Here is a 57,671-nt window from a genome sequence, read left to right on the forward strand (position 1 = left end):
TAGAGCACATCACTTTTAATGATGGGGTCCTGGGTTCGAGCCCCAGTCGGGTCACTAAAAAGTCGAGCGTTATGCTTGGCTTTTTTTTATTTAAGGCCACGTGGAGAAACGGTAGACTCGCCAGCTTGAGGGGCTGGTGCTCGTTAGAGCGTGTGGGTTCAAATCCCACCGTGGTCACAAAAAGCAAGTTATAAAAACTTGCTTTTTTTATTTTATCGAATTTTAACAATTTTGTTTATTTTTTTAATACTTTTGTTTAACAAAAAATTCAAAATAATGAACAGTGTTAAAAATACTTTCAGCATAAAAGATTTAGAAAATTTATCTGGAATCAAAGCGCATACGATCCGAATTTGGGAAAAACGATACAATGTTTTAGAACCAATGCGTACCGATACAAATATCCGATTCTATGATTTAACTGCATTACAAAAGTTATTGAACATAACATTGTTGCACGATTATGGTTACAAAATTTCGAAAATTTCGAAAATGCCAGAAGAAAAAATTCCTGAGTTAGTTCGGGAAATCGTTTCTGCTAAAAGTGCAAAAAGTCATGCCATAAGTTCTTTTAAATTGGCTATGATGAATTTTGATCAAAACTTATTCTTAACAACTTACAATACACTCTTAGCCGAGAAATCGTTTAGAGAAGTGTTCTACGACGTATTCATTCCGTTAATGGAAGAAATAGGTTTCCTTTGGCAAGCAGAAACAATTACTCCTGCTCATGAACACTTTATTAGTTATTTGATTAAATTAAAATTATTAGTCAATACTGAGACGATTCAAAACCAACAGCCTAGAAAACACGACAGATTATTCGTACTTTACTTACCGCTTAACGAAATTCATGAATTGGGATTAATGTACTTAAATTATGAAATCATTCTTAATGGTTATAAGACAATTTATCTGGGTGAAAGTGTGCCTTTAGACAGTTTAAAAGATTTAAAAAAATACTTCGATAACATAACTTATGTTTGCTACATGACCGTTGAGCCCGATAGATCTGAAATAAATAATTATATAAAAGAAATAAAAGAAACTATTTTAGACGAAACATCTGAATTGTGGCTAATGGGAAGAATGACCGAATATGTTGACCAAAAAAACTTAAACAATAGACTGAAGTTGTTCAATTCAATAAATCAATTAGTTGAAAGCTTATAAATTTTTCTTAAAAGTTTTTTATTGTTTAACTTTTAATTACTTTTGTTAAACAATATGAAAAAAGACATTAAAATAATAGGTTCGGGATTTTCATCACTAGCGGCAGCATGTTACCTTGCGCAACAAGGAAACAAGGTGAGTATCTATGAAAAAAATTCTACAATAGGCGGAAGAGCTCGACAACTAAAAAAAGAAGGTTTTACCTTTGATATTGGTCCAACTTGGTATTGGATGCCCGATGTATTTGAGAGATTTTTTGCTGATTTTGGTAAAAAACCCTCTGATTATTATGAATTGATCAAACTCGCTCCAGCCTATCAAGTTTATTTTGGAGTGAATGATTTTGTCACCATAGCAGATAATTTACCCCAAATAATCCAAACTTTTGAATCTATTGAAACTGGTAGTGGTGAAAAATTGGCTTCATTCATGAAAGAAGCACAGAGCAATTACAACATCGCTATCAAAGATTTAGTTTACCGACCTGGAGTTTCGCCATTAGAATTAATAACTGTAGAAACGGCTTTGAAAGTCAATCAGTTTTTTGGCAACATTTCTAAAGACATTCGTAGACGATTTAAAAATAAAAAATTAGTTCAAATCCTTGAATTTCCGGTATTATTTCTTGGGGCAAAACCTTCTGACACACCATCCTTTTATAGTTTTATGAATTTTGCTGATTTTGGTTTAGGAACTTGGCATCCCAAAAACGGAATGTATTCTGTCATCCTAGCTATAGAAAAATTAGCTAAAGAACTAGGAGTTACCATTTATACCAATGCAACTATTGATAAAATCGAAATTGAAAATGGCAAAGCATCAGCACTTATTGTAAATGGAGAAAAGCTAACTGCAGATATTATCTTATCTGGAGCTGATTACCATCATACGGAAACTCTATTGGATCAAAAATATCGTGCTTATTCTGAGAAATATTGGGAAAGTAGGATTTTTGCTCCTTCTTCACTCCTATTTTATGTTGGTTTTGATAAAAAAATAGAACATGTCGAACACCATTCCCTATTTTTTGATGTAGATTTTGATGTTCATGCACAAGACATTTACGACAACCCAAAATGGCCTAAAAATCCTTTATTTTATGCTAGCTTTCCATCAAAAACCGATTCAAATGCAGCACCCGAAGGAAAAGAAGCTGCCATATTTCTAATTCCGTTGGCGCCAGGACTGAATGACACCAATGAGTTAAGAGAAATCTATTTTGATAAAATTTTGACTCGTTTAGAAAAATTAACACAACAAGAATTAAAAAATAATGTTATCTTTAAGGAATCCTTTTGTGTGAATGATTTCGTAAATGAGTATAACTCCTACAAAGGGAATGCGTATGGAATGGCTAATACCCTATTGCAAACCGCGTTTTTAAGACCTAAATTAAAAAGTAAAAAAGTAAAAAGTTTATATTTTACTGGGCAATTAACCGTTCCTGGACCTGGAGTACCACCAGCATTAATTTCAGGAAAACTGGTTGCCGATTTAATAAAAAATCATCGCTAATTTTAAAAGAATTTAAACTAATGAAATCACTTTTTGACACCGTTTCTTTTGAATGCAGCAAAAACGTAACTAGGTCGTACAGTACTTCGTTCTCCTCTGCTGTAAAAATGCTTGCACCAAGTATTCGGCAAGATATCTATAATATCTACGGTTTTGTGCGCTTTGCTGATGAAATTGTAGATTCTTTTCATGACTACAAGAAAGAAGATTTATTTGATTCATTCGAAAAAGATTTGGAAGCTGCATTGCAAAACAAAATCAGTTTGAACCCGATATTAAATTCATTTCAGCATACCGTTCATAAATATAAAATCCCTAATTCATTGATTGCTGCTTTTATGAAAAGTATGAAAATGGATTTGGTAAAAACAAACTATGCTACTTTTGCAGAATATAACGAGTATATCTATGGGTCTGCAGATGTTGTTGGGTTAATGTGCTTAAAGGTATTTGTAAATGGCAATGACACAAAATACGAAGAGCTTCAACATTCGGCCATGCGATTGGGTTCTGCGTTTCAAAAGGTAAATTTCCTTAGAGATTTGAAAGCCGATTTTGAAGATTTAAGCCGAACTTATTTCCCAAATACCGATCTAACACAGTTGGATGAAGCCTCAAAAAACGAAATTATTAAAGAAATTGAAGCCGATTTTGAAGCTGGTTATCAAGGGATTATTGAATTACCATTGGAAGCCAAATTTGGGGTTTATACGGCCTATATTTACTACAAGAAATTACTTTCAAAATTAAAGAAAACACCTTCAACCGAAATTAAGAATACGCGAATAAGGGTTCCTGATTATCAGAAATACGGACTTTTTGCCAAATGTTATTTCTCTTATAAATTAAATATTATTTAAATTATGTGGTTACATATAGTAGTTTTCTTTCTTACTTTTTGTTTAATGGAATTTATGGCTTGGTTTACCCATAAGTATGTGATGCACGGTTTTTTATGGTCACTTCATGCCGATCATCATAAAAAAGATCATGATTCATGGTTTGAACGCAATGATGCTTTTTTTATTTTCTATGCTGTAGTGAGTATTGGGTGTTTTTTACTTTGGCAAAAAGGCATTCTTGAAATAGGAATTTCAATTGGATTGGGAATATTTGCCTATGGATTGTCTTATTTTTTAGTGCACGACATCTTTATTCACCAACGGTTTAAGTTGTTTAGAAATGCTAATAATGTATATGCAAAAGGCGTTAGAAGAGCACACAAAATGCATCACAAACACATTGGTAAAGAAGATGGAGAATGTTTCGGAATGCTGTTTGTTCCTTTTAAATATTTCAAAAAATAAAAAAATCCGTTCAAATTAATGAACGGATTTTTTGTTTTACAACTAACCTCAATATTATAATTATAAAATAACTATTTCATTATTGCTTTCAACGGTTCTAACTGCTTCATATCGATATTGGAGCTTTTCAATACCGAAAGCATGGTCATAGCGTCAGCTGGATTCATATCTTTTCCCATAATGCGAACCACAGCAAATCCGTTATCGCTTTTACAACCATAAATTATAAACTCGTCAATACGATCTTCTTCACCAATAAAACTGATTGAAGCTCCATTTTTGCCAGAACCAATTTTCATTAATTGCTGATAATTTAATGTATCTTTCAAAATTTCATTGACTTTTTTTCGCTCTATATCGAATTCACCTTTGTGTTTAGGATCTAATTTGTAAGCTAAAATATTCATCTTGTTAAAAGAGGACAATACTTTAGTTTGTTCTGCCGTTAACTTGGCTTTATTGACATTCAAAATATTGGATGAAATGTCAACCACCATAAAACCTGGTTTTTCTTGATGGTCTACAAAATATTTCTGTAAACTTGGCTTCGAGTTACAACTAAACAACAGTAAACTCAAAGCAATCGCTAAAAATGCAACAACTCTCATATTACTTTTTTCCTGCTTTTTTCAACACATCGCCACCAGGCAATTTCATTTTGTCGGTCAATGATGATAATTCGTCCAGTTCAAATGTTCCTGTTAACGACATCAACACACTTTCTTCTTTTCCTGAACCTTCAATAAACATTAAAAGTTCTTTCACTTGTGAGTCGGTTGCCCCTGTTTTTACATAAATTTTTACGTTTTTACCTTTTTCAGTAATGCGCATAAGTTCTTCCAATCCAGCCGATCTCACGTATTTATCAGCTACAGATTTCATATCGTCACTTTTCTTATCATTAGCAGTAACGAATACTTTAAGGTTTTCTAACTTCTTAATCAAATTAATGTACTGTTGGGTTTCTTTGTCTTTTGCCTCAACTTTACTCAACATTTGAAACATTTTTTTGTTTACAATAACGGTAGTGATATCGTCTTGATTGTCAAATTTATCAAAGACTGATTGGGCAAAAATGGTATTAGATACTAATACTAAAGCGATAATTAAAATTACTTTTCTCATGATTTCTATTCGTTTTTTGATGATTATTTTTTAAAAATTTTGTTTTTTGTATTTTCATACTCGTTTAGATAGCCAACACTTTCTATACCGGTGTTTAAATGTTCTGAAACCAAGGCCAGTGCTTTTTGCGTTTGCTCCAAAGCCAATTCTGGATTGTCTTCGGGTGTGCAAGCTACAAATTGTTCTGATTTATGAGATTCAAAATACATAAACGTTCCCACGCCAAGCATTACAACAACCGAAGCAGCGATAGATAACCACATTACGATAGCTCGCTTTTGATCTCGAGACTTTGTGAGTAATGGAATCTCTTGCGTAAACTGTTGTTCTTTTGCTTGAGAGAAATAACCAAAAATGGGTTGGTATTGTTTCAAATGCTGCGCAACATCTGACGAAGAAAAATAAACTTTCAATTCATTTTCTTCAGCAATACTCGTTTCTCCTTCAAAGTATTTGTCTATTAATTTTTCTATATTATCCAATGCCATAATTATGTGTTTTGGTCATTATTTCTCTTATTGTTTTTCTAGCTCTTGAAAGGGCAACGCGAACTGCCGTTTCATTCATCTCTAACATTTTGGCGATTTCTTCAAATTCGTATTGCTCAATGTCACGCATTTGAACAATCAATCTTTGCTGCTCGGGCAAATCGTTAATTATTTTTTCTACCCAACTCAAACTGTCTTCATCTTCCAACTTTTGTTGCAAACTCGCCTGATGATCCGTGTAATTGTTATGAACAATGGTCATGTTGCTGGCGCGTTTCGACTTTAACTGATCCAAACAATAATTTTTGGTCATGGTCATCGCCATAGCTTCAACGCTTTTCAATTCATGCAACGTTTCGTTTTTAGTCCACAATTTCACCAGAACTTCTTGCGTAGCATCTTCTGCTTCTTCGGTGCTCACAAGGAGTCGTTTGGCCAATCTAAAGAGCTTGTCTTTAAATGGTGAAACTATCTTTATGAACTCGATTTGTTGCATGTACTGGTTGGTTATATAGTGAAGACGAAACACAATTTATTTTGTTACAAGTTACTTCATTTTTTTTGAAAAATAAAAAAAACGCCTTCAAAGGAAATCCTCTGAAAGCGCCAAAAATTAAAACAATAAAATTTTTTATAACAAAATAGTCAACCCTACTTTAAAGTTTCGTCCTCTTGTGGAATAGCCAATATTTTCAACAAAATCTTCATTAAAAATATTAGTAACGGTTCCAAAAACTGACATTCTATTTTTTACTAATTCATATTTTACTAAGGCATTTAGCAATTGATAAGAACCTAATTTTGTAGCGACAACTGCATAGGTGTTTCCATCAAAAAAGGCATCTTGTCGAGCGTCAACATATTGATAATTGGTATTGAAAAACAATCTTTTGGTTGCCGAAAAATCAATAGAACCATTTACTTTATGCTTCGGAATTAATCGATTTAAAGCTTCATCTACTTGAGTAAACGTATAATTTGCATTTAGATTTACTTTACTAGTTACGGCATAATTAAATCCGGTTTCTACACCTTTGGCTCTGTGTAATCCTTCAACATTAGCATAATGATAGGTCGTATCAAAACCAATAGAATTGTTTTGTTCACGGTAAAATCCAACTGCATTAAAAGTCAATTTTTTATTCAACAATGCAACTTCAAATCCTGATTCGATAGTCGTATTTTTTTCGGGTGTTAACGTTGCTGTACCATATTCAGAATACAATTGGTACAAACTTGGGGTTACAAAAGCAGTGCTCAACGATGAAAGTAATTTTACTGGAATTTCTGTACCAAAATTGAACGACGGATTCACATTATACACCAATTGATTTCCGTATTGGCTGTGCACATTCAATCGAGCTCCAGCATTGATATTTAACCCAAAATTAGAAGAATAAACTCCTGTAAAATAAGGATCTATCATATTAAACTTAGTCGATTCTTTGGCAATTGTACTGTAAGTCGTTTCGCTACTCATATCATGAAATTGATAATTAGCACCTGTTACCAAATAAAAAGACGAACTAAATTTGTACTTATTAAAAGCGTCAATATTTATACTTCTCGCTTCGTACTTTGAATAATCAATCCCAGGAGTATACGGATTGTATTCTTGATACTTGCGTTGTATTTTATTAAAACTAGAATTCAAACGAAATTCACCTTTGTTGTAGGTGTATTTAGGTGAAAACCCTAAACGAAATTGTTCGGTTTTCGATTGGTTCAAATTGGTATCACTGAAACCGGTGTTATCAAAAGGAAAATCATAATCATTGTTTACTTTGTCATAATTTCCAAAGAAATCTAAAGCTAACTTTTGAGAAGCTTTAAATCCGACTTTCGTCATATAATTGATTCTAGAAAATCGGTCTTTATCATAGTTAGCATCAGCTGTTGGTTCGGCTATCTGCGACATTCCTTTGGTTTCTGTACTGTTCAATGACGCTAGATAATTTACTTTTCTAACCGTTCCATTTACTGAAAATCCTTGATTAAAATCTTGTCCGTTATATTTATGATTGGTCGCTGTATTATTGGAACCAATGTTCATGTAAATATTAGATTGAATTGCTTTCTTACTCGATTTTTTCAATGTAATATTAATCACAGCGGTAGCAGCACCCGAACCGTAAAGCGTACTAGCAGCACCTTTCATAATTTCGATGCTTTCTACTTGATCGACAGGAAGCAAACGCAAATCATATTCAAAGCTAATTCCAGAGGCATCGGTAACCGGATTTCCGTCGATTAAAATTAAAACTTGTTGGTTTTTTCCGCCTCGAATGTAGTAGCCAAGGTTTTTTCCATTGGCCGATTGGTTGCCGTTAATCTCTACTCCAGCCACTGAACTTAAAATAGTTGCCAACGATTGTCCTGATTTTTTTTGTAATTCGGCTGCCGAAATTTTGGTGATTACTTTTCCTGATTTTTCTTTGCTTTGTGCAAATTTGGTGTCAGAAATCACCACTTCTTGCAATTGATTCACTTTGGTTGAATCTTGTTCTTGGGCATAGCCACAAGTTGTTACCAATGCCATAAATGCACTGAAACGAATGAAATTTTTGTTCATTTTTTAGTTACTACTAAATTTAATAATGTTGGGAGAAAAGCATAGCATTACCCATACCCAAACCTTTTGTCCCGAAAGTTTGATACTCAACGTAAATGGCAGGTCTCCTGGCTTGCGTCTTGTTGTTGGTCTTCCCATTCGCCATGGCGAAAAGTGACATTGTAGATAACAACAAGCTTTGTAGCATACAGTTGCGGGTACAGCTTAGGATTTTAACCTAATTCCCTTTTAATGTTCCTTCGAAAAAATCAAAGTCACAACCGAAATACGGTTGCAAATGTAATCGAATAAATTCTTTATAAAAGTAATTATTGAAAAAAATAATTACGTCTCTTTTCAAAATTCTACCAAAAACCCATTTTAACTTTTAGTATGCTCAATTCTCAACAATTGTATTACATTTGCAAATCAATACAATCAATAATGAGATAGGTTACTATCTTAGTGTGGAACCAAGTTAGAATCTTGGACTGTCGTGCAACTGTGTTTTCCAGATTATTTCAGGAATGAGTCAGATACATACTATTGATTTTGTTACAGCATCACGAGAAGTGCTCTAACTAGATAATTCCTTTTTTTAATTGGAACGTTCTATTTATTCACTTTTAGCAACTTTAAAATGAATAAATATGGTACCACAATATGAAAAAGCTTTTGTTGCCTACTACAACAAACTAAAATTAGTGTATACTCCGCTCATTTCATGGGATTTCTTTAGTAATCAAAATCAAGAAATCAATTGTTACAATGCTATTCAGAAAAACTGGAAATCCAAAGAAAATTTTCAGAAGAAAGTTTACCAACAAAAACGTGAAATTATTATTACCAATATCCATCAAGAAATAGTGTTTGCTACACAAGGAATTCATACAATGAATGGCTATCGAGCAGATGAAATTATTGGAAAATCGCCTAAAATGTTTCAAGGTCAACTTACATCTAAGACAGTAACTTCCAAAATAAAAGAAGCAATTCAAAATCAACTTCCGTTTAAAGAAATCATTATCAACTATAAAAAAGACGGAACGACCTATCTATGCGAAATAGAAGCATTTCCAAAATTTAACAGCAAAGGCGAATTGGTTAATTATATTGCTTTTGAAAGAATCGCATCTTAATTAACTATAAAATAGTATTTAAAAAAATCCAATGACACGAATTACTCCATACATAACATTCTTTCTGATACTTTTTACTTTTGTAAACTGCAAGAAACCGTCAGTTCCTAATCCAGTAAAAGTTCCTAAAAACGAAGTAAAATATGCTAAAGGATTTTCCATCATCCATTACGACGGATTTTCAATTGTAAACGTTACCAATCCTTGGCCCAATGCTAACAAATCATATACTTACATTCTAAAAGAAAAAAACGGAATTGTACCTGACAACTTGAAGCAATTTACGACTATAAATGTTCCCATAAAGACTATTGTAGTAACTTCTACCACACACATTCCATCATTAGAAATGCTTGGTGTTGAAAAATCCTTGGTTGGTTTTCCAAAATTGGATTACATTTCTTCTGAAAAAGTACGCGCTTTGATTGACGCCAAAAAAGTTAAAGAATTGGGTTCCAATCATTCTTTAAATACCGAAGTGTTAATCGATTTACAACCCAATGTGATTATTGGATATGGTTTAGACAACAGCAATCCTACGCTGGATAATTTAGAAAAAAATGGTTTAAAAGTGCTTTTAAATGGCGATTGGAACGAACAAACTCCATTAGGAAAAGCCGAGTGGATTAAGTTTTTTGGAGCATTATACGGAAAACAAGAACTGGCCAATACCCTATTTTCTAAAATTGAAAAAGACTATTTAAACACTTTAGAAATTGCTAAAAAAGCCACCTCAAACCCAACTATATTAGCCGGCGACATGTTTGAAGACAAATGGTATTTACCACAAGGAACGAGTTGGGGTTGCCAATTACTAAAAGAAGCCAAAGGCAACTATTTATGGTCTGAAACCAGCGGAACAGGAAGTCTTGCTCTTTCGTTTGAAACGGTTTTAGAAAAAGCGAAAGAGGCCGATTTATGGATTACTTCTGGACAATTTTCGAGTTTGAAAGAAATGACTGATGCCAATCCGCATTATGCACAATTCAAAGCATTTCAGCATAAAAATGTATATTCGTTTAGCGGTAAAAAAGGAAAAACAGGTGGTGTTTTATATTATGAATTGGCGCCAAACCGACCTGATCTTGTATTGAAAGATATTGTGAAAATTTTGCATCCCGAATTGCTTGCAGGATACAAACCGTTCTTTTTTGAAAAATTAAAATAATTTGAAAACTAACCATCGAAATACGATCCTTTTTTTAATATTGTCATTAACATTGGTAGTGACATTGGTATTGAATATTAGTTTAGGGCAAGTGTCTGTTCCTTTTAAAGAAGTAGTCAAAAGCTTGTTGGGTTCCCATGCTAGTAAAGACACTTGGGAATACATCATTACCAACTTTCGATTGCCCAAAGCAATAACCTCGATTTTAGTTGGAGTTGGATTGTCTACTTCTGGTTTATTAATGCAAACCTTGTTCAGAAATCCGTTAGCCGGACCTTATGTATTGGGATTGAGTTCGGGTTCGAGTTTAGGAGTCGCTTTCGTGATTTTGGGTGCAGGTGTATTGCCAATCGCTTTATCTGATTTTTTAGTATCGTCATACGGAATCATTTTAGCTTCTTGTTTGGGTAGTTTTGGAGTACTGATGCTGGTGTTATTGATTTCAAAATTCCTTCGCGACACCATGACCATTTTAATTGCAGGATTGATGTTTAGCAGTTTTGCAGGTGCTATCGTTTCGGTATTTACCTATTTCAGTTCGGCGGAAAAGCTACAAAAATTCACTTTTTGGAGTATGGGAAGTATCGGAAACCTTTCTTGGCCAAACATTATTATTTTAACTGTAGCCGTTGGTATTGGATTGCTTTTGAGTTTATTTTCTATAAAATCGTTAGACGCCTTACTATTGGGAGAAAATTATGCCAAAAGTTTAGGATTAAATCTCAAAAAATCACGCCGATTAATCATCTTTGCCACGAGTATTTTGGCTGGCAGCATCACCGCTTTTGCAGGTCCAATTGCCTTTATCGGATTGGCTGTTCCACATTTATCGAAATTAGTATTTCAAACCAGTAATCATAGGATTTTATTTGGGAGCACACTAATCATTGGGGCTATTATTATGTTACTGTGTGATACATTTTCACAGATGCCGGGTTGCAATTTTACCTTGCCCATCAACGCCATTACTTCTATTGTGGGTGCACCAGTAGTGATTTGGTTGTTGGTTAGAAAAAATCGATTGGTTTAAGATTTTATAAAAAATGAGTGTACATAAAAACATATTAACCACTACAAATCTTTCGATAGGATACCAATCTAAATCGTTAGAGAATGCCATTGCTTCTAACCTCAACTTAAACCTACAAGAAGCAACATTAATTGCTTTGATAGGCGAAAATGGTATTGGAAAATCAACGCTTTTAAGAACATTATCTGGGCTACAAAAGCCTTTATCTGGTTCTGTTTCTCTAAATAACAAGGATTTGAAAGATTACAATCAAGTGGATTTGGCTCAGAATTTAAGTTTGGTACTCACTGAAAAATTACCACCCAGCAACTTAACTGTTTTCGAACTAATTGCCCTAGGAAGACAACCTTACACCAATTGGATAGGGACATTAACCGATGACGATGTAGCAAAAGTGATGGAAGCAATTGCGCTGACTCAAATCGAACATTTATCAGATAAAAAATATTATGAAATTAGTGATGGTCAATTTCAAAATGTATTGGTAGCAAGGGCTTTAGCACAAGATACACCTTTGATTATTTTGGACGAACCATCAACGCATTTAGACTTATTTCATAAAGTTTCGTTATTCAAATTATTGAAAAAATTAGCTACTGAAGCGAATAAATGCATCTTATTTTCTACACACGATATTGATTTAGCCATTCAATTATCAGACGAAATGATAGTAATGACAGAAAATAACGTTGTGCAAGACGAACCTTGTAATTTGATTAAAAAAGGTATTTTCAACACGCTATTTAAAGATGAAAACATCACTTTTGATAGTGAAAAAGGACGTTTTATTATTAGGTAATTACTTCAAATTAATCTGTCTTTTTGCTTCTCCAACCACAAAAGCAACCGAATTGGCTATATTAAAACTTCGAATCAATTTCGACATCGGAATCGTTAAATGATTGTCAAATAACGACAAAACTTCTTGAGATAAACCTACACTTTCCTTACCAAAGACTAACCAATCTTCGTCTTGAAACTCGGCTTCGTAAATCGATTTTGAAGCATGCGAACTCATTAAAAAAACTCTCGATGTATCTTTAATTTGAGCCATCCATTCGGCTACATTTTGGTATTCGGTAACATCCAAATGCACCCAATAATCCAAACCCGAACGTTTCAAATTAGCATCATTTATCACAAACCCAAACGGATGAATTAAGTGCAATCGACTTTCCGTTCCAACACTTAAACGACCAATATTACCCGTATTATTTGGGATTTCAGGTTCTACTAAAACTATGTTTAACATTACTTATTGATTTTTAACATTGATATTGTCATTGATTTTTGAAAAATCACCAACCTCCATCACTTCTCCTGCTTTTAAATCGTTCAAAAGAATATTCCCAACTCGAACTCGAACCAATCGCAAGGTAGGAAAACCCACAGCAGAAGTCATTTTTCGAACTTGACGAAACTTCCCTTCATTGATGGTGATGGACAACCACGAAGTTGGTCCGTGTCGTTCATCGCGAATTTTCTTGGCACGTTCCGGAAAACTCGGAACTTCATTTAGAATGTGTGCTTGACACTTTTTAGTTAAGTATTTTTTACCATTAAATCCAATTAAGACACCCTTTTTCAATTGCTCGATAGCTTCTTCGGTAATCAATCCGTCGACTTGTACGTAATATTCTTTTTCCACTTTTTTACTACGAACTATTTCGCTCATCATACCGTCGGTAGTGAGCAAAAGTAAACCTTCCGAATCTTCATCTAACCTGCCAATGGCCATGGTATTGTCTGGGAAATCATACAACTCTCCGAGTAATTTTTTTGGACGTTTGAGTTCGTATATAAACTGTGATAAATAGCCGTAAGGTTTGTAAATTATATAGTGGTGGTGATGGGTCATGAATAGTATTTGAACAAAAATAAAAAAAGACCACCAAAATGGCAGTCTTTATTACATTAATTTCAAAATATTAATTTCTACCTTGAATATAATCTGTTAGGTCATCAACATTTGAACTGAAAGAAAAAATTCCATTCAATTTAAAATAGTTTTTAGGCTCTGTACAATAATCGTAAGCAAATTTTGCAAAATCAAGCTTCGATTCTTCAAAACCAAAAGTATTCGCTATTTGCATGATTTGGTCTACGGATAAACAATTTGCTGAAGCAATCTGTTTCGCAATTTTGAGTTTAGTTTCATCAAACCCTTGATCACTCACCGTCTTCAAGGCACTTGAAAAATCTCTTGCTGCCATAGGATATTTTCCATTGCATCCTCTAACAACCTCATTTTGATAGCCATTACCTTGGTTAATTGTACTGCTGTGCGTTGTTGTGGTTGTTTGAGTTACAACACCTCCACCCATAGTATCGTTTATGGAAACTCCCATATTGATTCCACCAACATTAACTCCTACATTAACACCTTGCCCAGATGAAGTAGTGGTTGTGGTAGTTTGAGTAACATTGCCTGAAGATTGCTGTACCACAACCTCTCTCGGCGCACCATAATGCATCACATAAACATTGGATGGAGCTACGTAGCCTTGACGAACAGGAATGGCAGAAAAATAATTTAATTTCATTTTTCCTTTATTGTTTTTATCTCGTTTGATTTTGTAAGTAACATCTGAAAAAACGCCATCAACATCTGTAATCATTAGGCTATTTTTTGAAATTTCCATCAATGATTTGTCTTCAAAAAGAATTTTAACGTTGTAATACGGTTGGTTTAAATCCTCAACTCTTAAATTGGTTTGTGGAATATCATTTTGAGATTCTCCGTTTAAAATTAAGTAGAATTTATCTCCATCTTCTGAAAAAATAGTGAGATGACCTACCGGACTAACTTGAGCAAAAAATGATGCTGAGAACAATAAAAAAGCAAAAAAAGTAATTTTGTTTATCATATTTTTTAAGTTTTAGATTGGTAAAAATAATAAAATGTTTCAATTTTTTAACTTTTCAAAAATAATGCCACCTTTTTTTAATGAATTTTATCATAAAGTAAGTATATTTAAACTCTAATTTTTTATCCAAAATGAACCCATCAGTATATATCATCCTAGCCTTTCTAATTGCTTTAGCCATCGGTGTATTTCTTGGCAAACAATTATTTTCAGCCAATTCTAAATCGGAAAAAGCAACCTTAGAAGAAAAATCCAACGGCTTACTATCGCAAATCAATCAATTGAAAGAGCAGTTTCAAAACGAACGCAATCAATTTGAAAAACAAGTTGCTGCCTTAAATATAGAAAAAGAAGCTATACGTGCTGAGAAAGAATCGCTGGCCATTCAATTGTCTAAAAAAGAAACTGATTTTGAAAACCTTTGGGAACGCAATAAAGAACAAAAGCAAGAAGTAGAACAATTGCAAGAGAAATTTACCAAAGAATTTGAGAATTTGGCCAACAAAATATTGGAAGAAAAAACGACCAAATTCACGGAACAAAACAAAGAAAATCTAAAAAATATTCTCTCTCCACTACAAGATAAAATTCAGCTTTTTGAAAAGAAAGTCGAAGATACTCACAAAGAAAGCATCGATTACCATGCTGCTTTACGTCAACAAATATTGGGCTTGCGCGAAATGAATGAGCAGATGAGTAAAGAAACCATCAATTTGACTAAAGCTTTAAAAGGCGATAGCAAAATGCAGGGAAATTGGGGTGAATTAGTATTGGAACGCGTTTTGGAAAAATCGGGGTTGGAAAAAGATCGCGAATATTTTGTACAACAAAGTTTTGTGACCGAAGAAGGCAATCGCGTGTTTCCCGATGTAATCATTAATTTGCCTGACGGAAAGAAAATGATAGTCGATTCAAAAGTGACTTTAACCGCATACGAACGTTACATCAATGAGGAAAACGAGGATTTAAAAGCGCAACATTTGAAAGAACACGTCATTTCCATCAACCGTCATGTAGAACAATTGGGTAATAAAAATTACCACGATTTGTATCAAATGGAAAGCCCCGATTTTGTTTTGTTGTTCATTCCAATCGAATCGGCATTTGCTTTAGCATTAAATGAAGACACGAATTTATACAACAAAGCCTTTGAAAAAAATATTGTGATTGTCACGCCTTCTACTCTTTTAGCAACCTTGCGCACCATTGACAGCATGTGGACGAATCAAAAGCAACAAGAAAATGCCTTAGAAATTGCGCGTCAAGCTGGAGCATTGTATGATAAATTTGAAGGCTTTGTTTCTGATTTAGTGAAAATTGGCAAGAAAATGGACGAAGCCAAAGTAGAATATCAAGGCGCCATGAACAAATTAGTTGACGGTAAAGGAAACCTAATTACGAGTGTAGAAAAATTGAAAAAAATGGGTGCCAAAGCCAAAAAATCATTACCCGAAAACATTATCATAAGAGCTGAGAAAGATGAGTAATTTCAAAACTGTAAAATCGTCAAGAGTCAATATTTCACAATTAATGTTGCCTTCGCATACTAATTTTAGTGGCAAAATTCACGGCGGCTATTTGTTGTCATTACTGGATCAAATTGCCTTTGCAAGTGCTTCTAAATATTCAGGCAATTACTGTGTTACTGCTTCGGTAGATACGGTAAACTTTCTGGCTCCAATTGACGTTGGCGAATTGGTCACGTTGAAAGCCAGTGTGAATTATGTAGGAAAAAGTTCGATGATTGTGGGCATTCGTGTGGAAGCTGAAAACATTCAAACGGGTAAAGTTAAGCATTGTAATTCTTCTTATTTTACGATGGTTGCTAAAGATGGAAATGGAAATAACACTCAAGTTCCAGGATTGATTCTTTCAAATTATGAAGAAGTAAGACGTTTTTATAATTGTTTGAAACAAATTGAACATAAAAAAGACCAAAATCATCATGAGGAAGTATTTGATTACAAATCAAAGGAAGCCTTAGAAAAACTAAAAAACTTCAATGTGAAACTAGAGTCATTTTAGTAACTTAATTGAGAAATATTATTTTTTATCCACAATTTAATAAGTTAATTTAATAAATATTAGGAAGTTGTGTTTTTTTTCCTATTTTTGATTTTGAACAAATCAAACACATGAAAAAATATTACGCAGTCGCCTTTCTCTTAATTTCACTTACTACTCTTATTATTTCTTGTTCTAAATCAGACGACGAAGAATACATAGCAGTTTCACCTGTTTCTGTAAATTTAGCTAACGTTCCTTATGCTAAATTATCCGACTATCATTTTTTTGAAGGAGATATAAAAAATCAAAATCCATCTTTAAATGTCATCCCATATCAACCGGCAAGTTCTTTGTTTACAGATTACGCATTAAAGAAAAGATTTCTATGGATGCCATCTGGTAGTCAAGCAACTTACAATGCAGATAACAAAATATTTAATTTTCCTGTAGGAACAGTATTAATTAAAACGTTTTATTACAATACCATTCAACCCAATAATACTACCAAAATCATCGAAACTCGATTGATGATATTAAAATCAGACGGATGGAAATTTTATGAATATTTATGGAATGACGATCAAACTGACGCCTTACTTTTTAGCGGAACAGATTTTCAAAACGGCAGTTCTGTCAATTTTACTTTCAAAAAACCGAATGATGAAATTGTCAACATTGACTATGTAATTCCTTCAGAATCTGAATGCTATGCTTGTCACAAAATAAATGAAATAAGAACACCTATAGGCCTAAAACCACAAAATTTAAATTGGGATTATCCCTATGCACAAGGTACTAAAAATCAATTGTTGAAACTTAAAGAACAAGGATATTTAGAAAGTTTCCCATCCAATATTGTATCTACAATTGATTATCACGACACTTCAAAACCTTTAGAATTGAGAGTAAGATCTTACTTAGATGCGAATTGTTCTCATTGTCATCAAGACTTGGGAAGATGTGATTATAGAGCATTGCGATTGGGATTTGGCTCAACCACAAACCCTACTTTAATGGGAGTATGTGTCACTGCAGATGAACCTATTAGTCAAACATTACAAAAAATAATAAGTTCAGGAAATTCTAACAAATCCGTAATGGTATATCGATTGAGTACAAATGATGAAAGTCAAAGAATGCCCTTACTAGGAAGAACAATTGTTCACGATGAAGGCGTATCGCTTATCGAACAATGGATTAATTCTTTAAATCAACCATGCAATTAAAAAACTAACTAAAACAAACTATAACCAATGAAAAAAAAATTACTCTTATTAATTCTACTACTAAGTTTTGTAGAGTCTCATGCTCAAGGAACTTGTGATACCGCTTTAACAGTAGCAATAGGATCAATTACTACAGCTCCAGCTTTCACAAACGAAACAGGAACTCCACCTGCTTTGCTTTGTGGTCTATCCAGTCCTTCTGGTACTAAAGGTAAATGGTACAAATTTACCGCTACAGATAACAACACAATTATAGTATCTACAGCTTTAAGTCAAAACAATAATTCCGACACTCGAGTATTTGTATATTCTGGTACTTGTGCAAGTTTGCAATGTATAGCTTCCAATGATGATTACAATGGTAACTTGACGTCGCAAGTATCATTTGCGGTAACAACAGGAACTGTATATTACATAGCGTTCGACAACAGATATAGTCAAAATGGTTTTGATTTTTCAATAACTATTGCTCCACCTCCATTACCAAGCAGATTATCTTTTACAACTCAAAGTACTTCTGTGCCTTCCAATGGGTATTACAACTGTGTGGTTGATATGAATGGTGATTATAAAGACGATATCGTTACCGCATTAACAACTACACAATTAGCTATTTCTTACCAACAAAATGGTGGTGGTTTTAGTACTACTACATACACTGTACCAAGTACTACAGTTTTGCCAACATGGAGCATTGCTGCCGGTGATTACGACAACAATGGTTACAACGACTTACTTTATGGTTCTGGTAGTGGTGTTTGTTTTTTAAAGGCAAATGCTACTGGAACAGGATATACAGTTGACAGAAAACCTCAGTCTTTTTTGACGCAACGAACTAATTTTGTTGATATAAATAATGACGGTAAACTAGACGGATTTGCTTGTGACGATAATGCACCGAACAGGTATTATCTTAATGATGGTACCAATATGAATCATAATCAAGGAGGAATTGGCGATTTTGCAACTGGTGGAAATTATGCTACCAATTGGTTTGATTATGATAATGACGGTGATATTGATGTTTACATTGCAAAATGTGGTCAAGGAGGATCTGGAGTTGGCGGAAATATTGATCAATTATATCAAAATAATGGCATTGGAACTTATACCAATGTTGCTGCTGCAGCCAATATGGCAAACCCTGAACAAACTTGGTCGGGTGCTGTAGGAGATTTTAACAACGATGGATGGATGGATGTAATTGTTGGAGTAAACTCTACCTCAAACGGTTCTACAAATGTAAAAAGAAACAATGGTGATGGTACCTTTACTAGTGTAACAACTGGCTCTGGCTATGACACCAACTCAGACGTAGGTAGAGAATATGTAGCTCAAGATTTCGACAATGATGGTTTTCTAGACGTTTTAGGCTCTGGTAGCAACATCATGTTTGGGGACGGGAACTTTCATTTTACTCCAAACAGCAACACTTACCCAATATCTTTGTACGACAGACCATTGGGAGATCTAAATGATGATGGTTTTATTGATATTCAAAACGGTAGTACTGTTTTATATAACAACGGGAATACAAATCATTGGATAAAAATAAATCTTCATGGAATCCAAAGTAATAGAAATGGCATTGGTGCTAGAATAGAATTATTTGGAGCTTGGGGAAAACAAATAAGAGATGTACAAAGTGGAACTGGATTTAGAAATATGAGTACCATTACGGCGCATTTTGGAATTGGTGCAGAAACATTAATCACAAAAGTTGTCATCAAATGGCCATCTGGAATTGTAGACATTATCGACAATCCTAACTCAAATCAATCATTGCTAGTCATTGAAGGTTCTACTCTAGCTGAAAACAGTTTTAACAATGGAGTATTTAGTTTGTACCCAATTCCAGCTAAAAATGTTCTAAACATAAACACTAAGGAAAATGTTACTATGAAATTAGCTCAAATATATGATTTGAATGGAAAACTAATTTCAGAAACTAATTTATTAAGTCCAACAATAAACACAGAAGCACTAAGTAAAGGAACTTACATTCTAATGTTAAGAGATGCTAACGACAAAGATTACTCACAAAAATTCATTAAAGACTAAGTTTTATTATATAAAATTCTAAATTTCATAAACTTCTGTTATATGTTAAAATATAGCAGAAGTTTTTTCTTTTTTTAGTATATTTCCAAAAATTATTATAAATGAATTTAGCTTCAAAACTTTCATTAGTATTATTGTTTTCTTCAACGATATCAATAGCTCAGAAAAATATTGATCCAACTCCTGAAGATGTCGCTTTAGCAAAAAAAATCAGAGAAACTCATGATAAAGATGATGTAGCCATTATTGAAAGTAACGAAAATGTAACTTTTGATTTGAATAAAAACGAATCTAAAGTCACTGTTAGTCACGCTGTCAATGAAAAACTGATGAATATCAACCATCGTGCTTACATCCAAAAATATGAATTCTATGATAGCGAATCTAGTATAGAAACATTCAATTTGAAATATCGAAACGATAAAAGCACTAGCTTTTTAGTGGCTGATGAATTTTATAAAGACAAAGACTTATTTTACAATGATGCACGAGTTAAGCATGTTACTGCCGATTTTCCAGTTCAAGGATACACCTACAATTATGAATTGAAAAAGAAATACGACGATGTAAAATATTTTACCTCACTTTACTTCAACGATGAATATCCTGTTCTCAAAAAACAAATTGTAGTAACGGTTCCAGAATGGTTGAATATTGAATTGAAGGAATTCAATTTTGAAAATGCAAAAGTGACCAAAACAATAACAAAAGACGCCAAAAACAATAGTATCTACACCTATACACTAAATGATGTTCCAGCTATTTATAAAGAAGAAGACGCACCTGGTAAAAGCTACATTTATCCGCACATTCTTTTAATTGCAAAATCCTATAACGTTAAAGGTAAAGAAACAACCCTTTTTAACTCCACTGCCGACTTGTACAAATGGTATAAATCGTTGGTAGATTTAATGAAAGACGATACATCGGTTATGAAAAGTAAGGTGACCGAACTTACAGCAAATGCTAAAACCGACGAAGAAAAAATAAAAAACATCTATTATTGGGTTCAAGATAACATCCGATACATCGCCTTTGAAGATGGCATCGCCGGATTTAAACCCGATGAATCCAATCATGTTTTTGAGAACCGTTATGGCGATTGTAAAGGAATGGCAAACCTTATCAAACAAATGCTAAAATTAGCTGGATTTGATGCTCGATTGACTTGGATCGGAACCAAACATATTGCTTATGATTACAAAACACCTTCTTTAGCGGTTGACAATCACATGATTTGTACTTTGTTTTTGAAAGGGAAAAAATATTTCTTAGACGGAACCGAAAAATACAACTCTTTAGGCGACTATGCCGAACGTATTCAGAACAAAGAAGTGATGATTGAAGACGGCGATAAATTCATTATTGACAAGATTCCGATGGGAACAAGTGATGCCAATAAAGAAACCTTCAAAGCTACTCTTTCAATTGAAAATGAAAAACTAAAAGGCACTTGCTCTAAAAGTTATTTAGGCGAAAGTCGATCGCAATTTTTATACATCTACAACAGTTTTAAAAGTGATAAAAAAGAAGAAACCTTAGACAATTATCTTTCCAAAAGTGATAAAAATACACACGTAAGCAGCATTAAAACATCCGATTTAAAAAATCGAGATGCCAAACTTACCATTGATTATGCCGTTGAAGTAGAAAATAAAGTTTCGAGTTTTGACAATGAAATGTATGTCGATTTAGAATATATGAATGAATTGAAAAACTTTGAACTTAAAGACCGAAAAACAGATTACCAATTTGACTACAAAAAAAACTACGAATCGGTGGTTACCTTAGCAATTCCAACCGGCTATAAAGTGACCAAACTTCCAACCGATTTACTAGTTAAAGAAGCCAACTACGACATTGCCATTACTTTCCAAAAAAACGACAAAGAAATCATTTACAAAAAATCATTTGTATTTAAAAATGGAGAAATAAAAGCTTCCGAAATCAACAAATGGAATACGTTCAACAAAAATTTAATTGCCAATTACAATCAACAAATCACACTCTCAAAACAATAAAACCATGCTTAAAAAAATAACGTTTTTCTTATTTGCTGTACTAAGTTATACTTCATTTGCTCAAGACAAAGCAGAAATAAAAGAATTTTTCTGGGGTAAAAATGATCAATTTAAAAAGGCTACTGCAGTACCTGATAAATGGAAAAACGAATCGGCTGTTATCATTACTAAATTTGAATATTATGATTATCACAAATTTGGCGCTAGTGTAACCTATACTTCGGGTATCCGAAAAAGAATCAAACTGCAAGATCAAGCGGCTGTAACCGAATTTTCTGAATTTTCATTTAAAGATAAATTTTACTCCAACAAAGGCATGTTTACTTTAAGAAAAGGAACCAATACTATCGGAATCAAAATTGTAAAACCCGATGGTAAAGAAATTGAGATTGACGTTGAAAAAAATGCCAAAGAAGTCGATAAAGAAAAGAAAATTGCTATCTCTAATTTAGAAGTTGGTGATATTATTGACTATTATTACTATAGTGTGGAGCCTTTTAAATCGGTACTTGAGTATGGTTTTGACCCTGAAGAATCACCACTTGGAGATGTGTATCCTACTATGGATATGAAATTGACTTTCAATACCGAAAACGACTTTTTTGTGAATTTTAACACCTATAACGGCGCGCCCGAATTAAAAGAAATTCCGACAGGTAGTAGTGGTCAAAGAAAATACGAATTGGCTGCAAAAGACATTGAAAAAAACGAATTTCCACGTTGGTTTTATCCTTTAGTAGAGTTGCCTTGTTATAAATTTCAGGTGTTTTTTGCACGTTCAGGGAAATTTGAACAAAGAGCCGATGCCTTTTTATCGGATAAAGAAAAAGTGATTAAAAAAACCGTTTCCAAAGAAGATATCTTTAATTATTATGATGAAAAATTTAGAGCGGATGGAGATTTATCTGAAATAAACGATTTCCTAAAAGGGAAAAACTTTTCTAGTGATGAAGAAAAAGTAAGAGAAGTATATTACTTTGCTCGACATGCCTTTTTTACCAAATATATGGAGGCTTTTATAGCCAATCAAGCGAATATTTTCTACCCTTTTGAATTGTACAAAAACCCTGTGTTTTTTCAAACAGAAGAATCGTTCATTCGTTATTTTATGTATTTCTTGAAGAAAAATGAAATAGGATACGATATCATTGTAGCAACACCGCGATTTAACGGCCCTATTGACGATTTATTGATTCAGAAAAACGTAAGCGTATTGCTTAGAGTAAATACCAAAACACCAATGTTTATGGAGTATTTCTCGCCTTTTTCAAGTGCAGATCAATTCAACTACAATCTTGAAAACACACAAGCATTTGCCTTGCAAGTTTCTAAAGGTAAAAAAATTGTCGATGCCGATAAAGTAACGTTACCTTCAAGTACGTATCAAGATAATGTGTCCAAAATTATTTCAAACGTTACTATCAATGACGATTTTACAGGTTTAAATGTGAAAAAAGCTTCGTCGTATTTTGGTCATTTAAAAGAAAGTGAGCAATCGGACAAATTATATTTCTTTGATTATGTGTATGAAGATTATGCCAAATACGGCACCACAAAATTGATGGACTTGGTAAGAAATCGAAAAAAGCAAGAGCAATATCAGAAAGAATTTGACGCTTTAATCAATAAATTGAAAGACCAACAAAAAGAGGCGTTTAAAAAATCGACTGCCGATGAATATGATTTTGCTATTGACGATCACAAATTGACGATTAAAAGTTCGGGACGATTTGGGAAAAAATCGCCTTTGGTTTACGAAGAAGATTTTGCTATTAAAAACAATCTTATAAAAAAAGCAGGTGACAATTATCTCATTGAAATTGGTAAATTAATTACGGCTCAAATTGAAATTGACAAGAAAGAAAAAGAACGTAAAAACAATATTTACGAGATTTATCCACGTTCTTTTGAAAATGAAATCACATTAGATATCCCAGCTGGTTATACCGTTGCTGGATTGGATAAATTCAATAAAAAGGTAGAAAATGAAACTGGTGGATTCGTTAGTACCGCTGTAGTTAACGGAAATAAACTAACTATTAAAACTACTAAATACTACAAGAACTATTATGAACCTAACAGCAACTGGAACAAAATGATTCAGTTTTTAGATGCTTCATATCAATTTACCCAAGAAAAAATATTACTTAAAAAGAATTAAGAAATAAAAAAGTCCAATATACATTGGACTTTTTTTATAACCTTACTTTTTCAAAATGATTCAATCGATCAATGTGAAGCAGCGTTTTATCATTATCTTGACTTCGGGTAAACATTGGTAAAAATTTGGCGCCATAAACCACCTCATCAAAAGTATAAGAAGAACGTTTTACAACAGTGGCACTGTACATATCATCAAAAACTTTGATAAAAACTATTATTTCACCAATGGTATTTTTAATATCCGCTTCACTCATTTGATACAATGGACTGTTTTCTGTAATGGGATGCACTAGTGTCCAACTTAAAGTAAGCGAACTCACTTTCTCCAATTCTAAATCTAAAATATAAAATTTGTTGACCATTTTGCCGTCTTCTTCTATATGAATTCCCATCGTCATTCTAGCTTCGGCATCGGTCAGATTGGTATTTTTATAGGGTGACAATCGTAGCATTAAAGCTGTTCCACCTTGAAACGGAGCTATAATAGCATTTTCAGAAAAAATAATATGAGCCTGAGGCTTACTAAATCTTCCGTAAAATAAACCTGTGGCAATCGCAAAACTCAACAATCCAAATAGGGCTTCTACAGAAGCAACAAAACTGGTTAAAAAACCTGTCGGACTTATATGTCCATATCCTACTGTAGTATACGTTTGGATACTAAAGAAAAACGATTGACCAAATTTATCAATGGCTTTGACAGCATTTATTCCGTTAAGGTGCTCCACACCTATCGAATAATATATTGAGGCAAAAGCAAAATTTACCAAAAAATAAAAAGAAAATATGATAAAAAAGAACTTCCAACGTGGAATAGTTAACATGGTATGATACCAACTGATGCTGTCTAAAAAATCAATCCCTGTTTTTCGAACGTTGGCGTTCCCAGATTTAGTAACAAAGCGACCACCATAGCTCGAGGCATTGGTTCCGAAGCCAGTATTTTGATCGGCTTTAGCCTTAGTGTTAATTTTTTTTCGAAATGCCATAATGAATTGTAAAGCAACAAAACTACTAAAAAATTAACGACAATTTATTTATATTTTAAATTCAAATAGCTTCAACTAAAAGATAGAATTCACTACTTTTGAAAAAAATAAACCTTCCCAAATGTTTAAATCCAAAGAGAATTTTGAAATTCAAAAAAAGCTAACAATTATTATTGTAGTTTTATTTTTAATCAAATTAACCGCTTGGTTTTATACAAATTCGGTGGCTATTTTAACCGATACTTTAGAATACACCATTAATGTGATTAGCGGTTTTATTGGATTATACAGTTTGTACCTTTCTGCCAAACCCAAAGACAAAAATCATCCATATGGCCATGGGAAAGTAGAGTTTTTATCGGCAACCATAGAAGGTACGTTGATGGTGGTTTCCAGTTTTGTGATTATTTATGAAGCTATAAACAACTTAAAGCACCCACACGAATTAAAGCAATTAGACTACGGAATCTATCTTGTGGCATTAACTGGGATTATCAATTATGTAGTGGGTTATTTTTCAATTAAAAATGGTAAGAAAAACAATTCACTGGCTTTAATTGCCACTGGCAAACACATGCAATCTGACACCTATGCAACTTTAGGAATTGTAATTGGTTTGATATTGATTTATTTTACGCATTACAAATGGATTGATAGTGTAGTGGCTTTTATTTTTGCTTTGATTATTATTGTTTCAGGATACAAAATATTACGTTCATCCATTGCTGGAATCATGGATGAAGCCGATGATGAATTGCTAGAAAAAATGGTAGACTATTGCGAACAACACCGAAGAGAAAACTGGATTGATTTACACAATTTGCGTTTTATAAAATATGGTGGAACGTTGCATTTAGATTGTCATCTCACTATTCCATGGTATTTTAACATACACGAAGGGCATAAAGAAGTAGATGAACTGGAAAAAATTGTAAAAAACAACTTTGGTGACAGTGTAGAATTAATGGTGCACACCGATGGTTGTTTGGATTTTTCGTGTAAAATTTGCGATAAAAAAGAATGTCCGATGCGGCAACATCCTTTTGAAAAACGAATTGATTGGACGATCGAAAATATTTCGCTAGACAATAAGCATCGAGTTGATTAAGATTTATAAGTAAAACTTTTCGCTTGCTTCTATTCCGCTTTTAGCTAAAACAGAGAAAAGATAAGTACTTTCATTTGGATCATATTTTTCAATTCCGCTTTGGTACCATTTAGCCAACACATTCAATTGATTGGTTGTATAATTATCGGTATCAACACCCAATCCTAACATACCCGCAAGAAGAAAGTCTTCTAAAACTCTTTTGGTAACTATTTTAAATGGAATTCCATCAAGAATACGTCCATTCATACTTTCATATTCTTGCCTTCCCGAATGAAAACCGAAGTTAAAGGCTTCGCTGTTAAATTGACCGTTTATTGTGGCATAAGGATCCAAACCATTTGAGTATCCTTCTAAATATTCTTGTCTGTAAATAGGGTCATATATATCTTTCATATTACTGCTTAACATGATTATTTCATAATTATTTATCAAACTTATTAATAAAAGTTCAAGAACAATTCAAAAATCGTTAAACGGAAAAAATACTCTTTAAAGCACAACAGCAGTGACGTTCATCGATAAAATTGCATATTTTAAATTGATAAAACAAGCTGTAATAGAAAGGAAATATTAATATACAAACGTACCAAATTCACTTACAATAGTTAGTTTTTTGTTTTCAGATGTCTCTACTCTTCCTACAATTTGAGCCTCAACACCAAAAGATTTAGAAATAGCAATAATATTATTTGCAACTTCCTGAGGCACATACAATTCCATTCGATGCCCACAATTAAACACTTGATACATTTCTTTCCAATCGGTTTTAGATTGCTCTTGAATCAATTGAAATAAAGGTGGAACTGGAAACAAATTGTCTTTAATCACATGAACATTATCTACAAAATGTAACACTTTGGTTTGTGCACCACCCGAACAATGTACCATTCCGTGAATTTCAGCAGAAGAATATTGATCTAAAATTGCTTTGATAATGGGTGCATACGTACGCGTTGGAGAAAGCACTAATTTACCAGCATCAACAGGAGCATTTTCAACAGAATCGGTTAGTTTTACATTGCCCGAATACACCAACTCTTTCGGAACTGAACTGTCAAAACTTTCAGGAAATTTTTCAGCTAAATAATGACCGAAAACATCATGACGCGCCGAAGTTAGTCCGTTGCTTCCCATACCACCATTGTATTCTTTTTCATAATTGGCTTGACCAAAAGAGGCCAAACCTACAATTACATCACCGGGTTGAATATTCGCATTATCAATAACTTTAGAACGTTTCATTCGAGCCGTCACGGTAGAATCTACAATAATAGTTCGAACTAAATCACCAACATCTGCGGTTTCTCCTCCAGTAGAATGAATGGTAACATCAAACGATTTTAATTCAGAAATCAATTCTTCTGTTCCGTTAATGATAGCCGAAATGACTTCAGCTGGAATTAGATTTTTATTTCTTCCGATAGTTGAAGACAGTAAAATATTATCGGTAGCACCAACACACAATAAATCGTCAATATTCATAATTAAGGCATCTTGAGCAATGCCTTTCCAAACCGAAATATCACCAGTTTCTTTCCAATACATATAGGCCAAAGACGATTTGGTTCCTGCGCCATCGGCATGCATGATTAAGCAATAATCATCATCATTGGTTAAATAATCGGGAACAATTTTGCAAAACGCTTTAGGAAATAATCCTTTATCAATATTCTTGATGGCATTGTGTACATCTTCTTTAGATGCAGAAACTCCGCGCATAGCGTAGCGTTGGCTGTTGTCAGAACTCATTTTGTAGTTGTTTAATCTGAATTTATTTCAGATTTGTGTTGTTGGGCAAAGATAGTAATTTGTAATGCGAATTACGAATTAGATATTACGATTTTTTAAAAGTTGAGTTGCTTAGTTTTCAACAATCATGATTTCCACTCGTCGGTTTTCATCAGCTTCTTGCGTGTTTTTTTCAGGTATAGGATGAATTGGTTTTGTAGCACCAAATCCTTTGTAGCTCAAGCGCTTTTTATCAATTTTATTTTGAATTAAAAAATCATAAATGGCTTTAGCACGAGCTGGAGAAACTTCGTCAGGATCGGTAATTTTTTTACAACAAATATGCCCTTGAATTTCAATTTTCAACTTCGGATTGTCTTTCATAACCGTTAATAACTCTTGCAAGGTTGGTTCTGACTTTGGTACAATTTGATCTGAATTATTTAAAAAATAAATGTTACTCAATTTAATCAAATCGCCTTTTTTAGATTTTTTAACTTGAGTGGTAAGGGCTTCTTCTTTTCCTTTTTGATAATAAATCACCACTTTTCTGTTTTCCGCTTGAATTTTAGATTGTTTAAAATCTTTTCCAATGGGTTCTAACATGCATTTTTCACTAATAATTATGTTTTCATTGTCTTTTAAAATAGCAAAAACCGTATTGATTCTTCTAGCCGATAATTTTTTATTATACGAACTCACATCCACACTATCGCAATATCCCGAGAGCTTAAGTATTTCAACTTTCGGATTTTCTTTCATCCATTTTTGAAGCATTACTATTGAATTTTCATTAGGCATGTCTTCATTAAAATCGAAAAACACTTCAATTTTTTGTTGTGAAAAGGCTGATACAGTTACCAATAGTAATAGGAATAATTTAAATTTCATAAGGGATTAATTTTCAATGATTAATAGTTCTACTCTTCTATTTTCTTCTTCTTCCAAAGCATTTTTTTCTGGAATAGGATGTATGGGTCGGGAAACGCCGTAGCCTTTAAAAGTCATTCGGGTTCTGTCTATTTTATTTCGAATCAAATAATTGTAAATAGCTTTTGCTCTTGCAGCGGAAACACCTTCAACTTGATCGGGACTTTTACAACATATATGGCCTTGAATTTCAATTTTCAACTTCGGATTGTCGTTCATGGCACACAACAATTCATACAACACTGGTTCTGATTTGGGCACTACTTTAGCCGAATTATTAAAAAAATAAATGTTATCTAATTTAACTACATCGCCTTTCTTAGCCGCTTTTATTTTTTCTTTTAGAGGCTCCAGTACTACTTCTGAGGTAGTTTTCTCCGAAATCAAATTTCTTTTTTTTTGAAAAATGATGGTCACTCTTCGGTTTTCGCCTTGCACTTTTGATTGCTCAAAATCTTCTCCAAAACCTCTAATTTCAATATCTTTTCTAACCTCAATTTTACTTTCTTTCAAAAAATCATAAACCGCATAAACCCGTTTAATAGCTAGCGAATCGTTGTATTGATTGGTGCCTTTCCAATCGCAAAAACCATAAAGTTTAGTAACTTCATAGTCATTTCCTTCGGCAATCCAGGAATTGATTTTCTTTACGGCAGCTTCATTTAAATTGTAGGCATCAAAATCAAAATAAACAGTAAGTTTTTCTTGTGATTGAACACAAAACGTACACATTATATATAGAATTAGTGCCTTTTTCATCAGATTATTTTTCCAAAATCATGATTTCTACTCTTCGATTTCGTGCGGCTTCAAATTCGCTTTTTTCCGGAATTGTAAACTTAGGTTTGGAAACCCCAAAACCTTTTACTTGAATACGTTTTTCGCTAATGCCTTCAGAAACTAATATTCGTTTTACTTGACGAGCACGTTCTAAGGATAAATTTTTGGCATCTTTGGGAACACAGCAAATATGCCCTTGAATTTCAATTTTCAACTTCGGAAAATTATTCATCACCATGATCAATTCATCTATAGCTCTTTTAGAAGAAGGCATCACTGCAAACGTATTGATGTAAAAATTGACATCATTCAACCGAATTAATGTTCCTTTTTTAGCAAGCTGAATTTTGTCTTCCAAAGTAGCATTTTCAGGAAAGTTCATCGTTTCTTCTTCTATTGGAACAAGTTCTTCAGGTTCCACTACTTTAGGTTTTATTCCAAGTATTTCATCTTCACGAGCCAAATCTTTTGGTAAAATATAATAGACTGTAACTTTTCTGTTTTCAGCTTTATTTTTAGATTGATTAAAATTTTCACCAAAACTTCGTGTTTTAAAATCTTCTCGAATTTTGACCATATCCTTAACTAAATTAAAAATAGTATTAACGCGTTTATTCGCCAAAGTATCGTTAAATCCATTGCTACCATCTTCATCAGTAAATCCGTGTATGGCAACTATTTTGACTTCTTTATTGGAGGTCATCCAATCGGATAGTTTTTTTGTCTCAACTTTAGTCAATTCAAATTTATTACTATCAAAAAAAATCGAAAATTGTTCCTGTGCTTTTGCCTTTTGAAAGGAAATGAAAAGCAGTATATAAAGTAAGATTTGTTTCATATTCATACAACGAATTTACGAAAAATATATTTTAAAGGCATCAAATTAGTTTCAATAAAAAAGCCGCTTGAAAATTCAAACGGCTTTATGTTTAGTAGTTGTGTTATTATCTAGTAAACAATAACTCTCTATATTTAGTCAACGTCCAAGTTTCGTCATCGACTAAAAGTTCTAATTTATCGCAGTGTTCGCGAATCACTTCGAAGTATGGTTTTACTTTATCACAGTATGATTCGGCCATCTTTTGAGCATCGGTTAACGCGTTTGCTTTTTTACGAGCTTCAGTCATGGCATCAACATTAGAATTGATTCCTTCAATATGCTCTGAAATTTCTTTGATCAAAGAGATTTGTTCTTTTGCAATTTTTTCAAACTCTTTTCCGAAAATTTCTTTCAATCCTTTTACATTTTCAATCAACGTATTTTGGTAACGAATAGCTGTTGGAATAACGTGATTGCGCGCAATATCACCTAAAACTCTACCTTCAATTTGGATTTTCTTGGTATATTCTTCCAATTCGATTTCGTAGCGCGCTTCAACCTCAACATGATTCATTACATTCAAATCTTTGAACAAGTCTAATGCTTTTTGAGATACTTTTGCTTTCAAAGCGGCAGGTGTCGTTTTATGATTGCTCAACCCTCGTTTTTTAGCTTCTTTTTCCCAAGCTTCGCTATATCCGTCTCCTTCAAAAAGGATGTTTTTAGTCTCTTTAATATATTCTCTCAACACATTAAAAATTGCTTCGTCTTTCTTTAAATCTTTTGTTTCGATTAAAGCATCTACTTCTTTTTTAAACTCTTTCAATTGTTTGGCAACTATTGAGTTTAAAGTAGTCATAGCGTTAGCACAGTTGGCTGAAGATCCCACCGCTCTAAACTCGAATTTATTTCCTGTGAAAGCAAATGGTGATGTTCTGTTTCTATCGGTATTATCCAACATTACATCTGGAATTTTACCTACTACGTTTAATTTTAAATCGGTTTTTTCTTCTGGAGAAAGTTTTCCTTTAGAAACACCTTCCAATTCGGCCAAAACTTTGGTCAATTGTTCTCCGATAAATACCGAAATAATGGCTGGTGGCGCTTCGTTTGCACCTAATCTATGATCATTACTTGCTGTCGCAATAGCAGCACGAAGTAATTCTTCATATTCATTTACCGCTTTAATGGTGTTGATAAAGAACGATAAGAACTGTAAGTTACTCATTGGTGTTTTACTAGGCGACAATAAATTTACTCCAGTATCGGTAGCCAAAGACCAGTTGTTATGTTTACCCGAACCATTTACACCTTTAAAAGGTTTTTCATGAAATAACACTTTAAAATCGTGACGTTCACCTACCTTAGACATTACGTCCATTAAAAGTGAATTGTGGTCTACAGCTAAGTTGGTTTCTTCAAATATTGGAGCTAACTCAAACTGGTTTGGTGCTACTTCATTGTGACGCGTTTTTACTGGTATCCCCAACAACATACATTCCTCTTCCAATTCTCTCATGTAGTTTAACGCACGAGATGGAATGGAACCAAAATAATGATCGTCTAATTGTTGTCCTTTAGCGGAAGTATGTCCTAACAAAGTTCTACCCGTCATCACTAAATCAGGACGAGAATTAGCCAATGAAGAATCTACTAAAAAATATTCTTGTTCCCAACCTAAAGTTGCTGTTACTTTTTTAACGTTTTTATCAAAATATTTACACACATCGGTTGCTGCTTCATCCACAGCATTTAAGGCGCGTAACAATGGTGTTTTATAATCTAATGCTTCACCTGTATAGGAGATAAAAACCGTCGGAATACACAAAGTAGTTCCGAAGATGAATGCTGGTGAGGTTGGGTCCCAAGCGGTATATCCACGTGCTTCAAACGTATTTCTAATTCCTCCATTTGGAAAAGAAGAAGCATCTGGTTCTTGTTGTACTAATTGTCCGCCACCAAATTTTTCAACAGGATCTGAACCATCGTAAGACGTTTCAAAAAAAGCATCGTGCTTTTCTGCAGTAGTTCCAGTCAAGGGTTGGAACCAATGTGTATAATGCGTTACGCCTTTAGACAAAGCCCATTCTTTCATTCCCATAGCGATATAATCAGCTAATTTTCTGTCAATTTTAGTTCCATGCTGCACAGCATCTTTAACACCTTTATACGCATCTGAAGTCAAAAATTGCTTCATTGCTTTATCATTAAAAACATTGGAACCAAAAAGATCTGATTTTCTACCAGCTTCTTCAAATTTTACAGGTTTTCTACCTGATGCATCTTTTAATGCTTGAAAACGTAAAGTTGACATAAAAATTTAGTTTTAGAAGTTATACCCTATTAATTTGATGCAAATATAATAATATTTTAAATCAAAAATAAATATACCCTATTTTTTTAGGGGTTATTTTGTAAATTATGAATTATAAATTATGAATTATGAATTTTTACCAATGCTTAATAAAGATTATCTTTGTAAAAATCTCATATTATGATTGTCTGGATTCTTTTTATTGCAGCGGTATTGTTATTCTTAGCCTTAGATTTAGGTATTTTTAATAAAACACCTCACATTATAAGTTCAAAAGAAGCTGGGATGTGGACTGGCATATGGATAACTTTATCCTTTGCATTTTCGGGTGTAATCTATTGGCTATACAATTCCAATTATGTTGCTAATCCGGATCGCCTCAAGCCAGCGGTCGCTTCCATGAAATTTATTACGGGCTATTTAATTGAATTGTCGTTGAGTGCCGACAATATTTTTGTTATTGCCATCATCTTTGCTTCGTTTAAAATTGCTCAAAAATACCAACATCGAATTTTATTTTGGGGAATCATTGGTGCCATTATATTTAGAGGATTGATGATTTTCTTTGGGGTGATTTTGATTCATAAAATCGATTGGATTACTTATGTTTTCGGAGGTTTCTTAGTCTTTACAGCTATCAAAATGCTATTCAAAAAAGAAGAAGATGAATTCAATCCCAAAGAATCATTTGCTTATAAAATCGTTGGAAAAATTATACCTATTTCGCACCACCACGACAAAGCCCATTTTTTTATTAAAGAAAACAATCGCAATTATGCAACACCACTTTTTGTGACCTTAATTGTAATTGAAATTATGGATATGATTTTTGCCATGGATAGCGTGCCTGCTATTTTAGCCATTACTGCGGATCCTTTCTTAGTATTCAGTTCTAATATTTTTGCTATTCTCGGACTGCGATCAATGTATTTCTTCTTAGCTAATATGCTTGAAAAATTCAGTTATTTAGAATACAGTCTTATCGCCATATTGACATTTGTAGGTATCAAAATGCTGCTTATTCACTATTACAAATTCCCAGAATGGATTTCATTAACTTTTATAGGTGTTGCTTTACTAGTTGGAATTGTAGTGTCTTTAAAAATGGCCAAAAAGGAACCATAAAAAAAGGTTGCACAACCGTACAACCCTTTAACCAAACAAACAAACTATAGACTAACCCAATCTATTGAATTTTAACTATTTTAGAACTGTCAATTTTGTAGGCTTTTGCTACAGCATTGTAATCCTTTAAATCAACTGAATTTACATTTTTATTTCCAAAATATCCCGGAATAACTACTATTCTCAACACTTGATTAGTTCGATAGGCTGGAGATACATTTGCCAAATCAAAGCCTTCCATGTAGATACTTGCATCAAATTTGGTAAAATCAAAATCATATCTAAAATCCAGTGTGCCATCGTTGAAATAATAGGTTTCTGGCAATGATTTCCATACATCTGCACCATTGGCTACTCCTGATAATCGGTATACCAAAACCATATCCGATGAATATATTGACTGTGGAAACGTTATCAAAGTGCTAAAATTATTAGATGTAGTGAATGAACGTGTAAATTCATAAGTTGTAGCAAGAAAATCATAATTATTAGTTATTGGCTGAGTTGGCGTATCATTTACAGTACAACTTTGTAGCGATATCATCCCGATAAACGCAAACAATAAAGTAATTTTTCTCATGGTATTTTTATTTTTAGTGATTAATGATACCAAGCTATAACCAATAGCTGTGCCAAAGTTTATTTTTAACAAAAAATTGTACCTTTGATACATGGAAAAAGAATTTAAACTGTACATGATTATGTTAGGTTGCCGCCCAAAAGGCAGGTATACCGAGCAGCACGATATTTTTTTTGGGATTGGAAGCTCTTTGAAAGAATTAATTCCTCATATGAAAGCATTTTGGCCCGAAGCAAAAGGACAAATTCATATTGATGCTTGGCGCGAAGTAACTACTGTAGATCATTTTAAAATTGATGTTGTGGCTAAAGGAAATGCTATTCAATCTAATTCAAAACTCTTTTTCATTAATCTTGGCGGCTATAAAGAAAATGAATTTGAAGAGTACCATTATAAAGTTTTAGCGGTTGGCGATTCGTTATCAGAAGCCACCCAAAAAGCAAAAGCTACCACATTTTACAAACATTGTGGTTTTAAAGGTGCTACATCGCACATTGACGATAAATTTGGAATAGATGTTGATGATGTTTTTACGGTAAAAGAAATCTTACCTCCAGTTTTTACAGAACAATTTGAATTACAAATTACACCAACCGAAAACACAACCGAAGATACCTTATACATCGGATATTTAAAAATTGACAAAATTGCATAAGTATGGGAAGAAATAATCCGAAGAACATTAAAGCACATAATGATAAACTTCACAAAGAGCAAGATAAAGTCAAGGCTAAAAAAGTAGCTCGTGAAGAAAAACTCAAAGAAATTGTACGGAAGTTTAATGAAAATAAAACATGAAACGTTATGACTATTTGCTATTGTGGAAATCACTTACCGTTTGAAGATTGTTGCCAACCTTATCATAAAGGAATAAAAACTGCACCAACAGCTGAGGCATTAATGCGCTCTCGATACAGCGCTTATGCGATTGGTGATGCGAATTATTTGATTCAAACGACGCACTTATCAACACGTAAAAACCATAAAAAATCTGATATTTTAGAATGGTCAAAAAGCAATAAATGGCATCTTTTAGAAATTTTAGAAGCCACAGAAACAACCGTTACTTTTAAAGCACATTACACCGACAACCGAAGACAAGAACGAGTTCATATAGAAAAATCAACTTTTGTTTTTGAAGACGGCAATTGGTTCTATGTTGATGGTGAATATTAAACATAAAAAAACCTCTAAATTCGATGCTTCTAGAGGTTTCTTTTATTATTTGTCGCTTATAATTTCCATTTCTTTTTTCTGCATTTGAGCAATGTCGAAATAAATTCCTTCTATTTTATACTTCCCTTTTTCAAATTTCAAGTAATCGCAATGGTCTATTAATGATTGTGAAACCGATTGTAATTCAAAAACATTTAAGAATACATATTCGTGGCCAACCGTTAAAACATGAAATCCGGTTTCGCATGATTTTCCATCACCCGAAGATAAAATGGCTTCGAAAATCCCTTGAAATTTAGCAGAAGTTTTTTTAGCCATAACCTCATCACCACTCAAGTGATAGATGTACGCTAAAAAATTCATTTGTCGTAAATCAAATGGATCTTTACTTATAGAATGTGTTGCAAGTCTTATTATTTCTGGGTAATCTTTAGCTTCAATTGTTTCACTTCTATAATATTTAGAAAGTGCTTCTTCATCTGGTGAAACACTATATGGACTATATTCTGGTTGGAAAAAATACCCAAAATACAGATAACGATATTCTTCATTCGTCAAAGTAGTGTCAGAATCTTGAAGTCTTTGCAGTTGCTTTTTGTAATTAAATTTAGAATCCTTTTTCAGGATTTCATTTTTGATTGCTTGATAATCTGGCGCTTTAAACGCAACCTCTTGCGAAAATGATCTGACAAAAAAACTAAATAAAAAAAATACAACTAAAAAAAATTTTTGGTTCATAAAATAGATGTTTAAAATAGTAAATTTAAGGAAGTTAAATAAAATAACAATGCCAAAAACCATTAATTGAATCTACTTATTTATAATTTCAATGTTACAGGGATCCAAATCTCTTCTTCTGAGTTTGGATCGTTGGTTTTATATTTGGCTCCGAGTATCTCAAATTGAGGACGAAAGTCTAATACATATCCTGAATCAGGAAGCCATTTGGTATAAATAGCGTTAAAGAAAGAAGCGGCATTGCTTTGATCGCCTTTGTAATTAAAAACGGCATACAAACCTTCTGGAATTTCTAACATATCCATTTCTTTAGGAACAAAATCAAAAGTAGTTACAGCAATAGCTGCCCACTTTACAAAAGGTGTATTGGGTTGAAAATCAAAATTTTTTGGATTGATTTGAATGTTGTACAAATCAGTACCGATTGCATTTTTAATTTCATTTCTTCGCGGCATAAAACTGCTCCACAATTCAAATGCACGATAATCGGCATAAGTAAACGTCAAACATTTACCCATAAATTTAGTCGTTGGAAAAGTTGTAATAGTAGGTTGCAACATAAAAATTACATTTCAGGTGTGATGTAAGAAACCAAAGTATCATTTTGAGTTGCCCCAATATACCCAAGCCCTTTAAGATAATAAAACTCGTAGGTAACCGTTTTAAATTTGGCTTCAATAACGAGTAATTTATCATACGCACAATACGGTGTTTTTAATTTTCCTTCATACGAAAGAATGGTATACACTGCAGTTTTATCTGATCTTCTCCACGAATATCCTTCTTCAAATTGCAAACCATACCTAGTGGTTTCTTGATCCAATCCCTCTTCATATTCTAACACTTTAGAGTCGGCTTCACGCAGATACATCAAATCTACACTACCATCTTTCCAAGTTTGTTTATACTCCAAATACGTTTTTCCATTGCGTTCTTTTGTGCCCAATTGTTCTTCAAAATAATAGGTGTCGTACCAAAATATTTTTTTCTTTTTAATATCTAATGGGAAATAACTCCCATCCTCAATTCCTTTACAAAAATTCTGCCCTTCTTTTTGGCTGAATGAAAGTCCCGAAATAAACAAGAAAAAGATAAAAATTGATTTGTTCATGTATTGATTTTTTTAATTAATATTATATGCCACCATCACTTCGAATCGATATCTATTGGTATTGTAGGATTCTTGCAAATTATATTTTTACAGAATTACACAAATCTAAATAATTTAAAACAAAAAACCTTCCATTTCTGAAAGGTCTTTTATCTTTATCCTATTTAAAACTACATATTCCGTCTATACTGACCACCAACTTCAAACAACGCACTGGTAATTTGACCTAACGAACACACTTTGGTAGCGTCCATTAATTTTTCAAAAATATTTTGGTTATTAATGGCTGCTTCTTGCAAAATAGCAATGTGTTCTGCTACTTTTTCGGCACTGGCTTTTTGTAAATTAGTCAACATATCAATTTGATATTGCTTTTCTTCTTCAGTAGCACGAATCACTTCGGCAGGAATCACCGTTGGAGAACCTTTAGAACTTAAGAACGTATTCACACCAATAATTGGAAATTCACCTGTGTGTTTCAACGTTTCGTAATACAACGATTCCTCTTGTATTTTAGATCGTTGGTACATCGTTTCCATAGCACCCAAAACACCACCACGTTCTGTGATTCGATCGAATTCTTGTAATACTGCTTCTTCCACTAAATCGGTTAATTCTTCAATGATAAACGATCCTTGAATTGGATTTTCATTTTTCGCCAAACCTAATTCTTTATTGATAATCAATTGAATAGCCATAGCACGACGCACTGATTCCTCAGTTGGTGTCGTAATCGCTTCGTCATAGGCATTAGTATGTAACGAATTACAGTTATCATAAATAGCATACAAGGCTTGTAACGTAGTACGAATATCATTAAAATCAATTTCTTGTGCGTGTAACGAACGACCTGAAGTTTGAATATGGTATTTCAACATTTGCGCTCTTTCGTTGGCACCGTATTTGTTTTTTAAGGCTTTCGCCCAAATTTTACGCGCCACACGGCCAATTACGGCATATTCAGGATCAATTCCGTTGGAGAAAAAGAACGATAAATTCGGGCCGAAATCGTTGATGTTCATGCCGCGACTTAAATAGTATTCTACGTAAGTGAACCCATTTGCCAACGTAAACGCCAATTGTGTAATTGGATTGGCTCCAGCTTCGGCAATATGATAGCCCGAAATAGAAACCGAATAGAAATTACGAACATTTTCTTTGATGAAATATTCTTGTACATCACCCATCAATCGTAAGGCAAATTCGGTAGAGAAAATACACGTATTTTGAGCTTGATCTTCTTTTAAAATATCCGCTTGAACCGTTCCACGAACTTGCGCTAGCGTTTTTACTTTGATATCGTTATACACTTCTAAAGGCAACACTTGATCTCCAGTAACGCCCAAAAGCATCAAACCTAAACCATTATTCCCTTCGGGTAAATCGCCTTGGTATTTTGGTCGGATGGTTCCTTTTTTCTTATAGATTTCGTTGATTTTTTCTTCAACTTCTACTTGAAGATTATGTTCAACGATGTATTTTTCACAATTTTGATCGATAGCGGCATTCATGAAAAAGCCTAGTAACATTGGTGCAGGACCATTAATGGTCATTGAAACCGAGGTTAACGGATGACTCAAATCGAAGCCAGAATACAATTTTTTAGCATCGTCTAAACAACAAATAGACACACCAGCATTTCCGATTTTTCCATAAATATCGGGACGAACATGTGGATCATTTCCGTATAACGTTACCGAATCAAAAGCCGTTGAAAGACGCTTGGCTGGTAATCCCGCAGAAACATAATGGAACCGTTTATTCGTTCGTTCTGGACCACCTTCACCCGCAAACATTCGACTTGGGTCTTCACCTTCACGTTTGAAAGGATACAATCCTGATGCGAATGGGAATTCTCCAGGAACATTTTCTTGTAAATTCCATTTTAGAATATCACCCCAAGCTTGGTACTTTGGTAACGAAATTTTCGGAATTTGTGAATGTGACAAACTTTCGGTATGCGTTGCTATTTTAATTTCCTTATCACGAACCTTAAAGCTGTAAAACGGATTTTTGTACTTAGCCACTTTTTCATCCCAAGTTAGAATTACTTCCCAATTGTATGGGTCTAAATTCATTTTTACGCGGTCGAATTCTTTTACCAAAAGATTCAAGAATTCGTTTCTATTTTCATCTTTTGATTGTAAAATCGTTTCTTCAATTCCGGCTTTGGTCAATTTGGGTTTACTACCAAAAACGGTTTCAATGGTTTTATAAATTCCGTATAATTTTTGTGCTACCTCTACTTGAGTCAGCGCCGTTTCGTCGTATTTTCTGTTATTTTCAGCAATTTCCGATAAATAACGGGTTCTGTGCGGTGGAATTACGAAAATTTTCTCGCTCATTTCACGAGTAATTTGGAAGGTCGATTTTAAATCGGCTCCTGTTTTTTCTACAATTTTATCCATAATAGATTTGTAGAGCGTGTTCATTCCAGGATCATTGAACTGCGATGCGATAGTACCGAAAATCGGCATCGTTTCTACATCGGCATCCCACAAATTATGATTGCGTTGGTACTGTTTCTTGACATCGCGAATGGCATCTAAAGCACCACGTTTGTCAAATTTATTTAAGGCCACTAAATCGGCAAAATCCAACATATCGATTTTTTCCAATTGGGTAGCTGCACCAAATTCAGGTGTCATTACGTATAAAGAAACATCAGAGTGATCCATAATTTCGGTATCACTTTGACCTATTCCCGAAGTTTCAAGAATGATGATATCATACTTTGCCGCTTTCAACACTTCAATAGCTTCGTTTACATATTTTGACAAGGCCAAATTGGATTGACGTGTTGCCAACGAACGCATGTACACTCTAGGATTATTGATGGCATTCATACGAATACGATCGCCCAAAAGTGCTCCACCTGTTTTACGTTTGGATGGATCCACAGAAATTAATCCGATGGTTTTTTTAGGAAAATCGATTAAGAAACGGCGTACTAATTCATCAACTAACGATGATTTTCCGGCACCACCAGTTCCTGTAATTCCTAAAACAGGTATTTTATTAGTTTCATTTTTCTTATGAATAGCATCAAAAGCTGGCTTTGCAATTTCAGGAAAATTCTCCGCAGCTGAAATTAATCTCGCAATTGCCACTGGATTTTTATCCTCAATATGAGTTAATTCATCATTCAATTTATCCCCTATTGGATAATCCGAACGTTGTACCAAATCGTTAATCATGCCTTGCAATCCCATGGCACGGCCATCGTCTGGTGAATAAATTCGTTCAATTCCATATTCATGCAATTCTGAAATTTCAGATGGAAGAATAACTCCACCTCCACCACCAAATATCTTGATATGACCTGCCCCTTTTTCCTTAAGCAAGTCGTACATGTATTTGAAATATTCATTGTGACCACCTTGATACGACGTCATGGCAATAGCATTGGCATCTTCTTGAATGGCAGTATTTACAACTTCTTCTACACTTCTATCGTGGCCAAGATGTATGACTTCAACACCAGTTGCCTGAATAATTCTTCGCATGATATTGATGGCAGCATCGTGTCCGTCAAAAAGTGAAGCAGCAGTAACAATTCTTACTTTATTTTTAGGAATATAAGGAGTTTGTGGTTCCATTTGTAATTTTTAATCAATTTTAGGAGTGCAATTTACGAATTTAATAATTTTTACGCGTTTTAATTTCGGTAAATATTTAACAATTGTGCTTGAGTTTTAATTTAAAATTACCATTTTTTGAAAACTGAGGCATTATATTTGCTTACCCATTAAAAAACATACCTTATGAAAAAATTATTCTTACTCCTATTAGCCATACCAATAGTAGGTTCGGCGCAATTGAAAACGGTTACTAAAAAAGTAAAAACCAAAGCCACAGCCGTAAAAACTAAAGTAGTTACAACAACTACAAATCCGACAACTTCATCGGTTACGAATACGATTGACATCGCATCAGGTTTGAAAGAAGCGTTAAATAATGGCGTTACGAAAGAAGTTTCAAAGTTAACTGCTGTTGATGGTTTTTTTAAAAATGAAGCCGTAAAAATTTTGATGCCTGAAGAGTTACAAAAAGTAGAAAGTACTTTGCGAAAAATGGGAATGGGAAATTTAGCCGATCAAGGTATTTTGGCTATGAACAGAGCTGCCGAAGACGCTGTTAAAGAGGCAACACCCATTTTTGTTTCAGCCATAAAAAACATGACTATTACGGATGCCAAATCCATTTTATTGGGAAATGAAAATGCGGCAACCTTATATCTACAAGGAAGCACCAATAAAGAATTGTACGCCAAATTCAGTCCAGTAGTACAACAATCGATTAGTAAAGTTGGTGCCGATACCATTTGGAACACCATTATAAGCAAATACAATCAAATTCCGTTTGTAAATAAAGTGAATCCCGATATTACGGATTACATCACAAACAAAGCCATGGATGGTGTTTTCAAAATGATTGCTGTAGAGGAAAAAAATATCAGAACCGATTTAAAATCAAGAACTTCTCCATTGTTGCAAAGTGTTTTTGGGCTGCTTGATAAAAAGTAAATTTGAATTATAAAATTTTAATAATCAATAACATAAGCATAACATTATTTTAACGCAATGACTTCTATTAATGTTAGATATTTGCATTGTAATAAATAAGTGTTTATTATTTTGTTTGGTTTAGTTAGTTAAAGAATTGCCAGTGTTTCTGAAAACATTGGCATTTTTATTTTTTATCTAAAAAAGTGGAAATAAACTTGTAATTGCTGATAAACAAATACCCCAGGATCAGATTGACAAAACTCTTAAACAGACCCATATAATTAGACATTTCGAAATTAAGCTCTTGATGAGATGCCTTATTTCTGAATGTTTTTATAAGTATTTCTAATAATTGTGGGATGTTATCCACCATCAAAAAAACTCCAATTAATAATATTGCAAACTTGAAAATACTCTCATTATTTAAGTTGCCTAACTCTATTCGTTCTTCATCAAAACCGTTATCTAATTTGAGCAGGTTAATGATTGCATCAGTTTTAAAAAGTAAAAACACAAAAACTCCAATTGTAATTATAATAGAACCCATAATTATGAGTAATACCACCCCATCAAATTGAAAAAATAGATTTGAAAAGGTATTCGGAATGAATGTAAAAACCGTTATGAGCAGCGAATACAATCCAAAAAGTTTGATTATAATTCTAAATAAATCTCGTTTAGTCATTTATTTTGCTTTTAAAATTTCTTGCATTTCAACTTGCATTTTCAACGCTTCTTCTCGCGCTTTTTCGGCAAAATCAATTCCATTAGACGCGTAGATTATGCCACGAGATGAATTAATTAACAACCCAATAGTATCACTCATACCATACTTACAAACTTCTTGTAAGCTACCGCCTTGAGCTCCTACTCCGGGAACCAAAAGAAAACTGTTGGGAATTATTTTTCGAATTTCAGCAAAATATTCTGCTTTAGTTGCACCAACCACATACATCAAATTTTCAGCGTTTTTCCAAGATTTAGAGGTTTCAATAACCACTTTATAAAGTTCTTTTCCCTCAACATTCTTGGTTTGAAAATCGAATGCACCTTCATTGGAAGTCAATGCCAACATAATCGCGTGTTTGTTTTCAAAAGCTAAAAAGGGTTCAACGGAATCTTTTCCCATATAGGGCGCTACGGTAACCGAATCAAAATTCAAATCTTGGAAAAAAGCCTTGGCATACATGGCAGACGTATTGCCAATATCGCCACGTTTGGCGTCGGCAATCGTAAAAATTTCTGGATATTTTTCGTTGATGTAACGAATCGTTTTTTCAAGTGATTGCCATCCTTTTATTCCATAAGCCTCATAAAAAGCCGTATTGGGTTTGTAGGAAACACACAAATCGTGAGTGGCATCTATTATGGCTTTGTTGAATTCGAATATTGGATCTTCTAGGGCTAGTAGGTGTTGCGGAATTTTGGTCAAGTCGACATCTAAACCTACACAAAGAAAAGATTGTTTGAGTTGAATTTGCTCAATGAGTTGCGTTGTAGTCATTTCATTATAGTTGTTTGACAAATATACAAACATCATTACTATTGAATATACAAATCCTGTAAATTATAGCTATAATTGTGTAATACCGTTAAAACAATCTCATGTTATTTTTGTAAAAACCATATTAACCCTAGACTATTATGAAGCATCAACTTCCTTTTTCGGCCAAACTAAGCTTTATTTTAATTGCTCTGATAGCGCTGTCCTTCGTGATTTACATTGGTCAAGACATTATCGTTCCTGTAGTATTAGCCATTTTTTTTGCTATAGTACTTCAACCCATAGTTGATTTTTTAAAAAGAACGATTGGAATTCCAAAAATAATTGGAGCACTGATTGCCGTAATTCTTTTTGTGGCACTTTTTATTGGAATTTTCGCTTACATCTCCATTCAAGTGAGCACAATGTTAAATGATTTTGACAAAATCCAGGACAATCTTAACCTACAACTTCTTCATATTCAACATTATATTAGAGACCATTTTGATATCAGTTCTCACCAACAAGAAACATTTATCAATCAAGCGGCACAAGATTCTATCGAAAAAGGGAAAGAATTAATTGGAGTAACAATCAGTTCGTTTTCAGGTACCGTTTTAAATGTGTTTTTAGTTCCGATTTATACTTTCTTAGTTCTAATTTACAACAGACACTTTAAAGTATTTTTAAAAAAACTGATACAAAAAGAGCATCACAACATACTATCAGATATTATAATTCAAATAAAATCTACAGTTAGAAATTATATTTTTGGATTAATTTTAGAACTCATTTTTGTTTCTGTTTTAACCGCTATTGGCCTATATATTATAGGTATTAAATATGCGATTGTATTAGGATTGATAACCGGAATTTTAAATCTTATCCCGTATATCGGAATTTTATTTGCTGGATTATTAACCGTTATAGCTTCCTTAACAGGTTCATCAGAAATAACGATCATTATCGGAATTATTGCGGTCAATGTTGTGGTTCAATTAATTGACAATAATGTTCTTGTGCCGATGATTGTAAGTTCCAAAGTTCAAATTAATGCTATTGCCACCATCATTGGAATATTAATTGGCGGTGCCTTAGCTGGAATTTCCGGAATGTTTATAGCCATTCCATTTATGGCCATACTAAAAGTAGTTTTTGACAGAATTGAAAGTTTAGAACCATGGGGTTATTTACTTGGAGACGATTTACCTAAGACGCAACAATGGAAGTACCTGAAAGTTCCAAGCTATGAATATGACAACTTTACGGATACTTCTACAGTAGAGAATGAAATGAATTTTGTTATCACTAAATCAAGTGAGTCTTCAAATGAGACTTCAAATTAATTCAAAATCATGTAAGAAAATTGAATTTTAATGTAACAGTGATTGCTATTTCCCATCGCATTTTTGTACTATAACTTATAAAAACAATCATTATGAAAAAGCAAGTAAGAAAATTAGTTTTGGTTTTGACATTTGTAACTACGGCATTTGGATTTGCACAAGAGACTGTTGTAACCGACAACAGAGGTGAATTAAAACTTGGAGTAAAAGCAGGTGTGAATTTTTCAAATGTATATGATGAACAAGGACAAGATTTTGTCGCCAGTGGAAAAACAGGATTTGCTGCAGGTGGATTTTTAGCCATCCCTTTTGGGAAACTTTTGGGATTTCAACCCGAGGTAATGTATTCCCAAAAAGGATTTAAAGCTACAGGAAGTTTCTTAGGGGCAGGTTATAATTACACTAGAACCACCTCCTTTTTAGACATTCCATTGTTGTTGCAAGTAAAACCAATTCCAATGTTGACCTTTGTAGCTGGACCGCAATTCTCCTATTTATTAGAGACCAAAAATAGTTTTAATGGATCTACCACTAGTACACAAGAAGATGGTATCAACAGCGATAACTATAAAAAGAATATTTATGGCTTTGTTGTTGGAGCCGACGTAAATATTGATCATTTAGTTTTGTCGGGAAGAGCTGGTTGGGACATCAATCAATCGGATGTTGATGGCAACACAACCTCACCGAGATATAAAAATCAAGTCATCCAATTAACATTAGGTTTTACGTTCTAAATAAATCGCATTTATTTAAAAGGCCATTGATACTCGTATTGATGGCCTTTTTTTATAAAATTGTAAAACATATTTAAAAAATTATGTAATGAGCATAACTGACCAATAAAGTAATTTTGACTTATATGAATTCTAAAACAAAGATTATGAAAAAGATAGTTTTAATTGCCAGCTTATTGTTTTTAACAACAATCGGAACACAAGCACAAGTTTCTGTTAACATTAACTTTGGAACTCCTCCTGTGTGGGCGCCAGAAGATCACGTAGAAGTTCAATACTATTATTTACCCGAAATTGATGTCTATTATGATGTTCCTCAAAGACAATTCATTTATATCTCCAATAGACGATGGATTCGATCTGGTTACTTACCAAATAGATGTAAGAATTATAATTTAAGAGGAGGTAATATCGTATATTTAACCGATTATAGAGGAAATTCACCTTATGCCTTTCACGGCAAACACCGAATGAGATATTACCGTCCAGAAGTGAGACCTAACGAAGTTTATGTTGTTGATCGTCATGATGATGACCACGATCGCGGAGAACACAGAGGACACGGAAGAAAAGAAAAATCACACGGTAGACGATAAATTTTAAATAGATGATTTATAATAAAACCCTTCAAATAATGTTATTTGAAGGGTTTTTAAAATAGTTTAACTAACTTTACCCTTATGAAAATTCATTAGCCTATGAAACTCAATTTAAAATTTGACTTAAATACTATAGCAAAAATTCACTTAAATCATCTTCTAAAAGAAAGTAACCTAAACTACAAAAGTATTGGATTTGGTGAAATTGAAATCTTAGAAGCACTTTCGGAAGAAAAAATAGTGGAATTGAGTGCGAAGTTACTTGAAAATGGCATTGAAATAGTTGAAAACCAAAAAAGTGTTTTTGTACAAAAAATAAAAGATGCAATTATTGAAATGGTCCAAAACCCAGACGATATAACGGTAAAAAGTTCGGTCTATTTGTCTGAAAAATTGAATTATAATTACAGTTATATTTCCAATATATTTTCAGAAGTTACCTATACCTCTATCGAAAATTTCATCATACTTCAAAAAATAGAATTGGCCAAACAATTAATTATTGCCAACGAATTGACCTTAACCGAAATAGCCTACAACCTCAATTATTCTAGCGTAGCGCATTTGAGTACACAATTTAAAAATACCACAGGCATAACGCCTTCTGCCTTTCAAAGAATAGTATCCAAACGAAAAGAATTAGCAAGTAAAAAATAAAAATTATGGCAAAAGAATATATGAACATTATCTTGGCTGACGATGATGAAGACGACAGACTGTTTTTTACCGATGCTTTTGACGAATTGAAAATCAATACTAAAGTAAGCACCTACAATGATGGTGTTGAACTCATGGATTATCTTAATGCTGAAGAAGCAATACTACCCGACATTCTGTTTCTTGACTTAAACATGCCCAGGAAATCGGGTAAAGAATGTTTGATTGAAATTCGTGACAACGAAAAATTTCAAAATATTGCTGTTGCCATTTATTCTACCTCTTCATCCGAAGAAGACATTGAAGAAACATTTGTGCAAGGTGCTAATATTTACATCAAAAAACCCAGCGATTTTACACTGTTAAAAAAAGTGCTATCCGATGTAATAACGATAAATTGGCAATACCACACCTCTGGATTGAATAAAGATAATTTTCTTTTAAGAATGTAATTTTAGTTATATGAAAATCAATTCATTATATAAATCTCCTGTTTTTTTAAAGATTGTTTTCATTCTTTCAATTTTTATTATATTTTTTATATCTGCCATCACTTTTAAGCACTTAACGTCTATTCGAAAGACTTCTTATTATGTAGAAAAGAGCTATCATGTTTCTCTTGAATTAGAACGTTTAATTTCTTATCTAAAAGATGCAGAAACCGGACAAAGAGGTTTTTTACTCTCTAAAGACTCGTCGTTTTTACTACCTTATAATAAGTCTAGAATTAAGATTGAAAAATCGTTTAATCGTTTGTCATCCTTAACAAAGGACAACCCCGAACAACAAAAAAACATCGACAAACTTAAATTTTTAATTAACAAAAGAAAAAACTACCTCTCTAAAAATTTATATTTAGTTAGAAATAAAAACTTTAACAATGCTGAATTCATCAACAACCTAGAAATAGGAAAAATAACTATGGACAGTATTCGTGGGCATATCAACACAATGGATACTATTGAAGACCGTCTTTTTAAAGAGCGAACCGACGATTATAACTACACCATGAAGTTTACGCCAATAATCATTTACATTACGTTATTAATTACGTTGTTTTTGATTGTGCTCTCTTTTGTTAAAATCAACAAAGATTTAATTCGTTTAAAATCATCTAACGCCAAGTTAGTCATTGCCGATGAAGCCAGTAAAATGGCAGAAATTGTAGGTAATTTTGGGAGTTGGCAATACGATATTGAAAAAAAGGAATACCAATTTTCGGATAATGAATACCGTTTATTTGGCTGTGAACCCAACTCGTTTGAAGCTAATTTGGAAAATTTCTTGAAATATGTTCACCCTGAAGACCATAATTATGTTGTTGAAAATATAACAAAAATGGAAGAAACCGAAGATTTACCTTCATTCAACTATAGAATAATTAGAGCCGATGGTGAAATCAAATATTTAAGTGGCATTGCGCGATCACTAACCGACCGATTGGGTAATAAAATCTTGATTGGAGTTACTAATGACATCACACAAGAATATGCTGCAACTCGATTAATTGAAGAACGCAATAGAGAATTAGAAGCCAACAACAAGGAACTTTCTGCATTTAACTATGTTGCCAGCCACGATTTACAAGAACCATTGCGAAAAATTCAGACCTTTATCTCTAGAATTGAAGAAAAAGAAGCTGAAAAATTTAGTGATTCGGGTAAAGAATACATGTCGCGCATACAAAATGCCGCTGATCGAATGCGACTTTTGATTGACGACTTGTTACAATTTTCAAGAACCAATAAAACCGAAAAAGTTTTTGAAAAAGCCAATTTAAATACGTTGCTAGAAAACTCTAAACAGGAACTCTCTCAAACTATTGAAGACAAAAAAGCAATTATCAAAAATGAAGAGCTACCTACCTCCAATGTAATTCCATTTCAAATACAACAATTGTTTACTAATTTATTGAACAATTCACTCAAATACAGTAAAAAAGAGGTTAGCCCAAACATTACTATTGAACATGAAATAGTGAGTGCTGCTACAGAAGAACAAATTCCCGGAAAAATCAAAGACAAATTTCATAAAATTTCCTTCAAAGATAACGGCATTGGTTTTGAGCAAGAATATGCCGATAAAATATTTGTCCTTTTTGGTAGACTCCATAACAAAAACGAGTATTCTGGTACCGGAATTGGATTGGCAATTTGTAAAAAAATTGTTGAAAACCACAAAGGTTATATTTTTGCAGAAGGCAAACCTGGTATTGGAGCTGTCTTTAAAGTTTACCTCCCAATAGGATGAATCAATTACTAAAAGTCTCTCTAACAAGAGGCTTTTTTTATACCCAAAAGTAAAAGTTATATAACATTAAATAAAAATAATGTAAAGCATTTAGAGTCCCTATTTAAGAACTTTGTTCTATACAAAAAAGTAAAATTTTTAAAACCTAAACTTTATTGAAATTAAAATTATATAACAAAGTCAAATCAAGATATAACACCATTCGTCTGTTCTATTAAGACCTTTGCCATATTATTTAGATAGAAATAATTAAAATTAAATATTATGCAAAACTTACTATATAAAATAGCTGTAATATTAGTAATCCTTTGGGCATTTGGATTCTTCTTTTACAATACAGGATCGTTAATACACATCTTGTTGGTAATAGCTTTAATTGCCATTCTTTTAAGAGTAATCAAGGCAAAAGACATATAAACACTGTAAAATTTAGAAATTATGAAAACAAATAATGTAGTACTAGGAGTAATAAGTGGTTTAGCTGTTGGAACTGTTCTTGGGGTTTTATTTGCACCCGATAAAGGCAGTGCCACAAGAAAAAAAATCATCACTAAAACCAATGGTTTGAAGGAAAATGCAAAAGAAAGTTTTGAAAAACTGATTGATTCTATAGAAAATCAATATGAAAAATTGGCTTCGAAAAAAACTGAAATCTCTACAGTTGAGTTAATAAATCCTGAGCTCAACACAAATAAAGGATAAATAAAATGCTATGAAAAAGATTATTTTTTGAAAGCCATAATTCAAAAAATAAAAGTCAAAATTATTGGTTAGTTTTGGTTTAAATTGGGTGGAATAGCCGTGATTTTTTTCACGGCTATTCTTTTTATTATTTAAAAAACTTCAGATTCTTTCAGCTTCTCCATGTTGTTAACCAATTGAAGTTCGTCAACAAATTTTTGGATTTTACCATTCATAACCCCATCCATATCGAAGACGTCTAATCCAATTCGGTGATCGGTAACGCGTCCTTGTGAATAGTTGTATGTTCTAATTTTGGCAGAACGGTCACCTGAACTCACTTGAGACGAACGCTTGGTAGCATCTTCTGCTTGTTTTTTTGCTAATTCTTGTTCGTACAAACGCGAACGCAACACTTCAAGAGCTTTATCTTTATTTTTATGTTGTGATTTTTGATCCTGACATTGCGCCACCAATCCGGTTGGAATGTGGGTTAAACGCACTGCCGATTTAGTGGTATTTACCGATTGTCCGCCAGGCCCTGACGAACAGAAAAAGTCAACACGAACATCATTCATGTCAATTTGCACGTCAAATTCTTCAGCTTCAGGCAAAACCATAACTGTTGCCGCAGAAGTATGAACACGTCCTTGTGTTTCTGTTTGTGGAACACGTTGTACACGGTGAACACCAGCTTCAAACTTCAACGTACCGTAAACGTCTTCTCCAGTAACTTCAAAAATAACCTCTTTAAATCCGCCAGAAGTTCCTTCGTTCATATCAACCACAGAAGTTCTCCAACCTCGAGTTTCACAATACTTGGTGTACATTCTGAATAAATCACCTGCAAAAATTGAAGCTTCGTCGCCTCCAGTTCCAGCCCGGATTTCAACCATAACATTTTTGGCATCTTCAGGATCTTTAGGAATCAACATGAATTTGATTTCTTCCTCCAATTGAGGCAAACGCTCTTTGGCTTCATCCAATTGCATTTTGGCCATTTCTACCATTTCTGCATCAGATCCATCAGCAAGAATTTCGTTGGCTTCTTCTATATTTCCAGTGACATTAATCAATTCTTCGCGCTTTTCCATCAAATCTTTAAGTCCTTTATACTCTTGATTTAATTGCACATAACGTTTTTGATCGGAGATAACATCAGGTTGAATAATCAAATCTGAAATTTCATCGAAACGCTGCTTTACATATTGAAGTCTTTCTAACATTTTGAATTCTTTATTTGGAGTGCAAAAGTAATAAAAAAAGTGTTCGGTTGAGAGTGTTCGGTTGGCATATTTTTCATAGTATTGTAGTATCAAATCTTTAGTATGAAAAAAATAACACTTCCAATAGCACTAATCATTTTAATTGTAACATCATCTTGTAATAGATATGACGCCAAAGGAAATCTAATAAAAAGTTATGACGAATTGCAAAAGGCAAAATGGCTCATTGGAGAATGGGAGAAAAAAGATAGTCTTGGCGATTTAAAAGAAATTTGGGCCAGCCAAGACGACAGTACCTTTACAGGGCAATCTTATTACATACAAAACGAAAAAGATACTTTACACTTCGAACAAATCGAATTGAAGCAGGATGGCGAGCATCTTATATACACTGCAACTGTTCGTGGCGAAAATAACGATTCCCCAATACCTTTCCAAATGACCAAAGATGAGGATAGTTTGTTGGTTTTTGAAAACCCAAAACACGATTATCCTCAAAAAATTCAATATCAATTATTAAAAAATGGAAGTTTAGTTGCTACGGTTTCTGGAAAACAAAATAAAAAACCAAGCGCTGAATCTTATACTATGATTAGGAAAAAATAGGCTATAACCCATTATACACCTACAAACTTGCTCCAAAGGCAAGTTTTTTTTATGGCTAATTTTCAGAAAATCAACAGTATAAAATTGAACAAATGTTAATTATTTATATTTAATCTAAATAAACTTTGTGAATTGATTTTTGGTATTTATATTTGCATCACTATTTTTAATTATTCTAAATAAATGTATAAATATAAAATCTTTTCGGCCTTTGCACTTTTTATTTGTGCAACTAGTTTTGCTCAAGAAACTAAAAACTATGATGACCTTTACGCTGTTAACGATACCGTTAAAAACAAAAAAGGTGAAGTTCTGCAAGAAGTCATCATAACTGCAAACCAGCAAAAAAATCCAATAAATGTTGGAAAAGCAGGAATCAAACCAATGGATTTGCCGCAAGCTACAGCCATAATAAATCAGGCAACAATTCAAAATCAACAAATTTCTTCGATTACTGATTTACTAAAAAATGTAAATGGTGTCTACATTATGGGAACTACTGGTGGTTATCAAGAAGAAATTGCTTCAAGAGGAAGTGCACTTTCTAGCTCGAATACATTCAAAAATGGAATTCGCTATTTCAGCGGAATGAGGACGGAATTTTCAGGAATTGAAAAAGCAGAATTTCTAAAAGGAAGTGCCGCCATATTATTCGGAAATGTCGCACCTGGTGGAATTTTAAACTTGATTACCAAAAAGCCTAAGTTTGATTTTGGTGGTGAAATCGGATTTACCTTCGGGAGTTTTGATGCTATAAAACCAACTTTTGACATTTATGGCGCTCTCAATAAATCAAAAACAATGGCTTTCAGAATTGATGGGAGTTACACTAAAGCAAACAGCTTTAGAAACGATGTTAGCTCAGAAAATTACTATTTCAATCCTTCGTTTTTAGCCAAATTAAGTAAAAAAACACAGCTTTTAATTGAAGGAGATTTTCTAAAAAATAGAACCACACCCGATTTTGGAGCAGGAATAATTAATTATCAAATTGTTGATATTCCTAGAGATCGTTTTCTTGGTGTAAGTTGGGGTTATTTTGATGCAAAACAATCTTCGGCAACGGCTACATTAACTCATAAATTTAATGACAACTGGGATTTAAATTTTATTAATGGATTGCGTTTTTATGAAACCGATTTATTTACAAATTCACGTCCAAATGCCTCTGGTGGCACAATTCAAGCAAATGGAAATTGGACCAGAAGTATTCAAAGAAGTGAAGTAAAAGACAATTATTTTATCCAGCAACTGGATTTAAAAGGAAAATTTGCAACTGGTAAAATAGAACATCAAATTTTATTCGGAGCAGATAGTGAAATTTACAAAACAAAAACTACTGCCTATACTGTAAAAACAAACTACGATACTATCAATATTTTTCAAGATTATACTAGTGCTAACGAACCAGCAATTCCAACTTTGCCACAAAGTACACTAACAACTGCACCAGTAAATCGCTTTGGAATTTACACTCAAGATTTAATTAGTTTCAACAAATACATCAAACTTTTAGCTGGTGTGCGCTACAGTTATCAAGATACCAATAGTAATGTTTTGACTTATTCAACAAATGTTACTGCTACAACAAACAATTACGATCAAGCATTTTCACCAAGAGTTGGACTGATTTTGCAACCCTCTGTAAATCATTCAATCTTTGCAACTTATTCTAATTCATTCCAAGTAAATACAGGAACTGACATCAATTTCAACGCATTAAAGCCTTCCATAATTGACCAATATGAAATTGGAATTAAGAACAAATTATTTGAAGAGCGTTTATTTTTAAACGTAACAGCTTACCAAATCAACAATAGTAATTTAGCTCAAACTTCGTTAGAAAACGGAAACACCAACACAAACATTAAAGAATTAGCAGGAAAAACTAGAAGTCAAGGAATTGAATTGGACATTGTTGCTAATCCTGTTAAAGGTTTATCGGTTATTGCTGGATATAGTTTTTCAGAAACTAAATATATAGAAAGTAATACATATATCGAGGGAAGTGAATTGAAATACAATCCGAAAAACACCGCTAATATAAGTTTCAATTACAAAGTTGAAACTGGAAAATTAAAAGGATTAAATCTTGGATTGGTAAACACTTACTTTGGAAAACGATTTGCTGGACGTTCCACTAGAGTTACTGTAAACAACGACGCGTATCAATTAATTCCCTTGAATGACTTTATACAAGTGGACGCTACATTGGCCTATGTGTGCAAAAAATGGGCCATCAGAACCAAACTAAGCAATTTGTTTAACGAATTGAATTACAACATTCACGACGATAATAGTTTGAACCCAATTGCTCCACGAAATTATTCGGTATCCTTAAATTACACTTTCTAATTATGAGTTCAACATTAAAAGCCAGAAACTTACACCGCGATTTAGGTTATTTTTACATTGGATTGATTATCTCGTTTGCCTTTTCAGGAATACTGATGAACCACAGAGAATCTTGGCATCCAGAAAAATACACGGTTCAAACTAAAGCTATAACAGTTAGCATTCCAAAAGATACTGATATCACCGAAAAATATGCCGAAGAACTTGGAAAAAAATTGGGTATAGATGATAAAATTCGACGTCATAAAGTAAAAAAAGACTTGCTGAAAATTTCATTTGAAAAAAATGATGTTGAAATCGATTTGAAAACTGGAAAAGGTGAAATTGTAACATTCTCCAAAACACCGATAATCAGTCAAGCAATGAAGTTGCACAAAAACACCTCCAATTGGTGGATTTATTACAGTGATATTTTTGGGATATCATTGATTACGATTGCCATTACAGGTGCCATTATGATTAAAGTAGGAAAAAATACTTTTGGAAAACGTGGTTGGAAACTGGCTCTTGCCGGATTGATTGTACCACTTTTGATTCTTTTGTTTGTTTAAGGTTGAAAAGCTCCGATCTAGATTGGAGCTTTTTTTTATTTTGAATAATTTTTAAACGCATACATCCAAATCATACGTGACAATCGAATATTAAAAAAACTCAACGACAAAATCACAAAACCGATGACGAATAATATTCTTGCATCAAAGCTTTTTTCGAAAAATAACGTACATATAAAATAGGTAATCAATGCTTGACCGACAGTAATGGCATAATTGACAAACATTGCACCAAAAAAATAACCCGGTTCTTTTTCAAACTTCGTATGACAATGACTGCAATATTCGTTCATTTTTGGAAATCCCAAACTAAAAAAGAAACTCTTATCGGCAAAAACTTTTCCTTTATTACAATTTGGACATTCATTTTTAAAGATGTGAAATATAGTAGCTAACATTGTTTGAATTTTTATACAAAATTAGTCTATATTCATTTAAAAAACATTTTGTAAATTCGCTATTACTACCACAAAAAAGACATTTTTGAATAATGAGTAAGTTTCCTATATATAAAATCTCAAATTTTAATTTCACTACTGTAAATAGCGAATTGTATGTAAACACGTTTAAAAATCATTTAAAAAATCATAGTTTCATAGAAAAACCACACCGTCACAACTTTTATTTATTAGTACTATTTACACATGGAACTGGAATTCACGAAATAGATTTTGATCGATATGAAATAAAAAGAGGAAGCATGTTTATGTTGCAACCCGGACAAATTCACAATTGGAAATTATCCGAAGACGTTGATGGTTACATCATTTTTTATTCGCAAGAAACCTATAATTTACATTTTGGAACTAAAAAAATTGAAGACTATTCTTTCTATCAATCGGTAAAATCAAAACCTGAATTAGTATATGATGAAGAGGAACTTCAAGATATTGAAGTGTATTTTAATCTGATGAAAAAAGAAAGTGAATCGGTTAAATCAAAACAGAAAGAAGCGATTTTAAATTTGTTAGACATCATAAACATTGAAATTTCTAGAAAATATTTACCTGAAAACAATCATAAAACACCCATTTATAATCATAAGATCAATCAATTTGAAGAATTAATTGATGTAAATTTTAAATCTGAGAAATCGCCATCGTTTTACGCTTCCAAAATGAGTATTACATTGAAACATTTGAACCGAATTTGCAAAACAATTTTGAACAAAACGGCAACCGAACTAATTACAGCACGCGTAATTCTGGAAACTAAGCGTCTTTTAATCGATCAAAATAAATCCATTAGTCAAATTGCAGATGAATTGAATTATGAAAATTACTCCTATTTTGCCAAACTTTTCAAAAAAGAAACTGGAACTTCTCCTAGTGAATTTAGGAAGAATTTGAGCACATAAAAAAACCTCGCTTATTTCTAAACGAGGTTATCTATGTTCATTTCTCTATTTTTTTTCTGGAATATTCTCCAAAATCTCCAAAACAAATTTCCAGAATTTTTGAGAGGAAGAAATACTTGCTCTTTCATCTGGGCTGTGTGCTCCATGAATGGTTGGTCCAAACGAAATCATGTCCATTCCCGGGTAATTGGTTCCTAAAATTCCACATTCTAAACCAGCATGACAAGCAGCAACGTTGGGTTTTGTTCCGTTTTGCTTTTCGTATATTTTCACTAACAAATCCAAGATTTCTGAATTTACATTAGGTGTCCAACCCGGATAACTTCCAGAAAATTCAACTTCGCATCCAAACAATTCATATGCCGAACGCAAAGCATTGGCCAAATCAAATTTTGAACTTTCAACAGAAGAACGCGTTAAGTTTTGAATGGTAATTTCGCCCTCTTTTACAATCACTCGAGCAATATTGTTAGACGTTTCTACCAATCCTGGAATATCGGCACTCATTCGGTAAACACCATTATGCGCAGCGTAAATACCACGTAAAAAACCTTCTTGAACTCCTAAATCCATTACTTTACTTGGCAAATCGCTTTTCGTAATTTCAATGGTCAAATTAGGCTCCATCGTTTTGAATTCGGCTTTAATATCCCCAATAATTTCTTGCATATCAAAAGTAAAAGCTTCATCATACATAGCCGCAACAATCACTTTAGCCGTACTTTCTCTCGGAATGGCATTGCGCAAACTTCCACCAGAAATTTCAGCAATTTGAAGTCCGAAATTCTCGAATCCATCAAACAACAAACGATTCATTATTTTGTTGGCATTACCCAAACCTTTGTGAATATCCATACCAGAATGTCCGCCATTCAAGCCTTTTACCGTAATGGTATATCCTACAGAACCTTCTGGAGTTTCTTCTTCGTGATAACTTCTGTTAGCAGTAACATCAATACCACCAGCACAACCAATTCCGATTTCATCGTCTTCTTCGGTGTCCATATTTAACAGAATTTCTCCTTTTAAAATACCGCCTTTTAAATTCAAAGCGCCAGTCATACCGGTTTCTTCATCAATAGTAAAAAGGGCATCAATAGCAGGATGCGCGATATCTTTGCTTTCCAAAATGGCCATCATCATCGCAACTCCAAGTCCGTTATCGGCGCCAAGAGTAGTTCCACGAGCACGAACCCAGTCGCCATCCACATACATGTCAATTCCTTGGGTATCAAAATCAAACTCGGTATCATTATTTTTTTGACACACCATATCCAAATGTCCTTGAAGTACAATTGGCTTACGATTTTCCATTCCAGCTGTAGCAGGTTTTCTGATGATTACATTTCGGATTTCATCTTCAAAAGTTTCTAATCCTAAACTGGTTCCGAAGTTTTTCATGAATTCTATCACACGATCTTCTTTTTTGGAAGGACGTGGCACCGCATTTAAATCGGCAAATTTGTTCCAAAGTGCTTTTGGCTCCAGATTTCTAATTTCTTGGCTCATTATATAGTAGTTTGTTTATTTTAAAACACAAAGTTACAAAGTTTAATTGCTGCAGCGAATTGATTTGTGATTATATTTACAATTCAAAATTGCGAAGTGAAAAGAAGTTATATTTTACCGTTATTTCTAATTATTCAGATTGTTTTTCTGAAAGTACTTGCCTATTTTCCCGAAATAGTAGAACGATGGTACAGCAACGGATTGTACGTTTTTATTTCCAAATGCTCCAGAACACTTTTGGGTAAAATTCCGTTTTCAGTTGGTGATTTCTTATACGGTGTCGCGGTCATTTATATTTTAATTCAAATTTGGAAAAACCGAAAAACATGGAAATTGCATTGGAAAGATAATCTACTGAAAATTACTAGTTTTATTTCTGTAGTGTATTTTATGTTTCATGTGTTATGGGCATTTAATTATTATCGCGTACCGTTGTTTGAGAAGATGAGCATCCAGCGAGAGTATACAAAAGCTGATTTAATTGCTTTTACAGAAAAATTGATTGTAAAAACCAACGCCATTCAATTGGAAATAAATAAGAATAAAAATCTAAAAGTAATCAA

The 57,671-nt window shown here is 33.2% G+C and carries 58 protein-coding genes, 1 tRNA gene and 1 riboswitch (1 of these 60 running past the window's edge); of the genes, 34 read left to right on the top strand and 25 right to left on the bottom strand.

Annotated elements, in window-relative coordinates; all coding sequences use genetic code 11:
* The first annotated feature begins 94 nt into the window (after positions 1–94).
* The 5 genes from ACODSI_RS13505 to ACODSI_RS13525 all read left to right on the top strand — a co-directional run bounded on the left by ACODSI_RS13505 (position 95) and on the right by ACODSI_RS13525 (position 3,995).
* Positions 95–177, top strand: a tRNA-Leu gene (locus tag ACODSI_RS13505).
* A gap of 99 nt (positions 178–276) precedes the next feature.
* On the top strand, positions 277–1,173 hold the full coding sequence (locus ACODSI_RS13510; protein ID WP_488917387.1) for a MerR family transcriptional regulator: 897 nt from the start codon (positions 277–279) through the stop codon (positions 1,171–1,173).
* A 54-nt stretch (positions 1,174–1,227) separates the two neighbouring features.
* A complete protein-coding gene (locus ACODSI_RS13515; RefSeq protein ID WP_488917388.1) occupies positions 1,228–2,688 on the top strand; it encodes a phytoene desaturase family protein in 1,461 nt (486 codons plus the stop codon).
* A 20-nt stretch (positions 2,689–2,708) separates the two neighbouring features.
* On the top strand, positions 2,709–3,548 hold the full coding sequence (locus ACODSI_RS13520; RefSeq protein WP_488917389.1) for a phytoene/squalene synthase family protein: 840 nt from the start codon (positions 2,709–2,711) through the stop codon (positions 3,546–3,548).
* Between the two features lie 3 nt (positions 3,549–3,551).
* The gene (locus ACODSI_RS13525; RefSeq protein ID WP_488917390.1) at positions 3,552–3,995 is read left to right on the top strand and encodes a sterol desaturase family protein; all 444 of its coding nucleotides are present in this window, start codon (positions 3,552–3,554) and stop codon (positions 3,993–3,995) included.
* A 71-nt stretch (positions 3,996–4,066) separates the two neighbouring features.
* On the opposite strand, the gene ACODSI_RS13530 is transcribed toward ACODSI_RS13525, so the two are convergent.
* From ACODSI_RS13530 to ACODSI_RS13550, 5 genes are all read right to left on the bottom strand, one after another.
* Complete coding sequence (locus ACODSI_RS13530; protein ID WP_488917391.1) at positions 4,067–4,603, bottom strand: DUF4252 domain-containing protein; 537 nt, start codon at positions 4,601–4,603, stop codon at positions 4,067–4,069.
* A gap of 1 nt (position 4,604) precedes the next feature.
* Positions 4,605–5,120, bottom strand: coding sequence for a DUF4252 domain-containing protein (locus tag ACODSI_RS13535; protein ID WP_488917392.1), 516 nt, complete (start codon positions 5,118–5,120; stop codon positions 4,605–4,607).
* A 23-nt stretch (positions 5,121–5,143) separates the two neighbouring features.
* Positions 5,144–5,608: a hypothetical protein gene (locus ACODSI_RS13540; protein ID WP_488917393.1), complete on the bottom strand. Its 465-nt coding sequence runs from the start codon at positions 5,606–5,608 to the stop codon at positions 5,144–5,146.
* Positions 5,595–6,104 (bottom strand): RNA polymerase sigma factor, encoded by a 510-nt coding sequence (locus ACODSI_RS13545; RefSeq protein ID WP_488917394.1) that lies wholly within the window; start codon positions 6,102–6,104, stop codon positions 5,595–5,597. Before ACODSI_RS13545 ends, ACODSI_RS13540 begins: the two co-directional genes overlap by 14 nt.
* Before the next feature lie 135 nt (positions 6,105–6,239).
* Complete coding sequence (locus ACODSI_RS13550; RefSeq protein ID WP_488917395.1) at positions 6,240–8,180, bottom strand: TonB-dependent receptor plug domain-containing protein; 1,941 nt, start codon at positions 8,178–8,180, stop codon at positions 6,240–6,242.
* 80 nt (positions 8,181–8,260) lie between these two features.
* Positions 8,261–8,462, bottom strand: a riboswitch (cobalamin riboswitch).
* 347 nt (positions 8,463–8,809) lie between these two features.
* Between ACODSI_RS13550 and ACODSI_RS13555 the strand changes: the two genes are divergently transcribed.
* The 4 genes from ACODSI_RS13555 to ACODSI_RS13570 are packed head-to-tail and all read left to right on the top strand — an operon-like array spanning position 8,810 to position 12,295.
* Positions 8,810–9,298, top strand: coding sequence for a PAS domain-containing protein (locus ACODSI_RS13555; protein ID WP_488917396.1), 489 nt, complete (start codon positions 8,810–8,812; stop codon positions 9,296–9,298).
* 31 nt (positions 9,299–9,329) lie between these two features.
* Positions 9,330–10,466 carry an ABC transporter substrate-binding protein gene (locus tag ACODSI_RS13560; RefSeq protein ID WP_488917397.1) on the top strand — a complete coding sequence of 379 codons (1,137 nt, stop codon included), beginning with the start codon at positions 9,330–9,332 and terminating at the stop codon, positions 10,464–10,466.
* A gap of 40 nt (positions 10,467–10,506) precedes the next feature.
* Entirely contained in the window at positions 10,507–11,496 is a 990-nt protein-coding gene (locus ACODSI_RS13565) for an iron chelate uptake ABC transporter family permease subunit (RefSeq protein ID WP_488917398.1), read from the top strand.
* Between the two features lie 13 nt (positions 11,497–11,509).
* Positions 11,510–12,295, top strand: coding sequence for an ABC transporter ATP-binding protein (locus ACODSI_RS13570; protein ID WP_488917399.1), 786 nt, complete (start codon positions 11,510–11,512; stop codon positions 12,293–12,295).
* Here the strand turns inward: ACODSI_RS13570 and ACODSI_RS13575 are convergent, their stop codons facing one another.
* From ACODSI_RS13575 to ACODSI_RS13585, 3 genes are all read right to left on the bottom strand, one after another.
* On the bottom strand, positions 12,296–12,748 hold the full coding sequence (locus ACODSI_RS13575) for a tRNA (cytidine(34)-2'-O)-methyltransferase (RefSeq protein WP_488917400.1): 453 nt from the start codon (positions 12,746–12,748) through the stop codon (positions 12,296–12,298).
* A 3-nt stretch (positions 12,749–12,751) separates the two neighbouring features.
* Positions 12,752–13,354, bottom strand: a complete 603-nt coding sequence (locus ACODSI_RS13580) for a pseudouridine synthase (RefSeq protein WP_488917401.1) — start codon at positions 13,352–13,354, stop codon at positions 12,752–12,754.
* Positions 13,355–13,424: 70 nt separating this feature from the next.
* Positions 13,425–14,363 (bottom strand): proline and serine-rich protein 1 family protein, encoded by a 939-nt coding sequence (locus tag ACODSI_RS13585; protein WP_488917402.1) that lies wholly within the window; start codon positions 14,361–14,363, stop codon positions 13,425–13,427.
* Between the two features lie 131 nt (positions 14,364–14,494).
* Between ACODSI_RS13585 and ACODSI_RS13590 the strand changes: the two genes are divergently transcribed.
* The 6 genes from ACODSI_RS13590 to ACODSI_RS13615 all read left to right on the top strand — a co-directional run bounded on the left by ACODSI_RS13590 (position 14,495) and on the right by ACODSI_RS13615 (position 23,839).
* Positions 14,495–15,850 (top strand): DNA recombination protein RmuC, encoded by a 1,356-nt coding sequence (locus ACODSI_RS13590; protein WP_488917403.1) that lies wholly within the window; start codon positions 14,495–14,497, stop codon positions 15,848–15,850.
* Positions 15,843–16,388: an acyl-CoA thioesterase gene (locus ACODSI_RS13595; protein WP_488917404.1), complete on the top strand. Its 546-nt coding sequence runs from the start codon at positions 15,843–15,845 to the stop codon at positions 16,386–16,388. The genes ACODSI_RS13590 and ACODSI_RS13595 overlap by 8 nt, the downstream gene beginning before the upstream one ends.
* A 110-nt stretch (positions 16,389–16,498) precedes the next feature.
* Complete coding sequence (locus tag ACODSI_RS13600; protein WP_488917405.1) at positions 16,499–17,596, top strand: hypothetical protein; 1,098 nt, start codon at positions 16,499–16,501, stop codon at positions 17,594–17,596.
* 27 nt (positions 17,597–17,623) lie between these two features.
* Positions 17,624–19,657, top strand: a complete 2,034-nt coding sequence (locus tag ACODSI_RS13605; RefSeq protein ID WP_488917406.1) for an FG-GAP-like repeat-containing protein — start codon at positions 17,624–17,626, stop codon at positions 19,655–19,657.
* Between the two features lie 101 nt (positions 19,658–19,758).
* Entirely contained in the window at positions 19,759–21,678 is a 1,920-nt protein-coding gene (locus ACODSI_RS13610) for a transglutaminase-like domain-containing protein (RefSeq protein ID WP_488917407.1), read from the top strand.
* A gap of 4 nt (positions 21,679–21,682) precedes the next feature.
* Positions 21,683–23,839, top strand: coding sequence for a DUF3858 domain-containing protein (locus ACODSI_RS13615; protein ID WP_488917408.1), 2,157 nt, complete (start codon positions 21,683–21,685; stop codon positions 23,837–23,839).
* 34 nt (positions 23,840–23,873) lie between these two features.
* On the opposite strand, the gene ACODSI_RS13620 is transcribed toward ACODSI_RS13615, so the two are convergent.
* On the bottom strand, positions 23,874–24,830 hold the full coding sequence (locus tag ACODSI_RS13620; RefSeq protein ID WP_488917409.1) for an ion channel: 957 nt from the start codon (positions 24,828–24,830) through the stop codon (positions 23,874–23,876).
* Between the two features lie 121 nt (positions 24,831–24,951).
* Between ACODSI_RS13620 and ACODSI_RS13625 the strand changes: the two genes are divergently transcribed.
* A complete protein-coding gene (locus tag ACODSI_RS13625) occupies positions 24,952–25,938 on the top strand; it encodes a cation diffusion facilitator family transporter (RefSeq protein WP_488917410.1) in 987 nt (328 codons plus the stop codon).
* Positions 25,939–25,941: 3 nt separating this feature from the next.
* Here the strand turns inward: ACODSI_RS13625 and ACODSI_RS13630 are convergent, their stop codons facing one another.
* From ACODSI_RS13630 to ACODSI_RS13655, 6 genes are all read right to left on the bottom strand, one after another.
* On the bottom strand, positions 25,942–26,334 hold the full coding sequence (locus ACODSI_RS13630) for a hypothetical protein (RefSeq protein ID WP_488917411.1): 393 nt from the start codon (positions 26,332–26,334) through the stop codon (positions 25,942–25,944).
* Between the two features lie 177 nt (positions 26,335–26,511).
* The gene (locus ACODSI_RS13635) at positions 26,512–27,690 is read right to left on the bottom strand and encodes an AIR synthase related protein (protein ID WP_488917412.1); all 1,179 of its coding nucleotides are present in this window, start codon (positions 27,688–27,690) and stop codon (positions 26,512–26,514) included.
* A gap of 111 nt (positions 27,691–27,801) precedes the next feature.
* A complete protein-coding gene (locus ACODSI_RS13640) occupies positions 27,802–28,560 on the bottom strand; it encodes an OmpA family protein (protein WP_488917413.1) in 759 nt (252 codons plus the stop codon).
* A gap of 6 nt (positions 28,561–28,566) precedes the next feature.
* Positions 28,567–29,358, bottom strand: coding sequence for an OmpA family protein (locus tag ACODSI_RS13645; protein WP_488917414.1), 792 nt, complete (start codon positions 29,356–29,358; stop codon positions 28,567–28,569).
* A 4-nt stretch (positions 29,359–29,362) separates the two neighbouring features.
* Complete coding sequence (locus tag ACODSI_RS13650; RefSeq protein WP_488917415.1) at positions 29,363–30,217, bottom strand: OmpA family protein; 855 nt, start codon at positions 30,215–30,217, stop codon at positions 29,363–29,365.
* A 106-nt stretch (positions 30,218–30,323) separates the two neighbouring features.
* Positions 30,324–32,513, bottom strand: coding sequence for a glutamine synthetase III family protein (locus ACODSI_RS13655; RefSeq protein WP_488917416.1), 2,190 nt, complete (start codon positions 32,511–32,513; stop codon positions 30,324–30,326).
* A gap of 180 nt (positions 32,514–32,693) precedes the next feature.
* Here ACODSI_RS13655 and ACODSI_RS13660 point away from each other — a divergent pair, with 180 nt between their 5' ends.
* Positions 32,694–33,638: a TerC/Alx family metal homeostasis membrane protein gene (locus tag ACODSI_RS13660; protein ID WP_488917417.1), complete on the top strand. Its 945-nt coding sequence runs from the start codon at positions 32,694–32,696 to the stop codon at positions 33,636–33,638.
* A 61-nt stretch (positions 33,639–33,699) separates the two neighbouring features.
* Here the strand turns inward: ACODSI_RS13660 and ACODSI_RS13665 are convergent, their stop codons facing one another.
* Entirely contained in the window at positions 33,700–34,218 is a 519-nt protein-coding gene (locus tag ACODSI_RS13665) for a hypothetical protein (RefSeq protein ID WP_488917418.1), read from the bottom strand.
* 91 nt (positions 34,219–34,309) lie between these two features.
* On the opposite strand from ACODSI_RS13665, the gene ACODSI_RS13670 reads away from it, so the two are divergent.
* Genes ACODSI_RS13670 through ACODSI_RS13680 form a run of 3 tightly spaced genes read left to right on the top strand, consistent with a single transcriptional unit; the run spans position 34,310 to position 35,394 of the window.
* On the top strand, positions 34,310–34,873 hold the full coding sequence (locus ACODSI_RS13670; RefSeq protein WP_488917419.1) for a DUF1543 domain-containing protein: 564 nt from the start codon (positions 34,310–34,312) through the stop codon (positions 34,871–34,873).
* A 2-nt stretch (positions 34,874–34,875) separates the two neighbouring features.
* On the top strand, positions 34,876–35,016 hold the full coding sequence (locus ACODSI_RS13675; protein WP_488917420.1) for a hypothetical protein: 141 nt from the start codon (positions 34,876–34,878) through the stop codon (positions 35,014–35,016).
* 6 nt (positions 35,017–35,022) lie between these two features.
* Positions 35,023–35,394: a YchJ family protein gene (locus tag ACODSI_RS13680; protein ID WP_488917421.1), complete on the top strand. Its 372-nt coding sequence runs from the start codon at positions 35,023–35,025 to the stop codon at positions 35,392–35,394.
* 45 nt (positions 35,395–35,439) lie between these two features.
* Here ACODSI_RS13680 and ACODSI_RS13685 read toward each other — a convergent pair whose 3' ends face one another.
* The 4 genes from ACODSI_RS13685 to ACODSI_RS13700 form a co-directional block, all read right to left on the bottom strand.
* Positions 35,440–36,132, bottom strand: a complete 693-nt coding sequence (locus tag ACODSI_RS13685) for a DUF4919 domain-containing protein (protein ID WP_488917422.1) — start codon at positions 36,130–36,132, stop codon at positions 35,440–35,442.
* Between the two features lie 80 nt (positions 36,133–36,212).
* A complete protein-coding gene (locus ACODSI_RS13690) occupies positions 36,213–36,692 on the bottom strand; it encodes a GyrI-like domain-containing protein (RefSeq protein WP_488917423.1) in 480 nt (159 codons plus the stop codon).
* Between the two features lie 5 nt (positions 36,693–36,697).
* Positions 36,698–37,243 carry a hypothetical protein gene (locus ACODSI_RS13695; protein WP_488917424.1) on the bottom strand — a complete coding sequence of 182 codons (546 nt, stop codon included), beginning with the start codon at positions 37,241–37,243 and terminating at the stop codon, positions 36,698–36,700.
* A gap of 170 nt (positions 37,244–37,413) precedes the next feature.
* On the bottom strand, positions 37,414–40,842 hold the full coding sequence (locus ACODSI_RS13700) for a methylmalonyl-CoA mutase family protein (protein WP_488917425.1): 3,429 nt from the start codon (positions 40,840–40,842) through the stop codon (positions 37,414–37,416).
* A 165-nt stretch (positions 40,843–41,007) separates the two neighbouring features.
* Here ACODSI_RS13700 and ACODSI_RS13705 point away from each other — a divergent pair, with 165 nt between their 5' ends.
* Positions 41,008–41,769 (top strand): DUF4197 domain-containing protein, encoded by a 762-nt coding sequence (locus tag ACODSI_RS13705; RefSeq protein ID WP_488917426.1) that lies wholly within the window; start codon positions 41,008–41,010, stop codon positions 41,767–41,769.
* Positions 41,770–41,935: 166 nt separating this feature from the next.
* On the opposite strand, the gene ACODSI_RS13710 is transcribed toward ACODSI_RS13705, so the two are convergent.
* Both ACODSI_RS13710 and pyrF read right to left on the bottom strand, forming a co-directional pair.
* A complete protein-coding gene (locus ACODSI_RS13710; protein ID WP_488917427.1) occupies positions 41,936–42,436 on the bottom strand; it encodes a hypothetical protein in 501 nt (166 codons plus the stop codon).
* The gene (gene pyrF / locus ACODSI_RS13715; protein ID WP_488917428.1) at positions 42,437–43,255 is read right to left on the bottom strand and encodes an orotidine-5'-phosphate decarboxylase; all 819 of its coding nucleotides are present in this window, start codon (positions 43,253–43,255) and stop codon (positions 42,437–42,439) included.
* A 140-nt stretch (positions 43,256–43,395) separates the two neighbouring features.
* On the opposite strand from pyrF, the gene ACODSI_RS13720 reads away from it, so the two are divergent.
* The 8 genes from ACODSI_RS13720 to ACODSI_RS13755 all read left to right on the top strand — a co-directional run bounded on the left by ACODSI_RS13720 (position 43,396) and on the right by ACODSI_RS13755 (position 49,525).
* Positions 43,396–44,580, top strand: coding sequence for an AI-2E family transporter (locus ACODSI_RS13720; RefSeq protein ID WP_488917429.1), 1,185 nt, complete (start codon positions 43,396–43,398; stop codon positions 44,578–44,580).
* A 92-nt stretch (positions 44,581–44,672) separates the two neighbouring features.
* On the top strand, positions 44,673–45,317 hold the full coding sequence (locus ACODSI_RS13725; protein WP_488917430.1) for a porin family protein: 645 nt from the start codon (positions 44,673–44,675) through the stop codon (positions 45,315–45,317).
* A gap of 146 nt (positions 45,318–45,463) precedes the next feature.
* Positions 45,464–45,913 carry a hypothetical protein gene (locus ACODSI_RS13730; protein ID WP_488917431.1) on the top strand — a complete coding sequence of 150 codons (450 nt, stop codon included), beginning with the start codon at positions 45,464–45,466 and terminating at the stop codon, positions 45,911–45,913.
* 102 nt (positions 45,914–46,015) lie between these two features.
* The gene (locus ACODSI_RS13735) at positions 46,016–46,573 is read left to right on the top strand and encodes a helix-turn-helix domain-containing protein (protein ID WP_488917432.1); all 558 of its coding nucleotides are present in this window, start codon (positions 46,016–46,018) and stop codon (positions 46,571–46,573) included.
* Between the two features lie 5 nt (positions 46,574–46,578).
* Positions 46,579–47,025 (top strand): response regulator, encoded by a 447-nt coding sequence (locus tag ACODSI_RS13740; RefSeq protein WP_488917433.1) that lies wholly within the window; start codon positions 46,579–46,581, stop codon positions 47,023–47,025.
* Positions 47,026–47,035: 10 nt separating this feature from the next.
* Positions 47,036–48,823 (top strand): sensor histidine kinase, encoded by a 1,788-nt coding sequence (locus ACODSI_RS13745; protein ID WP_488917434.1) that lies wholly within the window; start codon positions 47,036–47,038, stop codon positions 48,821–48,823.
* A 264-nt stretch (positions 48,824–49,087) separates the two neighbouring features.
* Positions 49,088–49,240 (top strand): lmo0937 family membrane protein, encoded by a 153-nt coding sequence (locus ACODSI_RS13750; RefSeq protein ID WP_488917435.1) that lies wholly within the window; start codon positions 49,088–49,090, stop codon positions 49,238–49,240.
* 21 nt (positions 49,241–49,261) lie between these two features.
* On the top strand, positions 49,262–49,525 hold the full coding sequence (locus ACODSI_RS13755) for a YtxH domain-containing protein (protein WP_488917436.1): 264 nt from the start codon (positions 49,262–49,264) through the stop codon (positions 49,523–49,525).
* Positions 49,526–49,656: 131 nt separating this feature from the next.
* Here ACODSI_RS13755 and prfA read toward each other — a convergent pair whose 3' ends face one another.
* A complete protein-coding gene (gene prfA / locus ACODSI_RS13760; RefSeq protein WP_488917437.1) occupies positions 49,657–50,730 on the bottom strand; it encodes a peptide chain release factor 1 in 1,074 nt (357 codons plus the stop codon).
* Between the two features lie 102 nt (positions 50,731–50,832).
* Between prfA and ACODSI_RS13765 the strand changes: the two genes are divergently transcribed.
* From ACODSI_RS13765 to ACODSI_RS13775, 3 genes are all read left to right on the top strand, one after another.
* Entirely contained in the window at positions 50,833–51,336 is a 504-nt protein-coding gene (locus tag ACODSI_RS13765) for a DUF6265 family protein (RefSeq protein ID WP_488917438.1), read from the top strand.
* Positions 51,337–51,519: 183 nt separating this feature from the next.
* The gene (locus ACODSI_RS13770) at positions 51,520–53,691 is read left to right on the top strand and encodes a TonB-dependent siderophore receptor (RefSeq protein ID WP_488917439.1); all 2,172 of its coding nucleotides are present in this window, start codon (positions 51,520–51,522) and stop codon (positions 53,689–53,691) included.
* A 2-nt stretch (positions 53,692–53,693) separates the two neighbouring features.
* Entirely contained in the window at positions 53,694–54,242 is a 549-nt protein-coding gene (locus tag ACODSI_RS13775; RefSeq protein WP_488917440.1) for a PepSY-associated TM helix domain-containing protein, read from the top strand.
* A 35-nt stretch (positions 54,243–54,277) separates the two neighbouring features.
* Here the strand turns inward: ACODSI_RS13775 and ACODSI_RS13780 are convergent, their stop codons facing one another.
* Positions 54,278–54,640: a DUF983 domain-containing protein gene (locus tag ACODSI_RS13780; RefSeq protein ID WP_488917441.1), complete on the bottom strand. Its 363-nt coding sequence runs from the start codon at positions 54,638–54,640 to the stop codon at positions 54,278–54,280.
* Between the two features lie 92 nt (positions 54,641–54,732).
* On the opposite strand from ACODSI_RS13780, the gene ACODSI_RS13785 reads away from it, so the two are divergent.
* The gene (locus ACODSI_RS13785; RefSeq protein WP_488917442.1) at positions 54,733–55,599 is read left to right on the top strand and encodes an AraC family transcriptional regulator; all 867 of its coding nucleotides are present in this window, start codon (positions 54,733–54,735) and stop codon (positions 55,597–55,599) included.
* 45 nt (positions 55,600–55,644) lie between these two features.
* Here ACODSI_RS13785 and ACODSI_RS13790 read toward each other — a convergent pair whose 3' ends face one another.
* Positions 55,645–57,108: an aminoacyl-histidine dipeptidase gene (locus ACODSI_RS13790; protein ID WP_488917443.1), complete on the bottom strand. Its 1,464-nt coding sequence runs from the start codon at positions 57,106–57,108 to the stop codon at positions 55,645–55,647.
* 96 nt (positions 57,109–57,204) lie between these two features.
* On the opposite strand from ACODSI_RS13790, the gene ACODSI_RS13795 reads away from it, so the two are divergent.
* Positions 57,205–57,671, top strand: the beginning of a protein-coding gene (locus tag ACODSI_RS13795) for a DUF3810 domain-containing protein (protein ID WP_488917444.1). It continues 595 nt past the right edge of the window; the window shows 467 of its 1,062 coding nt (coding positions 1–467); its start codon is at positions 57,205–57,207; its stop codon lies beyond the right edge, outside the window.

It is taken from the genome of Flavobacterium sp. FG139, from assembly GCF_057809695.1.

Coding starts and splice junctions, on each gene's coding strand:
- ACODSI_RS13510 (WP_488917387.1), top strand. CDS start 277: ATGAACAGTGTTAAAAATACTTTCAGCATAAAAGATTTAGAAAATTTA.
- ACODSI_RS13515 (WP_488917388.1), top strand. CDS start 1,228: ATGAAAAAAGACATTAAAATAATAGGTTCGGGATTTTCATCACTAGCG.
- ACODSI_RS13520 (WP_488917389.1), top strand. CDS start 2,709: ATGAAATCACTTTTTGACACCGTTTCTTTTGAATGCAGCAAAAACGTA.
- ACODSI_RS13525 (WP_488917390.1), top strand. CDS start 3,552: ATGTGGTTACATATAGTAGTTTTCTTTCTTACTTTTTGTTTAATGGAA.
- ACODSI_RS13530 (WP_488917391.1), bottom strand. CDS start 4,603: ATGAGAGTTGTTGCATTTTTAGCGATTGCTTTGAGTTTACTGTTGTTT.
- ACODSI_RS13535 (WP_488917392.1), bottom strand. CDS start 5,120: ATGAGAAAAGTAATTTTAATTATCGCTTTAGTATTAGTATCTAATACC.
- ACODSI_RS13540 (WP_488917393.1), bottom strand. CDS start 5,608: ATGGCATTGGATAATATAGAAAAATTAATAGACAAATACTTTGAAGGA.
- ACODSI_RS13545 (WP_488917394.1), bottom strand. CDS start 6,104: ATGCAACAAATCGAGTTCATAAAGATAGTTTCACCATTTAAAGACAAG.
- ACODSI_RS13550 (WP_488917395.1), bottom strand. CDS start 8,180: ATGAACAAAAATTTCATTCGTTTCAGTGCATTTATGGCATTGGTAACA.
- ACODSI_RS13555 (WP_488917396.1), top strand. CDS start 8,810: ATGGTACCACAATATGAAAAAGCTTTTGTTGCCTACTACAACAAACTA.
- ACODSI_RS13560 (WP_488917397.1), top strand. CDS start 9,330: ATGACACGAATTACTCCATACATAACATTCTTTCTGATACTTTTTACT.
- ACODSI_RS13570 (WP_488917399.1), top strand. CDS start 11,510: ATGAGTGTACATAAAAACATATTAACCACTACAAATCTTTCGATAGGA.
- ACODSI_RS13575 (WP_488917400.1), bottom strand. CDS start 12,748: ATGTTAAACATAGTTTTAGTAGAACCTGAAATCCCAAATAATACGGGT.
- ACODSI_RS13580 (WP_488917401.1), bottom strand. CDS start 13,354: ATGACCCATCACCACCACTATATAATTTACAAACCTTACGGCTATTTA.
- ACODSI_RS13585 (WP_488917402.1), bottom strand. CDS start 14,363: ATGATAAACAAAATTACTTTTTTTGCTTTTTTATTGTTCTCAGCATCA.
- ACODSI_RS13590 (WP_488917403.1), top strand. CDS start 14,495: ATGAACCCATCAGTATATATCATCCTAGCCTTTCTAATTGCTTTAGCC.
- ACODSI_RS13595 (WP_488917404.1), top strand. CDS start 15,843: ATGAGTAATTTCAAAACTGTAAAATCGTCAAGAGTCAATATTTCACAA.
- ACODSI_RS13600 (WP_488917405.1), top strand. CDS start 16,499: ATGAAAAAATATTACGCAGTCGCCTTTCTCTTAATTTCACTTACTACT.
- ACODSI_RS13605 (WP_488917406.1), top strand. CDS start 17,624: ATGAAAAAAAAATTACTCTTATTAATTCTACTACTAAGTTTTGTAGAG.
- ACODSI_RS13610 (WP_488917407.1), top strand. CDS start 19,759: ATGAATTTAGCTTCAAAACTTTCATTAGTATTATTGTTTTCTTCAACG.
- ACODSI_RS13615 (WP_488917408.1), top strand. CDS start 21,683: ATGCTTAAAAAAATAACGTTTTTCTTATTTGCTGTACTAAGTTATACT.
- ACODSI_RS13620 (WP_488917409.1), bottom strand. CDS start 24,830: ATGGCATTTCGAAAAAAAATTAACACTAAGGCTAAAGCCGATCAAAAT.
- ACODSI_RS13625 (WP_488917410.1), top strand. CDS start 24,952: ATGTTTAAATCCAAAGAGAATTTTGAAATTCAAAAAAAGCTAACAATT.
- ACODSI_RS13630 (WP_488917411.1), bottom strand. CDS start 26,334: ATGAAAGATATATATGACCCTATTTACAGACAAGAATATTTAGAAGGA.
- ACODSI_RS13635 (WP_488917412.1), bottom strand. CDS start 27,690: ATGAGTTCTGACAACAGCCAACGCTACGCTATGCGCGGAGTTTCTGCA.
- ACODSI_RS13640 (WP_488917413.1), bottom strand. CDS start 28,560: ATGAAATTTAAATTATTCCTATTACTATTGGTAACTGTATCAGCCTTT.
- ACODSI_RS13645 (WP_488917414.1), bottom strand. CDS start 29,358: ATGAAAAAGGCACTAATTCTATATATAATGTGTACGTTTTGTGTTCAA.
- ACODSI_RS13650 (WP_488917415.1), bottom strand. CDS start 30,217: ATGAAACAAATCTTACTTTATATACTGCTTTTCATTTCCTTTCAAAAG.
- ACODSI_RS13655 (WP_488917416.1), bottom strand. CDS start 32,513: ATGTCAACTTTACGTTTTCAAGCATTAAAAGATGCATCAGGTAGAAAA.
- ACODSI_RS13660 (WP_488917417.1), top strand. CDS start 32,694: ATGATTGTCTGGATTCTTTTTATTGCAGCGGTATTGTTATTCTTAGCC.
- ACODSI_RS13665 (WP_488917418.1), bottom strand. CDS start 34,218: ATGAGAAAAATTACTTTATTGTTTGCGTTTATCGGGATGATATCGCTA.
- ACODSI_RS13670 (WP_488917419.1), top strand. CDS start 34,310: ATGGAAAAAGAATTTAAACTGTACATGATTATGTTAGGTTGCCGCCCA.
- ACODSI_RS13675 (WP_488917420.1), top strand. CDS start 34,876: ATGGGAAGAAATAATCCGAAGAACATTAAAGCACATAATGATAAACTT.
- ACODSI_RS13680 (WP_488917421.1), top strand. CDS start 35,023: ATGACTATTTGCTATTGTGGAAATCACTTACCGTTTGAAGATTGTTGC.
- ACODSI_RS13685 (WP_488917422.1), bottom strand. CDS start 36,132: ATGAACCAAAAATTTTTTTTAGTTGTATTTTTTTTATTTAGTTTTTTT.
- ACODSI_RS13690 (WP_488917423.1), bottom strand. CDS start 36,692: ATGTTGCAACCTACTATTACAACTTTTCCAACGACTAAATTTATGGGT.
- ACODSI_RS13695 (WP_488917424.1), bottom strand. CDS start 37,243: ATGAACAAATCAATTTTTATCTTTTTCTTGTTTATTTCGGGACTTTCA.
- ACODSI_RS13700 (WP_488917425.1), bottom strand. CDS start 40,842: ATGGAACCACAAACTCCTTATATTCCTAAAAATAAAGTAAGAATTGTT.
- ACODSI_RS13705 (WP_488917426.1), top strand. CDS start 41,008: ATGAAAAAATTATTCTTACTCCTATTAGCCATACCAATAGTAGGTTCG.
- ACODSI_RS13710 (WP_488917427.1), bottom strand. CDS start 42,436: ATGACTAAACGAGATTTATTTAGAATTATAATCAAACTTTTTGGATTG.
- pyrF (WP_488917428.1), bottom strand. CDS start 43,255: ATGACTACAACGCAACTCATTGAGCAAATTCAACTCAAACAATCTTTT.
- ACODSI_RS13720 (WP_488917429.1), top strand. CDS start 43,396: ATGAAGCATCAACTTCCTTTTTCGGCCAAACTAAGCTTTATTTTAATT.
- ACODSI_RS13725 (WP_488917430.1), top strand. CDS start 44,673: ATGAAAAAGCAAGTAAGAAAATTAGTTTTGGTTTTGACATTTGTAACT.
- ACODSI_RS13730 (WP_488917431.1), top strand. CDS start 45,464: ATGAAAAAGATAGTTTTAATTGCCAGCTTATTGTTTTTAACAACAATC.
- ACODSI_RS13735 (WP_488917432.1), top strand. CDS start 46,016: ATGAAACTCAATTTAAAATTTGACTTAAATACTATAGCAAAAATTCAC.
- ACODSI_RS13740 (WP_488917433.1), top strand. CDS start 46,579: ATGGCAAAAGAATATATGAACATTATCTTGGCTGACGATGATGAAGAC.
- ACODSI_RS13745 (WP_488917434.1), top strand. CDS start 47,036: ATGAAAATCAATTCATTATATAAATCTCCTGTTTTTTTAAAGATTGTT.
- ACODSI_RS13750 (WP_488917435.1), top strand. CDS start 49,088: ATGCAAAACTTACTATATAAAATAGCTGTAATATTAGTAATCCTTTGG.
- ACODSI_RS13755 (WP_488917436.1), top strand. CDS start 49,262: ATGAAAACAAATAATGTAGTACTAGGAGTAATAAGTGGTTTAGCTGTT.
- prfA (WP_488917437.1), bottom strand. CDS start 50,730: ATGTTAGAAAGACTTCAATATGTAAAGCAGCGTTTCGATGAAATTTCA.
- ACODSI_RS13765 (WP_488917438.1), top strand. CDS start 50,833: ATGAAAAAAATAACACTTCCAATAGCACTAATCATTTTAATTGTAACA.
- ACODSI_RS13770 (WP_488917439.1), top strand. CDS start 51,520: ATGTATAAATATAAAATCTTTTCGGCCTTTGCACTTTTTATTTGTGCA.
- ACODSI_RS13775 (WP_488917440.1), top strand. CDS start 53,694: ATGAGTTCAACATTAAAAGCCAGAAACTTACACCGCGATTTAGGTTAT.
- ACODSI_RS13780 (WP_488917441.1), bottom strand. CDS start 54,640: ATGTTAGCTACTATATTTCACATCTTTAAAAATGAATGTCCAAATTGT.
- ACODSI_RS13785 (WP_488917442.1), top strand. CDS start 54,733: ATGAGTAAGTTTCCTATATATAAAATCTCAAATTTTAATTTCACTACT.
- ACODSI_RS13790 (WP_488917443.1), bottom strand. CDS start 57,108: ATGAGCCAAGAAATTAGAAATCTGGAGCCAAAAGCACTTTGGAACAAA.